Here is a 41,214-nt window from a genome sequence, read left to right on the forward strand (position 1 = left end):
TCGAGTTTTAATTTATATGTGGGTGATTAGCTCAGTTGGGAGAGCATCGCCCTTACAAGGCGAGGGTCAATGGTTCAAGTCCAGTATCACCCACCACATATAAAACCTGTTATTATATTAGTAGTTGCATGTTTTAAATTTGTAATATGGGTCACAAGCTCAGTTACAAGAAAAGAGAGCATCACCGCTATTTACAACTAACGGCGAGGTTCGCTGGTTAAAATCCAGTACTATTTATTTTAATAGTAGCGTTTTAAATTTGTAATATGGGTCGTTAGCTCAGTTGGGAGAGCATCGCCCTTACAAGGCGAGGGTCACTGGTTCAAGTCCAGTACGACCCACCATTCTTAGAATGGTGCATATTACATGATATCTAGATGGGTGATTAGCTCAGTTGGGAGAGCATCGCCCTTACAAGGCGAGGGTCACTGGTTCAAGTCCAGTATCACCCACCATTTAGATATAAAACTTTACGGGTCGTTAGCTCAGTTGGGAGAGCATCGCCCTTACAAGGCGAGGGTCACTGGTTCAAGTCCAGTACGACCCACCATTTATAAAATGGTTATCGTAAAGTTTAGTAATTGATTATTTGGGGTCGTTAGCTCAGTTGGGAGAGCATCGCCCTTACAAGGCGAGGGTCACTGGTTCAAGTCCAGTACGACCCACCATTTAATTAAAATTATATGTGGGTGATTAGCTCAGTTGGGAGAGCATCGCCCTTACAAGGCGAGGGTCACTGGTTCAAGTCCAGTATCACCCACCACATATAAAACCTCACGTTAAATCGATAATTAGCTCAGCTGAAAAGAAAGAGCATCGCCACCCTTCACAAATAATGGCGAGGATCACTGGTTCAAGTCCAGTATCACCCACCACATATAAAACCTTACGTTATATTCTTCAATCGATAATTATCTCAGTTGAAAAAAAAGCATCGCCACCCTTCACAAATAATGGCGAGGATCACTGGTTCAAGTCCAGTATCACCCACCACATATAAAACCTCACGTTAAATCGATAATTAGCTCAGCTTAAAAGAAAGAGCATCGACACCCTTCACAAATAATGGCGAGGATCACTGGTTCAAGTACAGTATCACCCACCACATATAAAACCTTTTAAAACCCTCAATCAAACCTTACGTTATATTCTTTAATCGATAATTAGCTCAGCTGAAAAAAAAGAGCATCGCCACCCTTCACAAATAATGGCGAGGGTCACTGGTTCAAGTCCAGTATCACCCACCACATATAAAACCTCACGTTTAATCGATAATTAGCTCAGCTGAAAAGAAAGAGCATCGCCACCCTTCACAAATAATGGCGAGGGTCACTAATTCGAGTCCAGTATCACCGACCACATATAAAACTTCTTAGTAATTCTGTTAAAAATAAAATTCAAAAAGCCTCTAAATACGCTAATTCTTTTCCAAACCTTAAACTCTTTTAATATGTTCCTTGATGGATAATTAAGTTTGAAAAGCATCAACCTAGGCGCTTTACAAACCTAGGGTCTCCTATCTCTATAAAAATCCTCAAGCAATAACTAGCGCTACCTAAATTTGGATAATCAAGCTACTTTAAAACCCATAACTGATCAAATAAACGAAGTCTGCGGTATTAAATTTTAAATTCCCTTGTCAGCGACTAGACTGTTTATTATAGTCTCTGATACGTTCATGTGGTCACAAGTCTAATGCCAGCAAAGATTTTTTCTAATGCAAAAATACTTATAGTTGAAGAGCAGCCTCTTGCTCAAAGCTATATGAAACAGTCGCTCGAAAAACTTGGCTTTCGACAGCTGCGCTTTGCTGAACATGCAAATTCAGCGAAAGAGCAGTGCACCAGTGAACAGTTTGATCTGATTGTTTGCTCTTTTAATTTGAGTAAGCACCAAGATGGCTATCAGCTATATGAAGAGTTACGCGTTAAGCGTTTAATAAAAAACTCTACAGGATTCATTTTTATTTCAGCTGAAACCAGTGGTTCTTTGGTACACAGCGTGCTTGAACTACAACCCGATGACTTTTTGGTCAAGCCATTCACAATACATGACCTTAAAACGCGTATAGAACGAATTTTACTGCGTAAAAATCATTTACAAGCAATATATAATTTCATTGACGATGGTAATGATTCTAAAGCACTAAAAGCAATCAATGCCGCGCTTGATAAAAAAGGCAATGCTTATAGTGCAATATTATTGCGTTTAAAAGGTGATGCTCTACTTCGCTTAAAACGAGTAGATACTGCAAAAGCATTCTTTAAATCAGTTCTTGATATTCAAAAATTCACATGGGCAAAGGTAGGTTTAGTTGAAGCATTAATTGCTAATAATGAGCATATTCTTGCGCAAAGAATGCTGAAAACGATGCTGCAACGTCATGAAACACGATTAGTCGCACTCGATTTACTTGGTAAACTGGAGATTAAATTAAACCAATTTGAATTAGCGCAAGATTTTTTAAGCCAAGCTGTTGATATTGCTCCACGCAATATCGAACGCCAAAAATCACTTAGCCATGTATCGCTGGTAAATCATGATTATGAAAAAAATTATCTAACACAAAAAGATATCGCCAACTTTGCCAAACATTCGATTCACGATCATCCTGACGTATATTTAAATGCTGCACGTGCTGGTATCGATTTTGCTTTAACAACAGATCAGAGCGATCAGATTCAAAGGATTTCAAGACAAACTAATCAATACTTAACTGATTTAAAAAGCCAATTTCCAAATAGTCACAATCAGGCGCAAATAGATGTTTTAAATGCCCGTTTACACTATCTAAAAGACGAACATCAAAAAGCGAAAAAGTTGATTGAGCAGCTCGACGATGACGATAGCCACATTCGCTCTGTAGACGGCGCACTTGATAAAGCAAAGGCATTTCATGAGCTAGGGTTTCATCACAAAGCACAATCGTTATTTAACCAAATTATCAGTCATTGTGAACGTCATCCAACAGTCAGTGATGCTGTTTATTTACGTTATATTCAACAACAACAAAGTGAACGCCGTGATATAAAAATGGGCCCTAAAGAGCTAAATAACCATGCAGTTACACAGTTTAATCGTGGTCAATTAAATACCGCTCTTGAAGCATTCACACAAGCATTTAGAGTAATGCCTCGTAATCCTAGTATTGCTTTAAATTTATTGCAGTGTCTATTTGATAATTCCAAGCAAAATGGCCAAACCTTAAACCTAATGATGGCAAAAAAATGCTATGCGTTACTCAATACGACACCATTAGACAACGAGCAGCAACAACGCTTTAATAAAATAGTACAACAAGCAACGAGTATGGGGCTAACACTTGCTAATCTAGAAGAGCCTGGCAAAACCAAATAGAATAATAAATATTATTCAGCAAAGAGCAGGCTAAATAAATAGTTTAGATAAGGTGTTGTTTATAAGAATGAGGAATACGAAATTAAAAATATCGCTGATAAGCGGTGATATGACTTTTAAAATCCAGCCTTACTGGAATCGTATCATGTAAATTCAGTAAGGCATTGGTTATTGTCAATTACGAGCTAATAAATTACACCTTCTTCAATGAGACCGCGTTTATACAATAACGCAAACCACTTGGCATTGGCCCATCAGGGAATACATGACCTAAGTGTGCATCACATACATTACACACAGTTTCTATTCTTTGCATACCATGGGTCTTGTCACCATTATAAGCAATCGAGTTTAGTTGCGCGGGTTGAGTAAATGATGGCCAGCCAGTGCCACTATCAAATTTTTCATCACCATCAAATAATAAGTTATCACAACATACACAGGCGTACTTACCAGGTTCAAACAAGGTGCAGCTATCTGAGCTGTGCGGGCGCTCTGTGCCTTTATTACGAGTCACATAAAAGGCTTCTTCGGTTAATTGTTCACGCCATTGCTGCTCGGTTTTTACTACTTTACGGCTCGGCTCAGGATTGCCTTTATTGGCAAAGTTTAGAATATCATTCCAATTCAACATAACTGACCTCATTGAGTAAGATAGGTTAATTTACTGCTATCCACATTATCATGGTATCGCGCTAATAACATTGTCAGCTCTGGATTTATCCGCACTGCACAAAATGGTTTTGTAGGGGTTGAAAAATAATAATTTCGATACTGGCTAGGGGAATGTTTAAACTCACTGGCTAATAATATTTGCGTAATCAAAACTAAATCTTATCGCTTCAGTACACTAATGGCAGCTCACTCCTAAGCCTATTTGCTGTTGCATACTATATTTCATACCCACTATGCTTTTTAAGGCGCTGACATATATACCGTGTTGCTCACTATTTAGTTTCATTCAATTGTAATTAATTTCTTTTCATTTTTAGTCAATAGTGCATTAAAGTATTGTATTAGCTCCGCTTTAGTTGCCGGTAAGCCTATTGAGCATTGATGCTGCTCGCTGAAGATAATTAAAAATTGGTCATCATGACACTGTATTTTCTTGATACTATTTATAGGCAGCCATTGCGGGCCGTGAGTGCGGTCAAAAAAACCTGAAAGGGAAAATAACAAAAGGTGCTGTTGTTCGCGTCGAATAAACTTATCTAGGCCATTACGTGCTTTAAATAGTGGTGTTAGCCGATAACAGCATGAGCTAAATACAAATAGCCACAGAGCAATTAGAAATACAAACCACGCTTGCTGAAATAACATGGTAAATACACTCAACAATAATAACACGATACCGAAACAGCCGACTATCAGCGCCTGTAATTGATTAATTTTACGCATCAAAGACTCATTGCAACGTTAACCTAAATTACTTACTTGAACTTTTTTCATCGGTTTCAGGATCGGGCCAATCATTAAAAAACACCGTTAAATAACGACTTTTTGCTAAATATAATAATACCCACAATACCGTCACCATTTGCAGCGCTAAAAACATCGAAAACTGATAATAACTATGGGCGGCTTGAATAATCAGCCAGCTTAAATCTATCGCTGCACATGCTAATAATGGCCAACGCATAAAACGCCACACTCGCGCTAACCATGCTGCACTGTCTGCGCTTTTTTGTGGCCTGCGCAAACAAAAAATTACGGCAGGAATAATGGCTATTGCACCAATAGCCAACGCACTGAAAAAGTCAGCTTTAGATCTAAACACTAATGACATTAAATCAAGCTCAGGACGCCTGCTCAGTGCCGCAATGATCCAAATAAAGTAGGCACGAAGTAATACCAATAAACTCAAATGAAACGCGATTGGAGTGCGATAGGTGCCATATTTGTCCCAATACTCTGGTCCATAACGCTTCATAACTGGTTTTTCCTCTCGGCTACAACGCCAAGTAATATAAATGCAGCCACGGCTGTAACACCTAACCAGCGCACACCAAAAAACATCAGTAACTGGCTTAGTAATGGAGTGACAAATACTACTAATAAGCCAAAACCAAACCCGGTTACTAGTACAAATGCACATACTCTGAGTATAAAGTGGCGCCTTGCTACAAAGCGTTTCGTGGTTTTAATAATCTCATTTGCATACAAAGACACCAAACACACCACCAGTAACAATGCGATATTATATAAGTAAGGCTTTAGCCACTGACCAAAGGTCAGTGCTAAATCCTGAAAAAGCGTAATAATGCTATCCATTATGTTGCGCCAGTAATGCAATTAAATCATCTTCGGTCAATATTTCAATGCCTAAATCTTGTGCTTTTGTGAGCTTAGAACCGGCTTTTTCACCCGCTATTAACGCATCTGTTTTAGCTGATACACTACCTGAAACTTTCGCCCCTAACTGCTGCAAGCGTGCTTTTGCATCATTTCGATTAAGCTCGTTCAAAGTACCCGTTAACACATAGGTTAAGCCTGCTAACGGTTGTGAGTCTTCACTTGGCGGCGTGAGTTCTGGCCAATGAATACCCTGCTCCAGCAAGGCAGTTACGACATCTAAATTATGTTGCTCAGCAAAAAAACCACGCACATGCTTGGCTACAATTTCCCCAACATCACTAACTTCGACTAACGCTTCAGTTGTTGCCGCAGTTACTTTATCTAGCGTTAAAAAGTGATTAGCTAAATTTTGCGCCGTCGCTTCACCGACTTCACGAATACCTAATGAGTATAAAAACTTAGCCAACGTCGTTTGTTTTGCATCATCAAGTGCAGCTACTAGGTTTTTCGCCGATTTTGGCCCCATGCGCTCAAGCGATTCAAAATGTCCTTGTTTAAGTATGAATAAGTCTGCTGGCGTTTTAATGAGCTCTCTGTCCACCAGCTGTTCAACAATTTTATCGCCAAGGCCATCGATATCGAGTGCTTTGCGTGAAGCAAAGTGTTTGATCGCTTCTTTACGCTGTGCTTGGCACACCAGACCTCCTGTACAGCGCGCTACGGCTTCGCCTTCAATGCGTTCAACATGGGAGTCACAAATTGGACAAGTAGCCGGAAACTCAATCTCTTTGGCATCTGTTGGACGGCGCTCTAATACCACTTGAGTAATTTGTGGGATCACATCACCAGCACGGCGAATGATCACAGTATCGCCAATTTTTACACCCAAACGCTCTATTTCATCACGATTGTGTAACGTTGCATTTGAAACCGTGACACCACCAACAAATACCGGCTCTAAACGAGCCACAGGGGTAATTGCACCAGTGCGCCCTACCTGAAATTCAACATCCAGTAGCTGAGTGATTTCTTCTTGCGCAGGAAACTTATACGCAATGGCCCAACGCGGAGCTCGCGCCACAAAACCTAACCGCTCTTGTAGTGCTTTGTTATTTATTTTGATCACCACACCATCAATTTCATACTTCAAGCTGCTGCGGCGCTCAAGTATATCTTGATAGTAATCCAAAGCAGCTTGCTGACCTTCGACTAACTTTGTTTCCGGGCAAAGTGGTAACCCCCAGTCAGTTAGCTTAGCCAATTGCTGGTAATGATCACTTGGTAATTCGCCATTTGTAACAACACCAATACTGTAGGCATAAAACATCAAAGGTCGCTTGGCGGTGATTTTTGAATCGAGTTGACGCAAGCTGCCTGCGGCTGCATTACGTGGATTAACAAATACTTTGTCGCCACGCTTTTCGGCTTCAGCATTAAGTTTGTCAAATCCGGCGCTATCCATGAACACTTCACCACGAATTTCAATTTCCTCAGGAAAGTCATCGCCACGTAATTTAAGCGGTATATTACGAATCGTTTTAACGTTAGTGGTAATATTTTCGCCGGTGTGCCCGTCGCCACGTGTTGCCGCCTGCACTAACACACCATTACGGTATAAAATCGACACCGCTAAACCGTCAAGTTTTGGTTCACAGCAAAAGGTCAGCTCATTGTTATCCATCAAACGTTCTTTAATGCGGCGATTAAAAGCGCTGAACTCTTCTTCACTGAAAGCGTTATCAAGTGACAACATCGGCACTTGATGAGTGACTTGCTCAAACTTAGCAAGCGCCGCACCACCTACTTTCTGGGTCGGTGAATCAGTACTCAAGTACTCAGGGTTTGCTACCTCAAGCGCACTTAATTGTTGTAATAAACGATCATACTCTGCATCAGGAACACTTGGGTTATCAAGTACATAATAATTATGATTGTGATCTTCTAACTGCTGACGAAGTTGCGTTATTTGCGCTAACACTAAAGTGGACATACTGACCTCAAAAAACATAAAAAAGCCACTTAAACGAGTTATCGCCAAGTGGCTTATAAAATTCTTAATTAATTAACTGTATATTGCAGGTGATTAAGCTGAAAAGCGTCTCACTTTTTCAACATAATTGCGCACACTGTCAACGGTCATTTCTTCTCGTTGTGAGTCTAAAATAACGGCGCCAAATTCATCTGCTAATTTTTTAGCCGCACTGTGCAACATGTTAAATGCAGCAAGCCCGTCACCATCGCACGGCAAGGTCATAAACAAGCTAATCCCACCTGTACTAAATTGTTCCATATTATCTATATCGAAAGTACCAGGGTTGTACATGTTCACTAACCTAAACAGCACTGGACCATGGCCAGCTGGATCTAAATGACGATTAAAAAAGCCTTCTTCAGAGTACTTAAAGCCAAGTGTATTTACTGCTGGCAATAATTTGCTGCCTTCCATATTCAAGCCTTCAGGCATTTGAATATGCACAATGATAAAATCACTTGCAGCCGGTTGCTCAGCTTCATCCTCTACGCTTGCATCTGTTGCAGTAGTCACATCATCAACCTCAGCGGCAAGTTCGTCATCTGACGCTGCAAAAGTGTGTGGATGTTTTTCATCAGCACTAAAGCTTAAATCCCCAAACTGCGGTTCATCACGCTCAGTAAGAGATGCTGGCTCAGCTTCGCTTTGACGCTCAGTAAACGCCTGATCTGCAGGCTCAACCCGCTCATCATTAGTCGCAACGGGTGCGTCTTTTTTACGAACTGACCATAGGCCATGTATTAATAATCCACCAATGACAATTACACTGATAATGATTAAAACCCATCTTAATTGTTCGGCCATCCCCTCACCTTTATTATTTATCTACTCAAATATTAATATTTATGCATGTGCCATTTGCACCGCTTGTTCAATATCTACAGCGACCACACGCGAAACGCCCGGTTCAGCCATTGTTACACCCGTCAACCTGCCAGCCATTTCCATGGCAATTTTATTATGACTGATATAAATAAATTGCACCGATTGTGACATTTCTTCCACTAATCGGCAAAATCGCCCAACATTCGCATCATCCAATGGTGCATCAACTTCATCCAGCATACAGAACGGAGCTGGATTGAGCCTGAATATTGAAAATACCAATGATAATGCGGTCAGCGCTTTTTCTCCACCACTTAAAAGGTGAATTGTTGAATTTTTCTTGCCCGGTGGGCGTGCCATTATACTAACACCACTTTCCAGTAAGTCATCACTGGTTAATTCAAGATATGCACTGCCGCCGCCAAATACTTTAGGAAATAACTGACCAAAATCGAGATTCACTTGATCAAAAGTCATTTTAAAACGCGTTTTGGTTTCGCGATCAATTTTTCCAATTGCACCTTCAAGTGTCGTTAATGCTTTGCTTAAATCCTCGACTTGACGATCTAAATACTGGCTACGCTGCTGCGCTTGTTCAAACTCATCAATCGCCGCTAAGTTTACCGCGCCCAAGTCACTTAAACTTTGTCCTACTTTATTAAGCTGTCCTTGATAAGTGTTTATATTGGCGTTTTCAGGGAGCTGTGCCAATACTTCTTTCAAGTTTTGCTGTAACTCACCCAGAGGTTCAAGAGCTGCCTGTGCTTTAATTAATAAGCTCTGCTCTTCGAGGGCAAGTTGTTGTAATTGTTCTTGTAAAAGTACCAGCTCCCCCTGCGACGCTTTAAGCGTTGTTTGTTTATCTACAAAAGCTGTTTTAGCTTCCGTCAATGCACTTTGCAAATTTTTGAGTTCAATGTCACTTTGTTGATGTTGCTCCAACAATAATATTATTTGCTCTGCGACCTCTTCTAATGGGATCACCAACTCTTCAATTTGCGCGGTTAACTCACTGACAGCTTCACTGGCGGTTTCGCTGGCGGTCGTTGCATGCTGTAATTTAGTGTCACTGAGTTGGCATTCACTGCGCGCTTTTTGCTCACTTAGCGTCGCCTGATGGGCAAGCGTTTTATACTGTTCAAGCTGAGCGTTTGCCATTTTATATTGCTCATCAGTGTGTTGCTGCTGCACTTGAGCATCATTAAGCGCAACACTTATTTCATCACGCTGTTTTACCACACTTGCTATATGTTGCTGTTGTTCAGCCACTTTATTCTCTATGCTCGTGTGTTCAACGTTTAACTGCTGTAGCTTTGCTTGTAATTTATGTTGTTGATTCTGAAACTGCTGTAATTGCTCTTTGAGCATATCGCGACGAGTGCTTCCTGAGGCCACTTGTTGAGCAAGCTGATGTACCGCTGCTTTTAACTCTTCGCTTTGTGCCTTCAATTGCTCACAGACTTGCTGTTGTTCTGTAAGCTTCTTGCTTTGTATAGCTAGTTCGTCACTGAGTTGAGATGCTAACTGGGTTGCTTCGGCCAACTGTTTATGTTTGATCAGCAACGAATTTTCCGCACTTTTACTGGCTTGTTGATACCAATTGCGGCCCTGAATATTACCTTGGCGATCAATCACTGCAAGCCAATACTCATCCGCTAAATCGTTATGAGCAAAATCATTTTTATACTTAATGCGATGTAATAAATCAGGGTAAACCCCTTGCTCTATAAACACCGCTAATGAGCTTTGCGGTGCGGTGTCGGTAGTTGGCCATACTCCGTTAGGTGTTGCTGTAGATGTCACATTTAATTGTTCAAGCCCTTGTAATGCTTGTTCAACCACATGCTCAAATCCAGTACGTACAACTAACTGTGCCAAAACATCGCCACTACTTTGCGCTGGAGTATCTGCGAGTATTGTATTCAAGCCTGCTATTTTGGCTTTATTCTCGTTTTGTTGTTGTGCTAGTGTTTGATGTGCATCTTGGCAGGTGCGTAACACGGTTTGAGCTTGTTGATGATTACTATTTACTTTGTTTAAGGCAGTTTGTTTTGCTGCTAACTCTTGCGTTAGTGACTGCATTAACTGCTGCTGCTGCGCTACTTGTTCAGCAATTGGATTTTCTGCCAGCTCTATTAATTCGCTTTCTAATGCCGTTTGCTGGTTTTTAATATAGTGCAAATTTTGCAGCTGTTGTTCGGCTATATTTTGTTGCTTGCTATATTGCGTATTAATAGCCTGAAACTGCTCATTAACTCGTTGCCAATCCGAAGCACTGCGCTGCTTGGCACTTTGCAACTGTGCCGCCGCGTCGGCCATCTCAGTGACTTGCTCTGTACATATTAAAGTATGTTCAATTGCCTCTTGTAACGCATTTTGTAACTCATCAGTATGGTCTTTTTGTTGTTGTTGCAGCTGCTGATTTTGTAACTGCAACTGTTGCTGTTTGATCAGGTTGTGACTAAACGCTTGTTGTTGTTGTTTTAAGTTTATTTGCTGTTGCTCAGCACGAGTCAATTCAGTGTGCGTTTGGTGCTGGTCTTGCTGCGCATCATTGAGTTTTTCAAGTTGCAATTGCACTTGGTTTTCAAGACTTGCTAGTACATCGTCATGACCTGAATGAGCGGTTTTAAAAAAACTAATTTGCTCATTCAGCTTGGCCATTTTGTCGGCTTTAGTCACTTGTTGCTGATGTAGCTTTTGCCATTTTAAGACCGCTAGTTGCCCTTTTAAAGTGCGCTCTTGGGTTTTTAACTCGCGGTATTTTTTTGCTTCAACTGACTGTACTGCCAGTTTATCAACTTGTGCTTGCAGCTCTTGGCGAACATCGAGTAAGCGTTCAAGGTTTTCGCGGGTACTTTTGATCCGGGTTTGCGTTTCACGACGGCGCTCTTTGTATTTTGAAACGCCTGCAGCTTCTTCTAAAAACACCCGTAAATCTGCCGGTTTACTCTCAATTAAACGCGAGATCATGCCCTGCTCGATAATCGCATAACTACGCGGACCAAGACCTGTGCCTAAAAATATATCGGTAATATCTCGTTTGCGGCATTTACTGCCATTGAGAAAATACAGCGATTGCCCGTCGCGTGTTACCAAACGTTTAATTGCCACTTGGTTTCGATCGGCAAAAGTATTCGGTAAGTGCCCTTGGGTATTATCAAAAATCAACTCTACCGACGCTTGAGAAATAGGTTTGCGATTGGTTGAGCCATTAAAAATAACATCGGTCATGGCATCGCCACGCAGATTTTTAGCAGAGCTTTCGCCAAGCACCCAACGCACAGCATCGATGACATTAGACTTACCGCAGCCGTTTGGGCCAACGACACAGGTCATTTGATCTGGGAATGGAATTTTAGTGGGCTCTACAAAAGATTTAAAACCCGCTAATTTTATGGTGCTCAAACGCATCTAATTGGTTTACCGATTGTTATTGTTATAGCTTGAGTATTTAATTTAACCGTTCTTGACGATAAAAGTAAGTACAGGGATTAAGCTTGGCGTTTAAAATTATCTAAAATAATACCCGTTGCCATGGCTACATTGAGAGATTCTGCACCACCAAAAGCGGGGATGGTTATCTTATCTGTTACCAATGCTGCGCAAGCTTGACGTATTCCATGAGACTCACTACCCATTAACAAAACACCTTGACCTGTAAATTGAGTTTTATGCACGCTTTTTCCATCTAAAAAAGCGCCATAAATAGGTAAGTTTAAACCACTTAAATACGCAGGCAACTCAACTTGGCTCACTGAGACTCTAACAAACGAGCCCATAGTGGCGCTAATAGTTTTAGGGTTGTAAGCATCGGCACTATCTGTGCTGGTGACAATATGCTTGATCCCATACCAATCAGCTACTCTGATAATAGTACCTAAATTGCCCGGATCAGATACACCATCAAGGGCTAAGATTAAACCGCTTGCCTGCGGTGCACTCGCTGTTGGCATGTCAACTATAGCTATAGCGGCATTATTACTCACTAAAGTACTTGCTTTAGTTAACACATCTTCATCCGCTGCAATTAAGTTAACGTGTTGATACTTATCTTGATAGCTATCGATGAAGCTTTGCGTTGCAAAAACGTCTTTGGCTTTTAATGGACTATTTAGTAACTCTAATACGTTTTTTTCACCTTGAACAAGATATTGACTATATTGTTTACGGTACTTTTTTTGGCCAAGCTGGCGAATAAGTTTGAGTTGGTTTTTTGAAATCATAATAGCCCCATTAAATTATCTGCTCAGTATACCAGAGATGATTTAAAGTGCAGCCCTACAAATATTAAAACCAATAAAATCACACTATAAACAACAAGCTAGGATAATGATAAAGATTGTTTTCATTACCAAAAAAAGGTAAATTTACAAAAAACAGCATGGATATATTTTTTTAATGGAATCAACACACCCAACCCCAGACGAGCCTAACAAAACAAACACCCAAAGTGCATCGCCAATTTTTAGCGGGAAAGTACAATTTAAGGGTAAAGCTGCTGAGTATTTTGGTATTTGGATTGTCAATATTTTACTCAGCGTTATTACACTCGGTATTTACTCAGCATGGGCAAAAGTACGCACATACCGCTACTTTTATGGTCACACACGTATAGACGGACACGGCTTTGACTACTTAGCAACACCGATGCAAATTTTAAAAGGCCGTATTTTAGCGGTGGCGGTTTTTTTAATTTATACCTTTGCCACCAGCTTCTTACCTATTATTGGTTTATTGTTTGCTATTGGATTTCTATTTCTAATGCCATGGATTATTAACCAAGGCCTACGGTTTAATATGCGTATGACTCGCCACCGAAATGTGTGTTTTTCGTTTCAAGGTAATTATGGCGAAGCCTTTGTTAACTTTATCCTACTGCCGATTGCAAGCATATTTACTTTATATTTATTAATGCCTTATGTTTTAAAGCGTATCGACAGCTATATTCACAGTAACATTAGCTACGGCGACAAACCACTGACGGTGAACTTAAAAGGTGAAACCTATTACCTCACAGCACTTATTTGTTTTGTAGTTAGTTCTATCACTATGGTGATATTTATGGCCATTTTAGGTTTTTTTGGTCTCGATTTACTAAACGCAGAAAACCAACAAAATATACAAGACCCATCTGCGATGATAATTATGTTTGCTGCTTTAATGGCCGCTTATGTGTTTATGATTACTATAGTAACTGCTGTGTGGAAAGCTGCTATCCGTAACCATATTATTGATAATAGCCAGTTTGAAGGTGTAGCAACGTTTAAGTCAGAACTAAAACCTGTACCTTTTGCTATGTTACTTTTAACAAACATGCTCGCTATTGTATTTTCTTTAGGACTTGCTTACCCGTGGACAAAAGTACGTACATCAAAAATGCTCGCTGATGTAACTACGGTGAATATTTATTCTGGCGCATTAAACTTAATCGATACTCAACAAGCACAGCAATCATCTTTCGCTGAAGAAGCTGCAAATGTATTTGATATAGACCTTTCATTAACTTAAGAGCTCATCATGCATGTAAAAGGACATTACTTTCCTAAGGCATCGAGTAATTATCAAGAGTGTGTCGCAAGTATTAGCGACACACATATTGACATAAAACACGATGAATACATTATAACTCGCCACGCCATTACTGAACTTAATTTAAATTCAGGTATGGCTGGTCTTGCCGACGAGTTAAGCTTTACCGATGGCAGTCGATTTATTCCACTAGATGTAAATTACAGGTGGCCATTTAAATCAAATAATCATCAGATAATGGAACGCCTAGAAAAAAGTAAATGGGCTATTTTAGCTGCCGTTATACTTACACCACTGTTTATGTGGCTAGCGCTTTACAAAGCAGTGCCAGCAATTGCGGTTTATAGCATAGATACACTGCCGCATAATGTGATTAATCAAATGGGTGAACAAAGCTTTACGGTGATTAAAAAGTTAGCGCTCGATGATAGCGAATTGCCGGTTGAACAACAAACTAAGATACAACAACATTTTAATACCATGCTTGAGCAACTATCACTTGATAAATCGATATATCGATTATCTTTTTATAAATCTGAACATTTTGGCGCTAATGCATTTGCACTACCGCATGGACGTATTGTGATAACAGATGAGCTTGTTAATTTACTTGTCGATCAACCCAATGCCCTAAAAGCAGTATTACTACACGAAATAGGCCATATAGTACACCAGCATAGTGTGCGCATTACTGCGCAATCAGCTGCAAGTACAATTGTATTAGCGGTAATATTTGGTGACTTAGAAGGTATTGCAGAAGTTGCTCTGGGGACTGGCGCGTCATTTGCACAGCAAGGTTTTTCAAGGGATATGGAACGCGAGGCCGACAGTTTTGCGTTAACGCAATTGGAGTATTTAGGGTACTCAAGTAACGACTTTGCCGATGCAATAGAGACACTCCAATATAGCCATACCAGTGAAAACGAGCACCTTAAAAAAGTGAATAATTTACTCGAGTATTTATCTAGCCACCCAAGTGCACAAGAGCGAATAGATAATGCCAGAGAATAACTTACTTTATATGCAACTTGCCCGCGGTGTAGTAGCATTAACATGGATATATCATGGTTTTTTCCCAAAGCTTTATCATATAGCCCCTCTTGAAAAGCTTATGACCGGCAGTGCGGGTTTTTCAACTGAGGTGTCTGATTTTATTACCCGCTCAGCAGGTGTTGGAGAAATTATTTTTGGCCTGTGTTTAGCTTTATTTTATAAAAATAAATACTTAGTTATTTTAAACATTTTAGCGCTTAGTGGACTCTTGCTTGCTGTGATAATAATGCAACCACAACTACTTATTGAAGCGTTTAACCCTGTTACAACTAACGTACCACTTATTGTGTTAAGTATTATTTGGTTAAAAGAAATAACTATTACAAATAATACGAGCCTGTAAAACAAAAGGGTATGCGTTGGCATACCCTTTGTTGTAAAACTCTATTTATAACATCAATACTTATGCTTTAATGCCCACAAATGCAGTAGCTCACTAGCAATAGTGGCTGCAGCAATCGCAGTAAGCTCACTTTGGTCGTACGAAGGTGATACTTCAACAACATCCATACCAATCATATTAATGCCTTTAAGGGCACGTAATATCTTAAGTACTTTATCTGATGTTAATCCACCACATACCGGTGTTCCAGTACCAGGGGCAAACGCCGGATCTAAGCAATCAATGTCAAAAGTGATATACACAGGTAAATCACCTACTCTCGCTTTAATCTGCTCAGCAATCGTTTGCGCCGATAAATCATTGGCGGCCATCGCATCAATCACTGCAAACTCGTGTTTGCTTTGATCAAAATCAGTACGAATACCAATTTGGATACTATGATCAACATCAATCAGCCCTTCCATCGGCGCATGGTAAAACATGGTCCCGTGGTCGTAGCGTGAGCCATTACTATAAGTATCAGTATGGGCATCAAAATGCACCAACGCCATTTTACCAAAGCGCTTAGCGTGAGCACGTAACAACGGTAAGGTTACAAAGTGATCGCCCCCTAAACCTAAAATTGCTTTACCTTGGCTTAAAATACCCGTCGCAGCTTGTTCAAGCTTAGCGGTAAAGTATTCAGCGTCACCGACAGGGTAAGTAAAATCTCCAGCATCAGCCAGTTTTAGGCGTTCGAACAATTTGAACGTCCATGGGTATTTTGTTTCTTCCCATGCTAAATGCACTGATGCACGACGAATCGCATCAGGGCCTAAACGCGCACCTGGACGTCCTGAAGTTGCCATATCAAATGGCAAACCTAACACCACAACATCAGCATTGATGTCAGTAATATTTTGTACCATTGGCTGACGTAAGAACGTCATGCCATTGGAATACAATGAGTGATCTGGATGATCAAACAAAGTGGTCATATTAAAGCTCTTCTAAATAAGTATAACCGTCTAAACCTGCTTGCAATTCATCAAGCACACTTTGCTGCTCATCTGCTGGTAATTTTGCAGCCACTAGCTGTGCGTACGATGATTGAAAACCTTCTACATCAAGATGAACATAGCGCATCATGTCAGCTACAGTGTCACCTTGGTTTATTTCTACAATGCTTGCGTCGCCTTGCTCATCCATGTGTACCATTGCACTGTGGGTGTCGCCAAATAGGTTATGCATGTCACCTAAAATTTCTTGGTATGCCCCCACTAAGAAAAAGCCCATTAAATAGGGTTTTTCAGCACTAAATGCCGGCACTGGTAAGGTACTCTCAATGCCTTGCCCATCAACGTAATGATCTAGTGCACCGTCAGAGTCACAGGTAATATCTAACAATACTGCGCGTCTTTGTGGTGCCTCAGTTAAGCCACTTAATGGCAATACCGGAAATACTTGGTCGATTCCCCACGCATCAGGCAATGACTGAAACAATGAGAAATTAACAAAAAACTTATCCGCTAAACGGGCATTAAGTTCATCTATTATCGGGCGATGAAAACGGTTTTTGTTATCCATGTGTTTATTAAGCTCATAACACACACGTAAATTTATTTGCTCAGCCCAGGCGCGTTGAGTTAAATCTAATAATCCCATCGCAAACTGGTTATGTGCTTCAGCTAAATCACCTTGGCTATCATGATATATCTCAATTAATGCACGGTCGTCTGTCAGCACATGAAGTTGCTGCCACGACAGCCACATGTTATTAAGCAATAATGGCGCGTCATCTGCTGGCGCTTGAATTTCTTCAGGCTCATAACTTTCAGTGCCAATCACATTAGAGATAAGCACTGCATGATGCGCTGTTAATGCACGCCCAGACTCAGAAATAATAGTCGGGAATGGTTGCTCGTACTGCTTACAAATATCACCAATGGTGTAGACAATATTATTTGCATACTCAGCTAAGCTATAGTTCATCGAGTTGTGAGACTGGCTCCGTGTACCGTCGTAATCAACCGCTAAACCGCCACCGACATCTAAACATTCAATTTGTGCACCGAGTTTGCGTAGTTCACAATAAAAACGCGCCGCTTCGCTAACACCTAAACGCACATCGCGAATATTCGCCATTTGCGAGCCTAAGTGAAAATGCACCAACTGAACTAAATCAAGTTGATCAGTCTCTTTTAAACGATTAACAACATGTAATACTTGTGAAGCGGATAAACCAAATTTTGATTTTTCACCGCCGCTAGCTTGCCATTTTCCTTTACCCTGCGACGCTAAGCGCACGCGAATACCAATACGCGGTTTTACGTTCAGCTCTTTAGCTTGGCTTAGTACCATGTCCAGCTCAGACAGTTTCTCAAGTACGATGTACACTTTATGGCCTAACTTTTCGCCAATTAATGCTAAGCGCACATATTCTTTGTCTTTGTAGCCATTACACACAATCACTGCACTGGTTTTTTCAGCTAATGCCAATACTGTTAATAGCTCAGGCTTACTGCCCGCCTCTAAACCTAGTTGCTTCTTTTCTACGTTCGCTTGGCTTGCAACAATTTCTTCGACCACTTCGCGCTGTTGGTTTACTTTAATTGGATAAACAAGCAAGTAATCTTTTGGATAACCATAGCTTTCAATCGCAGTATTAAATGCAGCACATAAGCTGTGCACGCGGTGATGCAAAATTTGTGGAAAACGAACCAACGCAGGTAAACTCAAGCCTTTATCTTCAAGTTGTTTTGCAATATCAATAAGTGCGATGGTTTGCTCTGGGGCATCAGCCTTGGGCGCAACATACACATCACCTTGATCATTAATACCAAAAAAACCTTGGCTCCAATGACGAACATTGTAACTCGTGCGAGCTTGTTCTAGTGATGTTGTCTCTTTCATTTATCTTTCTCTTTTATTTGATGAATGCCTTGCGGCTGTTGCGCGCATTAAAGGAAAAATAGCTTATCAAGTCCAACAAGTATTTTTGCTCGTAACGAGTGAGTTTTAGTGTTGATAACAACGGCCCTTTTATTTGTTGGGCACTGGAGTCTTTAGTATAAAAAATAGAAGGCTTAAAAGGGAATATATATATAAAAGTTAGCCGAAAACGTGACTCTCAATGATAAAAGTGGCGCTGACCAAGGCCATTTAAGCATATAAATGTCGACTTATATCCGTGTATAAGCCGTAGTTGTGTAGGAGATTAAATCGATGAAGTACTCAAAAACTAAAACACAAAGCGTAGGCAGTTTCTAGCCACTAATTAGCCTTATTGACTGAGCCCTAACTCCATAAACAAGCTATGTGGATTATCGGTATAATTACCAAAACTTGCACAGCGTTTAAAACCTAAATTTTCATACAGACTAATCGATTCAGCCTGTTTCGGGCCTGTTTCTAAGCGGATCAAAGGGATCTCTTCTTCGCCAGCATGATGCAATAAAATTTGCATTATACGCCGAGACAAGCCTTTACCACGATGACTTGGTTTGACATATAGACGGCGTATTTCACCATAAGGTACTGTGTCGAACTGTCTGACAATCGCACCACATGCAACAATACCCTCCTCGCTTTTTAAGCCAATGGCGTACACATTAGCTTGACCAAGCTCACTCACCGACAGCGATTGCGCCGTGGCTACTGGGTACAGAGAATTTATAAGCCTATCGATATCAGAAAAAACATTAATCACATCCGGATCATCAGGGGTTAAGTCGACTAACTGCATAAAAGCTCTAATTATATTTATTGTTTGATAACAAACTATACCGAATTGTTGCAAATGAACAACCCAGAACTATGGATTTTTCATTTATTTGCTGTCTTATTAGTCACGACTTTGTCGTATGTCAAAATAACAGCATTTAGCTATTTTCTAAAAAGTAGCAAACACGTCAAGATAATAGTTTGCTGTGGTGTTAAACGTTAGCGACTTTTATAAAAATACGGGTTAAAAAATAAATTAACGACTAAAGCTTTAACGCCCTGCGTCGATAAATAGCTAAGTTAACGTTAAAGGAATAACAATGAAACTCCCCAATCTTGGTCAAGCGCAGCAAATAGCTTTGCAAACGGTGTCGGCCAATCGCGCCACGGAGTTTAAAGCCGCCGCTTCTCTTGTCGAACCACAAGACCTCCTTTCAACGCTCGAAGACGCAGCAAGTACGCCCCTTTATGATCCATTCAAAGGCCGCAAACTTAATCAAGATTACACCCCCTCTTCTTACATTGGTATGAACCGTTATAAAGTCACCTCTAGCACCACCATTAACATAGGTGAACCGATTAAAGAACCGACCTATCGCTATGGTGACTTTACAGATCCCGATGATATAAATGCTTTTTTAGATCAAGTAGACCGGCTTGAAGGTGAACATAAATTTATGTTCCAACACCTAAAACCAACACAAGAACTACTTGATTTGGTGCAAAAAATGAGTGATGAAGAGCTTGCTGTATTTAGTCAATTTGTTGTTACAACATCTAGCTATCACTTTGGCACAGAAAACAACAACAGCAGTGCACAGTTAATTTCAGCTTTAAGCAAACTGTCAGATGATGCCTTGAGCAGTACCCTCGCAACAATGGATAAATTATTACAACAAGGGAATGATTATAAGAAGCCGGTGTCACCATTAGGTGAAAATGAGCATGGTAATGAAAGAGTCGAAATGATCAGTATGCCTGAAACCATAAACTGGTTTAAATCAAACTATAAGGCTAACAGTGCAAAATATGAATTGGCAAATGACTACACCAATTTATTAATAGAAAAAAACCTCAGCGAAGATCAACTTATGCAGTTAAATGACCACTTATCTGCCAGTACCCTCGAGCAAAGCAATAGTATTATCGACATGATGAACCTAGTGAAAACTCACCAAAACGATGATGTATTGGCAATGCTCAAAGAAGTTGATAAAGACAGTGAAGCTAACTTATTACATTACCTTGCACAGCAAACTAATTATCAAGCCAATAAGCAGTATTACCAAATGGATAATGGTAGGTTTATTGCACAGCAAGATAATATTAGCTCTGACTCTAATAGACGTGAGCTGTATAACACTATCTTAAATGCCTATAACGACATTGGTATGGGCTGGATTAACGATACGCTAGAGCAATTCACTGGGACTCCAGCACAGATCCAAAACGAATTATGGCAAACACTACTTGATCATAAAGAAAAACTGCCAGAGCAATTTACTCGCTCAGATTCGGTTGAGGCATGGGCAATAAATAATATTGCTCGGATAGAAGGTGCATTTCACGTAAAACAAATGAATAAAATTTATGATTATAATAGCGAGCGACTCGTGCCTGACTTGATCGGCCAACTTACCTTTTACAGCAGCGGCAATATTGGCAGTTCAGCTGATAGTAAAGAGCCCAAAACTGACTAATTCTAAATCAATCAACTGTAGTCAAAGAACTTGCGATGCTCTGCTCCGGCTAAGTTGGCATTCACCTTATTAGGGTGTTTATACTCACGCCAGTTTGCCACATTACGGCCAACATTTAATTTCGCAAAGTCAGTATCGCCCTCAGGCGACATTCCCAAAAACTGTTTTAGCTTCAACAGGCCGCCAGGTTCGCTGACATCAAGAGATAAAAAATCATCACGGCCTTTGAAATAATGAAACACTGCATGTTGATGTTTAGTATAACAAGCAGCCAAATCGCGCTCACTCAACGGGTAAATAGAGGGAAACGTTTGATGAAAGCTGCGCTTTAGAACCGGGCTAAAGTGCCCTGTTTTAAGATCAAGATGTGGCGCCATTTTTTCAAGCAGCATCGTGATGGATGGCAACCATGCTTTTAGGTCTCGGTTTAAATAAATAAACTTAGCACCAGGAAATAACCCGTCTAAATGCATATAGTCACTAAAACACGGTGCGTCAGATATAGCATCAGCTATTTCAAACGCTTTTTTAGTAAACGCGGTATGCGCAACCAACAAGCCCATTTCTAACAACGCAACACTGATGCTCGTGGTGCCGGTTCGAGGCAGACCGATAATAAATATCTTAGACATCTAACGTCACTCATTTTTAAAAGGCCGTTAGTATATACCTAAATGACAGCATCACCCACAGAGCAACAACAAAGTTAAGCGGTAGTTTAACCGCAAGCTCCCTTATTTATTATCCATATTACTACGGTGCCCATAACTCAATACTCGAGTAATTTCTAATTTGTCGCCTAAGTCATGCCAAAGCATCACAAAATCAGCTTTACCGTCACATTTATTGCCGCCATTTTGACAAAATATGTGAGTTCCTTTGGTCATCACACCAAAATCTTTAATGGTAAACACTTCAAACGTGCCGCTGACCAACTCCCGCGTATACTTGCCACATGCATATTGTTTAGTATTAGCTATCATGGAATTGCGATCCCAGGTAACTCCACCGTTATCATGATAAAACTCAACACCTTCCGCGAAGTAGCTCGCGTGCTTAGCAAGTTGTACTGGGTTATTACAATGATTAAAAGAATCAAAAAGTCCTGTATCTAAACGCATCATTTTACTTTGCAAATCAGTAACATCAGCCTGACTTACCAGCGGCATTAGTAACAATGCAAACAGATATAACTTTTTCATAGTCATTTAAAGCTTCCTGCGTAATAAACGAGCCGATAACATCTCTCGTTTAATTTATTATTGTTGATATATAAACCATATCCCAGTGTTTGTTGCGATTCAATCAGTAACTCCGATTTTTCTATCAATATAAAGATAATGCTTTTTAGACCATACACTCTATTGCTCATTAGATATTAAACACTTTGTTACGCAAAAATACTGTTCAAAAAATCTGAGCAATTTATACTGAGGGCAATGTCGATATGATCAGAGGTTTTAGCGTGCAGTTTACACAAGGTATGGAATATTTTTTTTCGGGCTTCAAATTAATTACCCAAAAAGGCTTGAAGCGATTTGTATTTATTCCTTTATTAATCAATATCGTGCTTTTTGGTAGCTCATTATTCTTTTTATATGGCTGGCTTACCGATGGGTTTGCTTATTTAAATGATCTATTACCAACGTGGTTAAGTTGGCTGGAGTGGCTGATGTGGCCTATTGCAGTATTAGTGATTTTATTTAGCTACAGTATGCTGTTTTCGGTGATCACTAATTTCATCGCCGCGCCCTTTAACGGCTTACTCAGTGAAAAAGTAGAGCTGTATTTAACAGGTCAAAAAATTAATGATGATGGCTTAGCGGATATAGTGAAAGATGTGCCACGAATGCTTGGCCGTGAGTGGACTAAGTTGTGCTATTACCTACCACGTGCCATTGGCTTTTTTATCTTACTGTGGATATTACCTGTTATCGGCCAAGTGTTATGGGTGATGTTTACCTGTTGGATGTATGCCGTGCAATACAAAGATTATCCGTTTGATAATCACAAAATTTGCTTTAAAGAAATGAAAGAAGACTTAAAACAAAAACAAACTCTCTCGTATGGATTCGGCTTAGCCGTATTGTTGCTTACAGCCATTCCTATCGTGAATTTAATTGTTATGCCAGTCGCTGTGTGCGGCGCAACTCGCTTATGGGTTGATCAATACCGCCCTAAGTATCGCGAATAAAACGCTCAGAGGGGACGACAATATAAGTCATTATTAAGTCCCCTATTTGCAGCACTATTTACACTAAAACTTGCCGTGTATTAGCGATGAAATGATGCACTTCGCGCTCAATTTTAGGATCAACTGGCTGCTCTGGAGCGCGATCATTTGGGCATGGCATCCTTGGAGTTGTGCCAAACAAACGACAAATTAATGGCCGTTCATCATATACAGTGCATCCCTTTGGACCTAAGTGTACACAATTAAATTCATTTAATGCCGCTTCGTGCTCTGCATCGCTTTTTACCGGTAATCGCGACATTTCTTCAGATGATGTTGTCACTGGACCGCAACAATCATGACAACCTTCAACACATTCAAACGATGGAATGTTAGCGCGTAATCGCAAGATTACTTTTTGGTTTTTGTACATTTATATTTACCTTTTATAATGCAGTGCACTCATGCCGCAACTTAACTAATTCTCCATAACCCCTATATTACGCGTTATATGCTGTAACTTGCAATGCTATGTTAGTGCAGACTTACGCCATAACGTAAAAGCACAGCTAATGCTGTGCTTTTATATATCTAAACTTTGCAAGCTTATTAACTATATAGACTTTGTGGCACTTTAGTGACGTTCAAATGAACAGTTACTTCTTCCCTATCGTGATAAAGATGCTTAGCTTGTAATTCATAGCTTATACCGTATTTATTAAGCTCTTCTTTGATCATCGTTAAGCACTCATACACACTGTCAAAGCGCTTTTTCATTGGCAGCTTTAAGTTAAAGATAAGTTCTTTCGCGTATGCGTTGACCGCCCAATCAATCATAAGACTGGTTACTTTGGTTGGTTTTTCTACCATATCGCATACTAACCAAGTAATATTTCTTTTCTCAGGGCGGTATTTAAAACCATCAACACGGAAGTGCTTAACTTGACCTGTTTGCATTAAATCATCATTCATTGGGCCGTTATCAATGGCGCTAACAAACATACCGCGACGCACTAGTTGATACGTCCAACCACCTGGGCAGGCACCTAAGTCAACACTGCGCATACCGGCTTGAACTCGCGCTTCACGATCTTTTTCCGCAATAAACACATTAAACGCTTCATCCAGTTTTAAGGTCGAGCGACTCGGTGCATCACTTGGCATTCTTAGTCGTAATATTCCCATAAAAAATGGGGAATTATTATAACTATATGAATGACCAACAAACGCGGTGTTATTAGTTAAAAACATGATGTGCATTACGGGGCGATTGGCTTTAGGTTCGCGTAACACGGTGTTTTGTTTCTCTAAAGCCTTTTTAAGTGGGGTAGAGATTTTTTTGCAGAAAGTTAACAGCTCCTTGCCTTCATTGGTATCGGGTGTTTCTACCCGTAGCTCTGAGCAAAGTGGAAAATCGACCGCTGCTTTTACTATTTCGCCAACACGGTCTTCGACGGGCATGTTTTCAAGTAAAGTGCCGGCAAACCACTGACGGGCAAATACCATATTTTTGAAATCAACCTTTTTGATGATTTCATCACTATGCTGCGCTTCAAAACATTCGTAAATAACATAGCCGGTATTTGGCTTTGCTTTTACATACCCAGCAAAACCTTGCTCTGCGGCATGAAATGTTATTTCTGCAGCGGCATCATTTTCAAAACCACTACGGCAGTAAATCACTACACTTGACATAAAAACCCTTTAATTGCTCTTTTGAGCGATATTCTCTATTAAAATTTAAACCGTGCTACTTGCACTAATAAAATAGTCCAACCAATAATAAAACATAAACCACCAACGGGTGTGATGGGGCCAAGCCACTTATAACCGGTGATTGCTAATAAATATAAACTGCCACTAAACAACAAAATACCAGCAATAATAAACCAACCAGCCGATGTGAGGTTAATTCCCCATTTTATTAAAATGGCAATCGCAATTAACGCAAGGCCATGCACCATCTGATACTCTGCCGCAGTTTTAAATACGCCAATAGCATATTCAGAAACACGGCTTTTTAAACCATGAGCCGCAAAGGCGCCCAACACCACTGATAGCATGCAAAATAAACTGCCAGTCATTAAAAATAGTTTAATCATGATTTTTTTCCTGCTAAAGATGCCTTTAAATATGCTGTTTAATAAAACTAGCAGCGTGCTCAGCGGCAGTTTGCACATTACCTAACTCTTTAAAGCCACTGCGTTTGCGTGGTTTTAAGGAATGATCGCCATCAGCTAGCCACACAAACTCTGGGCGTTTATCCAGTTGTAGCTGTGCTAATTCGTCACGGGTACCAAATGTATCGCGCTCGCCTTGGAGCACCATAAACGGGCATGATATTTTACCAAAATGATCAATACGTAATTTATCAGGCTTGCCTGGTGGATGAAATGGATAGCCAAATGCCAATACGCCTGAAATTGTTGGCATTGTTACTCGCTCTTCACTGACAAGCATTGATGCCATCCGCCCGCCCATTGACTTGCCACCAATAAATAACGGTAAGCTTGACTGTACAAAGGTTAATATATGTGCAAAGTATTGCAGTAATTTAGGCGCACGATCTGGCGGGCGACGCTTATTGTTTTGCTTGGCTATTTGCATATATTCAAAGTCAAATAAGCCAACATCAATACCTTTTTCTGCCAGCAAGCTTGCCATTTTCTGCATAAATTCTGAATCACTAGCGGCTCCAGCACCATGGGCAAAAATAAATTGTGCCAAAGCGGGTTGTTGGTCACTTTTAATCCACTCGATAGTCATATTAATACTCTTGCTCTTGTTCAACTAAACTCAGCATCCACTGCTTAAACGATACTATTTTTCCTAATTCTGATTGCGTTTCACGACTTACTAAATAGTACGCATTTTTACTTTCTAAACTGTGGTTAAACGGAATAACTAAACGTCCTGCATCAATATCAGGTTTAGCAAGCACACTGTTACCAATAGCAACGCCTTGACCATGCACTGCTGCTTGCAACACCATTGATGAGTGGCTAAATATTGGTCCTTGGTTTACTTGCACATTACGAACACCGGCGGTTTTCATCCACGTTTTCCAGTTCTTACGGGTGGTATCGTGTAATAAAGTATGGTTTGCCAAATCACTTGGCTGATCCAGCGGCTTTGGCCCTGTTAATAGCATGGGGCTACACAAAGGTACTAAGTATTCGGTATGCAGTTTATGCGTTTGCACGCCACTCCAATGACCACGGCCATAATAAATAGCCACATCAACATCATCGGTGAGTGAGTTTTCGTCTTGATCTTGGGCTTTTATTCGTACATCTATCTCAGGGTGCAGTTCGTTAAATAAGCTCAAGCGTGGCACTAACCATTGAATAGCAAAGCTGGGCGTTAAACTCACGGTTAATGAGCCTTTTGCACCACGGGCTAATAGCTTTTCGGTAGCATCAATTAGCTGAGTAAATATTTCTTTAATATCTAAAAAGTAACCTTGGCCTTCTTCGGTGAGTAATAAAGAACGGTTTTTTCGCAAAAATAGTTTTAAGCCAAGATGCTCTTCTAAAGTTTTTATTTGATGACTTACCGCCGCCTGTGTGACGTATAACTCTTCAGCCGCTTTAGTAAAACTCAAATGGCGAGCAGCAGCTTCAAATGCTTTTAATGCGTTTAGTGGCGGAACACGTCGAGACATAGTGATCAAACTTAGAATTAGTTTTTCTTATGGATAAGATTATATACACATGCCAAGGAAGTGTATATTCAAGACATAAAAAAAGCGACTTTCGTCGCTTTTCTTATCACGCTTTGCGATTACAAGTCGCTGGCGCTGGTATCCAATGGGCCAAAGCTTTTAACTAAATCATCCACGGCTTTCATTTGACTTAAATAGCCTTCCAACTTACTTAATGCAAGTGCACATGGGCCATCACATTTAGCTTCATTAGGATTAGGATGCGCTTCAATAAATAAACCCGCTAACCCTAATGCCATGCCGCTGCGAGCAAGTTCTGCCGCTTGTGCACGACGACCATCGGCAGAATCACTGCGCCCACCTGGACGTTGTAAAGCATGAGTGGCATCAAAAATAACCGGAGCCATTGGTTTCATGTCATCCATACCCAGCATATCAACGACTAAGTTATTATAACCAAAGCTTGAGCCACGCTCGCACAATACAACATTGTTATTACCCGCTTCATTAAATTTAGTAATGATGTGGCGCATTTCGTGCGGGGCTAAAAATTGTGGCTTTTTAACATTAATAATTGCGCCCGTTTTCGCCATTGCGACCACTAAATCTGTTTGGCGCGCCAAAAATGCTGGTAATTGGATCACATCAACCACTTCTGCCACAGGCGCTGCTTGATGCGGCTCATGGACGTCAGTGATCAAAGGAACATTAAACGTTTTTTTAATTTCTTCAAAAATCCTTAAGCCTTCTTCCATGCCAGGACCACGGTATGAATTAATTGATGAACGGTTTGCTTTATCAAATGACGCTTTAAACACATAAGGAATATTAAGCTTAGTGGTCACTTCTACATAATGCTCGGCGATACGCATTGCTAAATCACGAGACTCAAGTACATTCATGCCACCGAACAATACAAACGGTTTTTCGTTTGCCAGTTCAATATCATTAATTTTAATTAAATGGTTGTTCATTTTTATTCCTTAAGGTGCAACTGCTTGCATCATTAAACCACAAATATATGCCATATACGTGCCTACGCCATAGCCCAGAACGGCTAATAATACCCCAACTGGCGCAAGCGATGGGTGAAATGCCGAAGCAACCACAGGTGCCGATGCCGCACCGCCCACATTCGCTTGTGAGCCAACGGCCATATAAAATAGCGGCGCTTTAATTATTTTTGCCACAATTAACATTAAACTGGCGTGGGTAAGCATCCAAATTAAGCCAATGACGAAATACATAGGCGATTCAAATATAGCCGTAATATTCATATGAAGGCCAATTGATGCCACTAAAATATACAAAAAGCTGGAGGCTACTTTAGATGCGCCAAAGGCTTCAATATGACGTACTTTAGTAAACGACAATGCAATACCTATGGTCGTCGAAATAACAATTAACCAAAAGAACTTGCTGTTTAAGCTATATTCTTGTGCCCATGGAAAATTAGCGCCAAAGTAAGGTCCTAAAAAGTCTGCACAAAAATGCGCAAGACCGGTAATACCAAATGCAATTGCAATGATCAGCATATAATCATTGAGTGTTGGCAGACGTGCGTGCTCGGCTTGGTATTTTTCAACGCGATTTTTTAACTCTTCAATCGCGCTAGTATCCGCGCCTGTTTTCGCATCAATGGCTTTATGGTTGGCAGCCATTAACAGTAATACTGCCATCCATAAATTAGCGACTATCACATCTACCGTAACCATTGCTGAGAATATATCTCCGCCAACTTCAAACATTTCTTTCATCGATGCTTGGTTTGCACCACCACCAATCCAGCTTCCAGCAATCGTGGTCATGCCACGCCATACTGCATCAGGGCCATGACCACCGACTGCTTCTGGATACACTGCGCTCATGATCAAAATGGCCAACGGGCCGCCGATCACAATACCCGCAGTACCGGTTAAAAACATAATTAATGCTTTCGGACCAAGATTAATAATGGCACGTAAATCAATACTAATGGTCAGTAAAATTAAGCACGCCGGAAGCAAGTAACGTGATGCTACAAAGTACACATTAGATGAATGACCATCAACAATGCCAAAAGTATTCAATAGTGAAGGTAAAAAATAGCACAGTAATAATGCTGGGACATATTTGTAAAACTTTTTCAGTGCGCTATTTTGACTGTTCGATGTTTTAAAAATAAAGCCTAATATTACTGCTAATAAACCAAAGACAACCGCGTCATTGGTGATCAGGGCAGTATGGGCGTCAGCCATGTAAATTCCTTAAAAGTTAATGGTGAGTTTTGTGATTATCTTCGAGTTCTTCAAGTTGATGCTGAATAATATCAATTGCAGGATCATCTGGACACTCATCGATAAAAAATTGTAAGTCGTCACGTGCCATTTTCGGACAATCAAGCTGGTTAAGTAAATAGCCTCTGTCGCGTCTTTCGTACGGATCATCGCCTATTAGCTCCATCAGCATCTCAACACAGCTCAAAGCATGACCAAATTTATTACTGCTAATAAAGGCCCACTTTTGTTGTGCTAGATAAAGCTTATACACTTCTTCGTCAAAAATGAGCTCAAGCGGCTCTTGCTCATCACCATTTTCTTCACTGGCGTTTTCAGGAATAATATACCAACTTTGTTGACCTGAACTCGGCTCAAGTAAATAACCTTCCTCATCGCTAATAGCAACATGGACATTTATTTCACTATTATTAATCGTTACATTTGCATCAAAACCTGCATGGTTCAGCAAATGGCATAATAAAATACCCAGTGTTGTTTCAGAACCACTGCGCATACTCAGCATATAGCTAAAACTATTTAAGGTGTATTCTGGGACTTTTAAACTGGATACGCTAAATAACCACTGAGTAAAAAACATGTCAACCAACGCATCAAACCGTTCGTGAATATCAGGGTATTGTTGGCATAGTTCGGTGACTTGATTTTCAAAGTCGCTCAGTGTGGCAAAGCTATCACTTAAATCAGCTTGAGGATCCCACTTCGCTTCAGCGCTTATACAACGATACAACGCTTGGGGAACGAATGTGTCAAAAGCCTCATCTTGATAGGATTCATTTTGATCTTCAAACCAAGGGGTGGTCATTAATACGGCAACATCTTTAATAGAAAATGAATGACTAGTTTACCTATTTTTTTACACAGATACCAACGTAGCGCGCTAGATTAACGTTCAAAGACTGTTTAGTGCAGCCTTTGAACACGTTTAGTTACAAAATAAACGCTGTTTTGGCAACCGCCAGCTTACCAATGAAGGCAATGACCGCAGTCGTAACAACTAAAAACACAATTTTTATACTGGTTTTTTGCTGTTTACTGGCAATAATACCCAGTACAATGTACGCCACTACAAGAATAATCTTTTCAAGCAGCCAGGTTTGTTCTAGTGGATTAATTTTTGCAATTGCCATCAGCGCGAAAGCTGAAATAAGTAAAAACGTATCGGTTGCGTGACTACCAATAAATACCAATTTATTTTTAGCGATTGCACCACTGCCGAGGCGAGAAAATGAACGTACATAAAATAGAACAATGCTTAAAACTGCAATTGCCATGTGTGTGTGTTTGACTGCTAAATAATCCATATGCCCCTAACTACTCATTAATGTTAAAAAAGAAATTGTACCAATGTTATTAAACATACTCATTCTAATGCGTTAAATAACTCACCAGTTCAATGCACTGGGTATTATTTTTTAATCTGGAAAACGGGTTAAAATTTCTTCAAGCTCCGCTAGGTTGTCGTTAAATGCATCGACCAGTTTAGGCTCAAAATGTTTGCCTTTTTGCTGATTGATTTCATTAACGACATCATCAAGCGTCCACGCTTCTTTGTAACAACGTTTATGGCGCAGCGCATCGTACACATCTGCAAGCGCCACTATACGGCCAAAGATATGAATGTCTTGTCCTTGCCTTCCTTGTGGGTAACCTGAACCATCCCATTTTTCATGGTGATCACGTGCAATTTGAGCACCCGCATTAACGATTTCTCGACGAGAGCCTTGTAAGATAAGGTAACCTTTTTGAGTGTGCGTTTTCATGATTTCCCACTCTTCGCAGGTCAATTTACCCGGCTTATTTAAAATAGCGTCAGGAATACCGACCTTACCAACATCATGAAGTGGCGACGCTAAACGAACTAAGTCAGCCTCACGTTTCGATAAACCATACGCCAGTGCTAAAGTATTACATATATGCGAAACCCGCTTAACATGATTACCTGTTTCGGTTGAACGCTGCTCCAGAGCTTCACTTAAACGAAGCACTAACTCTTGCTGAGTAGCTTCGACCTCGGATTGTAATTGCACATTCTCATACGCTAACTGTACATTTTGCGAAAATATTTCAATCAAATGGCGCTGTGTATCCGATAAGTCGTGTGGAATACCAGATATAAAAAGCATTGAATTATGATTATGTTCGCTGCAACAGTATGCAAACAAATAATTGTCTTTATAAACAATGTTTTTATCTCTAAATGCTTGCTTACATGCTGATAGCTGCTCGGTATTCAAGACCTCTTCAATTGCTTTACCTTCGCTGCGTTCAAAATCGCCTCGCCCAGAAAATACCACTAATTTATGCTGATTATCTTGTGGATTACCTGCCACTAAACTGGTGGCGTACATTGCTTGATCAACGGTGCCGAGCAACGATGTTAATTGTTGCATCACCCCTTCAATAAAATGATCAAGTGAGTGCGCTGAAAAAATATCTCGAGATGCTTTAATGATTTTTTCAAGCCCTTGACGAGATTGTTCAATCGATAAAATATCGCGATAAGAACGTAAGCTCGACATCACTACAGTAAATAGTTTTTGTGCGGTAAGTTCTGTTTTTGATTTGTAGTCATTGATATCGTAATTAACAATAACTTGGCGCTCTGGCGCTTGGCCGGGTTGACCAGTACGAAGGATAATACGGATATGATTATTTTTAGCGACTTCACGAATATATTGCGCGACTTTCAAGCCTGCATCGTCGGTTTCCATCACCACATCAAGCAGTACTATTGCAGCATCGGGATTATTATCTATTTGTACTTTAGCCTCAGCCCCTGAGTATGCACTAATAAACTCTAAACGCTTGTCTTGAAACTCAAAATCACTTAACGCCAGTTTCGTGACGGCATGAACCTCAGGCTCATCATCAACAATGATGACTTTCCATGTCCCCTTAACTACATCACTTTCTACTTCTTGTGGTTCATCCGAAAACAAAAAATCATCCATCATACTGAGTCCTCAAAGCGTTTATTTTGCTCTCGCACTGTAATTGTTATAGTTATCCCGGCCACTGTGCGAGCGTTACACGATCGTTATTTGCTAAATCTTTAACTGTAAGTATATTTGTATACGCCATTTGTGCAAAAAAACTATGCACTTTAGTACTTTGTTGATATCCATGCTCAATAACAAGGTAACCATTTGACGTTAAAAAATTGCGTGCTTGAGTAATAATATACTTGATATCAGCCATACCGTCATCATCGGCAACTAACGCAGAAAGTGGTTCAAAACGTACGTCACCTTGATTTAAGTGAATATCATCATATTCGATATACGGCGGATTACTAACTATTAGATCAAACTTTTGTGCTGTAACTTGGCTAAACCAATCACTTTGCACAAAGTCTACATTAATAAAGCCTAACCACTGCTTATTTGTATTCGCAAGCGCTACAGCATCAGTAACCCTATCAACCCCTGTGATTTGCCAAAGTGGCATTTCGCTGGCAAGTGCAAGCGCAATTGCACCAGTCCCAGTGCCTAAATCAAGCACTTTAGCGGCCACAGGTAAAGGTAAACTGAGCGTATATTCAACCAGTGTTTCGGTATCTGGACGGGGGATCAGCGTAGTGGGATTAACCTGCAGTGGCAAACTCCAAAATTCACGCGTGCCCGTTATATGAGCCACTGGCTCACCTGTTAAGCGACGTTGACAATAACTTTCGAATAGCTGTTGTTGTTGCGGTGTTAACTTTTGTTCTGGCCAGCTAAATAAGTAGCTACGTGGTTTTTGTAATACGTCGAGCAATAATACTTGAGCGTCTAATTTGGCACTATCGCTGCTACTTTGCAGCAGCAAAGTAGCACGCGAAACAGCACTTTCAATCGTGTCGGTCACGATTACTCATCACCCATAGCGGCTAGTAAATCAGCCTGATGCTCTTGCATTAGCGGCTCAATCACACAACCTAAGTCGCCGGCAACTACCTCATTTAAACGGTATAAAGTGAGATTGATACGGTGATCTGTAATACGTCCTTGCGGATAGTTATAAGTACGAATACGTTCCGAACGGTCACCGCTACCGACTAAGTTACGACGCTCTGATGCTTCAGCCGCGTGGCGTTTTTCATCTTCCGCTTGTTGTAAACGTGCAGCAAGCACTGACATCGCTTTCGCGCGATTTTTATGCTGTGAACGTTCATCTTGACACTCAACCACTACACCTGTTGGTAAGTGGGTAATACGAATTGCCGAGTCAGTTTTATTAACGTGCTGACCACCGGCACCTGAGGCACGGAACGTATCAACTTTAATATCAGCGGTATTAATTTGAATCGCTTCAGCTTCTGGCACTTCAGCCATTACCGCAACAGTACACGCAGAGGTATGTACTCGTCCTTGCGATTCAGTTTCTGGCACACGTTGTACCCTGTGAGCACCAGATTCAAACTTCAATTGCCCATACACGCCTTCACCACTAATGTTAGCAATGACTTCTTTGTAACCACCGTGCTCACCTTCATTGGTGCTCACAATCTCTACTTTCCATTTTTTAGTTTCAGCATAACGGGTATACATACGGAATAAATCACCAGCAAAAATGGCCGCTTCATCGCCTCCCGTGCCGGCACGTACTTCTAAAAACACATTATTATTGTCGCGCGGATCTTTTGGTAGCATCAACACTTGTATTTGATCTTCGATAGCAAGGATTTGCGCTTTGGCTTCTTTGTATTCTTCTTGCGCCATCTCACGCATATCAGGATCCGAATCCTTTAGCATTTCTTCTGCTGTAGCAACATCATCTTGTGTTTGCTGATAGCCTAAAAATGCTTTAACAATTTCTTCCAACTCAGAATATTCTTTTGAAAGCGCACGAAAACGATTTTGGTCGCTAATAACTGACGGATCACTTAGCAGCGCTTGTACTTCTTCATAACGCTCTACTAAGGTTTCTAACTTACGATAAACGGACTCTTTCATGTAACTGCTATTCCTGATCAATACCTAACATTTTCTTTAATTGGCTTAACTGAGCAACTTCACCTTTTTTAGCCGCATCTTGAATTGCACGGGTAGGCGCGTGCATTAGGCGGTTGGTTAACTTGTTGGCCAGCTCTAAAATAATTTTTTCTGCGTCTTTACCGGTATTTAATTGGCTTATTGCCTTATCAACCAGCTCAGACTTAATATCGTGTACATCTTGGCGATAAGAACGGATCAGATCGACAGAGTCGAGTGAACGCATCCACATCACAAATTCCGCACAGCGCTGGGTAATAATCACTTGCGCTTCATCGGCGGCTTGTTCTCTTGAAGCGATATTTTCGCTTACTATTGCCTGTAAGTCATCAACCGAATACAAATAGGCCGCATCTAATTCACCAACTTGGCTTTCAATATCGCGCGGTACTGCAATATCAATAAATAACATTGGCTTATTACGGCGTTGTTTTAGCGCTTGTTCAACTACCCCTTTACCAATAATTGGCAAAGTACTTGCTGTCGAACTGATCACTATATCCGCCTGATGTAAGCGTTCAGGTAACTGCGCTAACGCAATAACGTCGGCATTAACATCTTCTGCCAGTAGGCGTGCACGCTCTATGGTGCGATTCGCCACGGTGATCTGTTGTGGTTCATTTTGATATAGATGTTTCGCTACCAGCTCAATTGTTTCCCCGGCACCAATTAATAACACTTTGGTTTTATCTAACTTGCCATATATATGTTTAGCTAAATTAACCGCAGCATAAGCAACAGACACCGCACTGGCGCCTATATCGGTTTCCGTTCTTACTTGTTTTGCTACCGAAAAGGTTTTTTGAAATAACCGGTCAAATACCACACTCACCGAATTGTGATTTTTGGCGCTATTATAAGCTTGCTTTATCTGACCAAGAATTTGCGGTTCACCTAGCACCAGAGAATCTAGGCCACATGACACACGCATTAAATGATTGATAGCATCATTATCTTGATGACAATATACATTACTGCTCAGTTCGTATTCATCCAAACCGTGGAAACTAGCTAACCATTGCAACAGTATTTGGGAATTTTGCTGAGCGAGGCTACAATAGATTTCTGTTCGGTTACATGTGGACACAATAACCGCTTCATTAAACTGATCGTGATCGCTCAGTTGCTGTAATGCTTCTGACAATTGCTCAGGCGAAAAGGCAACCTTTTCGCGTAATTCTACAGATGCGGTTTTATGATTAATACCAAGTGCTACTATGGTCATATGTGCCAAATATTGCTAAGCCGTGCTCGAAAGACGATAATTTTACCAAAAATCAGCGGAATATGGAAAGTAAGGAACGACATTTGATTCGACTATATTTGATTTTACTCATATTTTTTTTATTTTTAAGTGGTTGTGCGCAGCAAATTAGCCCTCAAACAGCTCTTTATGACGATTGGAAGTCGCAATTATCACAACAAACCAATTGGCAAGTTGAAGGAAAACTGGCTTTTATTAGTCCAGATGAACGCCAATCAGCAAACTTAAATTGGCAACAACAAGAACAGTTAAACCAACTTATTTTAACGAGTTTTATCGGTACCCGTGTTTTAGCATTAACACAAAATACTAACGGCGCTGAACTTGAATACGATGATCACATTTACCATGACATTAATGCATCGCGCCTGCTTGCTAGGCTCACTGGTTTTAATATACCGATGGACAGCGCCGATAATTGGTTAAAAGGCACTGTTGACGATCCAAGTTTGCAAGTTGATGAACTAGGCCGAGCAAAAAATGTAACTTGGCACGCACCCGATGGCGATCAATGGCAAATAAGCTATGCTGATTACCAACAATACGCCGGATTTTGGTTACCTAAAAAGCTCACGTTAAAACACCAAGATATTAAAATAAAAATTCAACTTTACGAGTGGCACTTTAACTAACATGACTACGCACACTATGACTTCATTTTCGTTATTGGCTCCTGCCAAACTCAATTTATTTTTACACATTAATGGCCGTCGTGAAGATGGCTATCATGAACTGGAAACCTTATTTACTTTTTTAAATTATGGCGATCAACTCACATTTACTTTGACTGAAACAACTGAAATTGAAGTCACTGGTGACACCACCGATATCCCCCTAAAAGATAATTTGATCTATAAAGCGGCCGTTTTATTACAAAAACACACAAATTCCCTTTTTGGCGCAAAAATAAATTTAACTAAAATATTACCCATGGGAGGCGGCGTTGGTGGTGGTTCTTCAGATGCGGCCAGCACACTTTTAGCGCTTAATAAATTATGGCAATGCCAGTTATCACTATCTGAATTAGCAGCGCTTGGCGTGCAGTTAGGCGCAGATGTGCCGGTGTTCATTAACGGCAAAAGCGCCCTAGCTCAAGGCATTGGCGAGAAGTTAGTGAATGTAGAGCTGCCGTCAAAATGGTATTGTGTAGTGCATCCAAGTGAACATGTCAGCACCGCGAAAATTTTTACTCACCCAGATTTAAAACGCAATACACCGAAGCTAAAAGGCCACTGGCAGCAACAAACATTAGCCAACGATTGCGAGCCTTTAGTTAAAAAGCTCTGCCCTGAGGTTGAAAAGACCCTCCAGTGGTTGCTAAAATACGCTCCGTCGAAGATGACTGGCACAGGTTCATGCTGTTTTGTTGAATTTGCCACGCAAAAAGAAGCGCAACATGTTCTTGAAAATCTCCCCCATAACTGGGACGGTTTTATTGCCAGCAGCGTTAATATCTCTCCTGCTCATACGCAGTTGGACGCTATACATTGAAGCAATGAAGTAACGTACAAGTAAATAAAGTTTAAGTTAATAAGCTATACTTTTTTTATCGCTTATTAGTCCAAAAATTCAGTGCCTGAGGAACCCTACCGTGCCTGACATGAAGCTCTTCGCTGGTAACGCAACACCTGAGTTAGCTCAAAAAGTTGCAAAACGTTTATATATTGAAGTTGGCGATGCTGTTGTTGGCCGTTTTAGCGACGGTGAGATCAGTGTTCAAATTAATGAAAATGTTCGTGGCTCGGATGTTTTTATTGTGCAATCAACCTGTGCCCCTACTAACGATAACTTGATGGAGCTTATTGTAATGGTTGATGCCTTACGTCGTGCATCTGCAGGTCGTATAACAGCCGTCATTCCTTATTTTGGTTATGCACGTCAAGATCGCCGCGTGCGCTCTGCTCGCGTACCAATCACAGCAAAAGTTGTTGCCGATTTCTTATCAAGTGTAGGTGTTGACCGAGTTCTAACGGTTGATTTACACGCTGAGCAAATCCAAGGCTTCTTTGATGTACCAGTTGATAATGTGTTCGGTAGCCCAGTGCTACTTGAAGATATGAAAGAGCGTCAATTTGATGATGTTGTTGTTGTATCACCTGATATCGGCGGTGTAGTTCGTGCCCGTGCTATTGCTAAGTTATTAAACGATACCGATCTTGCCATTATTGATAAGCGTCGCCCACAAGCGAATGTTTCTCAAGTAATGCACATTATTGGTGACGTTGAAGGCCGTGACTGTATCATCGTTGATGATATGATCGATACTGGCGGTACCTTATGTAAAGCAGCTGAAGCACTTAAAGAACACGGTGCTAAGCGAGTATTCGCTTACGCTACTCACCCTGTACTTTCTGGCCAAGCATTAGAAAACATTCGTAACTCAGTAATTGATGAAGTGATTGTAACTGACTCAATTCCACTGTCTGCTGAATTAAAAGCAATTGATAAAATTAAAGTGTTAACACTTGCAGACATGCTAGCTGAAACAATTCGCCGTATCAGCAATGAAGAATCTATTTCAGCGATGTTCGAACACTAAACTTGGTTTAGTTAAAATATCCTGATGTAATAAAGCGCCTCGTTGGCGCTTTTTTTATGTATCGTGTTTCTTTTAATTAGTCGCGGTGGTATGATAGCGCGCCTTTTGGCTAGGGACCTTGGTCGCAAAGGCCCTACACTATTTAATTATTGGAGACATCATGTCTAACGAAACATATACATTTAATGCAGAATTACGCACAGCTACGGGTACAGGTGCGAGCCGCCGCCTACGTCGTGAAGATAAAATCCCTGCGATCCTTTACGGTGCTGACAAAGAAGCTGCATCACTTACTTTTGAACACAAAGATATTATCAAAGCACAAGAAAGTGAAGGTTTTTACACTCACATCCTTACTCTTGATATCGCTGGTGAAAAAGTTGAAGCTATCCTTAAAGATATCCAACGTCACCCGTTCAAGCCTAAAATCACTCACCTTGATTTCCAACGTGTAGATGCTACCCACAAACTTAACACTAAAGTACCAGTTCACTTCATCGGTGAAGAAGCGGTAACTAAAGCGGGTAACACTGTAGTTCACCAATTAACAGAAATCGAAATCACGTGTCTTCCTAAGTCACTTCCTGAATTCGTAGAAGTTGACGTAGCTGGCCTAGTTGCTGGTGACTCAATACACATCTCTGACGTTAAACTTCCAGCAGGTGTTTCATCTGTTGATTTAGCGAAAGGTGCTGATCACGACCAGTCTATCGTAACTATCAAAGCTAACAAAGCTGCGCCAGTTGAAGACGAAGCTGCAGAATAAATTTTAAGGTTTGCACCTTGAATTCTATTCAAATGCTTGTGGGCCTGGCTAATCCAGGCCCCGAATACGCAAACACACGCCACAATGCAGGTGCTTGGTTCATCGAGCAACTCGCTGCACGCTACAACTGTACGCTAAAACACGATCCTAAGTATCACGGCCTTACCGGCAAAGTGATCATCCAAGGTCAAGAATTCAAATTACTGATCCCTACTACTTATATGAATTTAAGTGGTAAAGCTGTCGGTAGTTTAGCCAACTTTTTCAAAATTCCTGTTGAGAGCATCCTAGTTGCCCATGACGAAATGGATTTAGAACCCGGTGTTGCCAAATTAAAAAAAGGTGGCGGACACGGTGGCCATAATGGTTTAAAAGACATTATTGCAAAGATGGCAAATCAAAAAGATTTCATGCGTTTGCGCGTTGGCATAGGTCATCCAGGACACCGTGAAATGGTGACCGGATGGGTGCTTGGAAAAGCAGCCAAAGAAGACCAAGAGAAAATGGATGCCGCAGTAGATGAAGCAGTTCGTTGTATGGAAATACTTGCAAAAGACGGTGTGTTAAAAGCACAAAACAGACTACATTCGTTTAAGCCATAATTGGTTAAGCGGATCTAAACAAGGTATCTTAACTATGGGTTTCAAATGTGGCATCGTCGGTTTGCCTAATGTTGGTAAATCAACACTTTTCAATGCATTAACCAAAGCGGGTATTGAAGCCGCTAACTTTCCTTTTTGTACCATCGAGCCAAATACGGGCGTGGTACCGGTGCCAGATCCTCGTCTAGACGAACTTGCAAAGATTGTAAAGCCACAACGTATTCTTACAACGAGTATGGAATTTGTGGATATTGCGGGTCTTGTAAAAGGCGCATCGAAAGGGGAAGGTCTTGGTAACCAGTTTTTAGCTAACATTCGTGAAACCGATGCAATTGGCCACGTAGTGCGCTGCTTTGAAGATGACAACATCATTCACGTTGCAGGTACCATTGATCCTGCTGATGATATTGATGTGATCAACACCGAGTTAGTACTTGCTGATATGGATAGCGCTGAAAAAGCCCTTTTCCGTAACGCGAAAAAAGCCAAAGGTGGCGATAAAGACGCAAAAGAACAAAATGCCGTACTTGAAAAAGTAAAAGTACACCTTGATGAAGGCTTAACTTTACGTTCTTTAGCATTAACTAAAGAAGAAAAAGCGGCTATTAGCTCTGTTAACTTCTTAACAATCAAACCAACTATGTACATTGCTAACGTAGCTGAAGATGGTTTTGAAAATAACCCATATCTTGACCGTGTACGCGAAATTGCTGCTGCTGAAGATGCTGTTGTTGTGCCTGTATGTGCCGCGATTGAATCTGAGCTTTCGGAACTAGATGAAGAAGATAAACTTGAGTTTATGGCCGATCTTGGTCTGGATGAGCCAGGTTTGAATCTAGTGATCCGTGGTGGTTATGAGTTACTTCATTTACAAACCTACTTTACTGCAGGTGTAAAAGAAGTACGTGCATGGACAATCCCAGTAGGTGCAACTGCGCCACAAGCTGCAGGTAAAATCCACACTGACTTTGAGCGTGGCTTTATCCGTGCACAGACCATCGCTTTTGATGACTACATCGCCTATAAAGGTGAAAGTGGTGCAAAAGAAGCAGGTAAGATGCGCCAAGAAGGCAAAGAATACATAGTTAAAGATGGCGATGTAATGAACTTCTTGTTCAATGTTTAACACCATCCCAGTGTGACCTATCACCTTTAGTGATTTTTAAAGGCTCGTTTTTACGAGCCTTTTTTATTTTTGCACTATCATTAAATATCAGCTGTTGTGAATAAGTCACAATAAAGCAGTTAAAAAAACACCATTTTTATTAAAATTTAGCCTGTTAGCCTATTTTTCCTGCAAACAAACCAAGATACGTGTTTTTTTGCAAAAAAGGTGTTGACGGATTTGGGTCATATCAGCATAATACGCCCCGCACTCAGCGATGAAGTGCTAACAAAAAAAGATGGCTAAGTAGCTCAGCTGGTTAGAGCACATCACTCATAATGATGGGGTCACAGGTTCAAATCCCGTCTTAGCCACCATTATTTTTTGTTGCTCAATGAAGAGTTTAAAATAACTACCTAGTGTTTTATTACACAACGTATGCGGGAGTGGCGGAATTGGTAGACGCGCTGGATTTAGGTTCCAGTATCTTAGGATGTGAGAGTTCAAGTCTCTCCTTCCGCACCATATTCTTGATAAGAATTAAAATTATCAATTGTTATTGTTGGGATATCGCCAAGCGGTAAGGCACCAGGTTTTGATCCTGGCATTCCCAGGTTCAAATCCTGGTATCCCAGCCAACAATGGCTAAGTAGCTCAGCTGGTTAGAGCACATCACTCATAATGATGGGGTCACAGGTTCAAATCCCGTCTTAGCCACCATTTATTTTGAAATGGCTCTGTAGGAGTATAAACTACACTCAATAAAGAGTTTAAAATAACTACCTAGTGTTTTATTACACAAAGTATGCAGGAGTAGCGGAATTAACAGTTGTCTTGAATTAGGCGCTGGATTTAGGTTCTAATACATTGTTACCTGTATGTTCGATGCGGGAGTGGCGGAATTGGTAGACGCGCTGGATTTAGGTTCCAGTATCTTAGGATGTGAGAGTTCAAGTCTCTCCTTCCGCACCATGTTCTTGATAAGAATTAAAACTATCAACTGTTTCTTT

At 40.7% G+C, this 41,214-nt stretch carries 37 protein-coding genes, 11 tRNA genes and 1 pseudogene; 23 read left to right on the forward strand and 26 right to left on the reverse strand.

Annotated features, from left to right (window positions below; all coding sequences use genetic code 11):
• Window positions 1-20 precede the first annotated feature (20 nt).
• From H5203_RS17800 to H5203_RS17830, 7 genes are all read left to right on the forward strand, one after another.
• A tRNA-Val gene (locus tag H5203_RS17800) sits at window positions 21-96 on the forward strand.
• Window positions 97-268: 172 nt separating this feature from the next.
• Window positions 269-344 (forward strand) — tRNA-Val (locus tag H5203_RS17805).
• 35 nt (window positions 345-379) lie between these two features.
• A tRNA-Val gene (locus H5203_RS17810) sits at window positions 380-455 on the forward strand.
• Window positions 456-474: 19 nt separating this feature from the next.
• Window positions 475-550, forward strand: a tRNA-Val gene (locus H5203_RS17815).
• A 42-nt stretch (window positions 551-592) separates the two neighbouring features.
• Window positions 593-668, forward strand: a tRNA-Val gene (locus H5203_RS17820).
• 19 nt (window positions 669-687) lie between these two features.
• Window positions 688-763, forward strand: a tRNA-Val gene (locus H5203_RS17825).
• Window positions 764-1,695: 932 nt separating this feature from the next.
• Window positions 1,696-3,357: a tetratricopeptide repeat-containing response regulator gene (locus H5203_RS17830; protein WP_145240699.1), complete on the forward strand. Its 1,662-nt coding sequence runs from the start codon at window positions 1,696-1,698 to the stop codon at window positions 3,355-3,357.
• Between the two features lie 193 nt (window positions 3,358-3,550).
• Here the strand turns inward: H5203_RS17830 and msrB are convergent, their stop codons facing one another.
• From msrB to H5203_RS17870, 8 genes are all read right to left on the reverse strand, one after another.
• The gene (gene msrB, locus H5203_RS17835; protein ID WP_145240697.1) at window positions 3,551-3,991 is read right to left on the reverse strand and encodes a peptide-methionine (R)-S-oxide reductase MsrB; all 441 of its coding nucleotides are present in this window, start codon (window positions 3,989-3,991) and stop codon (window positions 3,551-3,553) included.
• Window positions 3,992-4,314: 323 nt separating this feature from the next.
• Window positions 4,315-4,755 (reverse strand): hypothetical protein, encoded by a 441-nt coding sequence (locus H5203_RS17840; protein WP_145240695.1) that lies wholly within the window; start codon window positions 4,753-4,755, stop codon window positions 4,315-4,317.
• Window positions 4,756-4,783: 28 nt separating this feature from the next.
• Complete coding sequence (locus H5203_RS17845; RefSeq protein WP_145240693.1) at window positions 4,784-5,287, reverse strand: DUF2919 domain-containing protein; 504 nt, start codon at window positions 5,285-5,287, stop codon at window positions 4,784-4,786.
• The gene (locus H5203_RS17850) at window positions 5,284-5,628 is read right to left on the reverse strand and encodes a DUF3392 family protein (protein ID WP_145240691.1); all 345 of its coding nucleotides are present in this window, start codon (window positions 5,626-5,628) and stop codon (window positions 5,284-5,286) included. The genes H5203_RS17845 and H5203_RS17850 overlap by 4 nt, the downstream gene beginning before the upstream one ends.
• The gene (gene ligA / locus H5203_RS17855; protein WP_182758066.1) at window positions 5,621-7,642 is read right to left on the reverse strand and encodes an NAD-dependent DNA ligase LigA; all 2,022 of its coding nucleotides are present in this window, start codon (window positions 7,640-7,642) and stop codon (window positions 5,621-5,623) included. Before ligA ends, H5203_RS17850 begins: the two co-directional genes overlap by 8 nt.
• A 93-nt stretch (window positions 7,643-7,735) precedes the next feature.
• Window positions 7,736-8,488, reverse strand: a complete 753-nt coding sequence (gene zipA / locus H5203_RS17860) for a cell division protein ZipA (protein ID WP_145240687.1) — start codon at window positions 8,486-8,488, stop codon at window positions 7,736-7,738.
• A gap of 39 nt (window positions 8,489-8,527) precedes the next feature.
• Window positions 8,528-11,923, reverse strand: a complete 3,396-nt coding sequence (locus H5203_RS17865; protein ID WP_182820050.1) for a chromosome segregation SMC family protein — start codon at window positions 11,921-11,923, stop codon at window positions 8,528-8,530.
• A gap of 80 nt (window positions 11,924-12,003) precedes the next feature.
• Entirely contained in the window at window positions 12,004-12,735 is a 732-nt protein-coding gene (locus H5203_RS17870; RefSeq protein ID WP_145240683.1) for an RNA methyltransferase, read from the reverse strand.
• 175 nt (window positions 12,736-12,910) lie between these two features.
• On the opposite strand from H5203_RS17870, the gene H5203_RS17875 reads away from it, so the two are divergent.
• Genes H5203_RS17875 through H5203_RS17885 form a run of 3 tightly spaced genes read left to right on the forward strand, consistent with a single transcriptional unit; the run spans window position 12,911 to window position 15,437 of the window.
• Complete coding sequence (locus H5203_RS17875; protein ID WP_182732423.1) at window positions 12,911-14,020, forward strand: YjgN family protein; 1,110 nt, start codon at window positions 12,911-12,913, stop codon at window positions 14,018-14,020.
• A 9-nt stretch (window positions 14,021-14,029) separates the two neighbouring features.
• Window positions 14,030-15,052 (forward strand): M48 family metallopeptidase, encoded by a 1,023-nt coding sequence (locus tag H5203_RS17880; RefSeq protein WP_145240673.1) that lies wholly within the window; start codon window positions 14,030-14,032, stop codon window positions 15,050-15,052.
• Entirely contained in the window at window positions 15,039-15,437 is a 399-nt protein-coding gene (locus H5203_RS17885) for a DoxX-like family protein (protein WP_145240671.1), read from the forward strand. The genes H5203_RS17880 and H5203_RS17885 overlap by 14 nt, the downstream gene beginning before the upstream one ends.
• Window positions 15,438-15,490: 53 nt before the next feature.
• On the opposite strand, the gene speB is transcribed toward H5203_RS17885, so the two are convergent.
• The 3 genes from speB to H5203_RS17900 all read right to left on the reverse strand — a co-directional run bounded on the left by speB (window position 15,491) and on the right by H5203_RS17900 (window position 19,161).
• Window positions 15,491-16,414 (reverse strand): agmatinase, encoded by a 924-nt coding sequence (speB, locus tag H5203_RS17890; RefSeq protein WP_145240669.1) that lies wholly within the window; start codon window positions 16,412-16,414, stop codon window positions 15,491-15,493.
• Between the two features lies 1 nt (window position 16,415).
• Window positions 16,416-18,329, reverse strand: coding sequence for a biosynthetic arginine decarboxylase (gene speA, locus H5203_RS17895; protein ID WP_145240667.1), 1,914 nt, complete (start codon window positions 18,327-18,329; stop codon window positions 16,416-16,418).
• 370 nt (window positions 18,330-18,699) lie between these two features.
• Complete coding sequence (locus tag H5203_RS17900; protein ID WP_145240665.1) at window positions 18,700-19,161, reverse strand: N-acetyltransferase; 462 nt, start codon at window positions 19,159-19,161, stop codon at window positions 18,700-18,702.
• Between the two features lie 298 nt (window positions 19,162-19,459).
• On the opposite strand from H5203_RS17900, the gene H5203_RS17905 reads away from it, so the two are divergent.
• Window positions 19,460-20,839, forward strand: coding sequence for a hypothetical protein (locus H5203_RS17905; RefSeq protein WP_145240663.1), 1,380 nt, complete (start codon window positions 19,460-19,462; stop codon window positions 20,837-20,839).
• An 11-nt stretch (window positions 20,840-20,850) separates the two neighbouring features.
• Here H5203_RS17905 and H5203_RS17910 read toward each other — a convergent pair.
• Together H5203_RS17910 and H5203_RS17915 are read right to left on the reverse strand one after the other, a co-directional pair.
• Window positions 20,851-21,465, reverse strand: a pseudogene (locus H5203_RS17910) (sulfotransferase); the annotation flags it as partial.
• Between the two features lie 108 nt (window positions 21,466-21,573).
• A complete protein-coding gene (locus H5203_RS17915; RefSeq protein ID WP_246175491.1) occupies window positions 21,574-22,047 on the reverse strand; it encodes a DUF4440 domain-containing protein in 474 nt (157 codons plus the stop codon).
• A gap of 275 nt (window positions 22,048-22,322) precedes the next feature.
• Here H5203_RS17915 and cysZ point away from each other — a divergent pair, with 275 nt between their 5' ends.
• Window positions 22,323-23,033: a sulfate transporter CysZ gene (gene cysZ / locus H5203_RS17920; RefSeq protein ID WP_220491324.1), complete on the forward strand. Its 711-nt coding sequence runs from the start codon at window positions 22,323-22,325 to the stop codon at window positions 23,031-23,033.
• 58 nt (window positions 23,034-23,091) lie between these two features.
• On the opposite strand, the gene H5203_RS17925 is transcribed toward cysZ, so the two are convergent.
• The 13 genes from H5203_RS17925 to hemA form a co-directional block, all read right to left on the reverse strand.
• Complete coding sequence (locus H5203_RS17925) at window positions 23,092-23,445, reverse strand: YkgJ family cysteine cluster protein (RefSeq protein WP_145240659.1); 354 nt, start codon at window positions 23,443-23,445, stop codon at window positions 23,092-23,094.
• Between the two features lie 176 nt (window positions 23,446-23,621).
• Window positions 23,622-24,707, reverse strand: a complete 1,086-nt coding sequence (gene rlmM / locus H5203_RS17930; RefSeq protein ID WP_145240657.1) for a 23S rRNA (cytidine(2498)-2'-O)-methyltransferase RlmM — start codon at window positions 24,705-24,707, stop codon at window positions 23,622-23,624.
• A gap of 38 nt (window positions 24,708-24,745) precedes the next feature.
• A complete protein-coding gene (locus H5203_RS17935) occupies window positions 24,746-25,114 on the reverse strand; it encodes a DUF423 domain-containing protein (protein ID WP_179959144.1) in 369 nt (122 codons plus the stop codon).
• A 25-nt stretch (window positions 25,115-25,139) separates the two neighbouring features.
• Complete coding sequence (locus H5203_RS17940) at window positions 25,140-25,778, reverse strand: alpha/beta family hydrolase (RefSeq protein WP_182820051.1); 639 nt, start codon at window positions 25,776-25,778, stop codon at window positions 25,140-25,142.
• Window position 25,779: 1 nt separating this feature from the next.
• On the reverse strand, window positions 25,780-26,676 hold the full coding sequence (locus H5203_RS17945; protein WP_145240653.1) for a transcriptional regulator GcvA: 897 nt from the start codon (window positions 26,674-26,676) through the stop codon (window positions 25,780-25,782).
• Window positions 26,677-26,795: 119 nt separating this feature from the next.
• Entirely contained in the window at window positions 26,796-27,650 is an 855-nt protein-coding gene (gene kdsA, locus H5203_RS17950) for a 3-deoxy-8-phosphooctulonate synthase (RefSeq protein ID WP_145240651.1), read from the reverse strand.
• 9 nt (window positions 27,651-27,659) lie between these two features.
• The gene (locus H5203_RS17955) at window positions 27,660-28,913 is read right to left on the reverse strand and encodes a DUF819 domain-containing protein (RefSeq protein WP_145240649.1); all 1,254 of its coding nucleotides are present in this window, start codon (window positions 28,911-28,913) and stop codon (window positions 27,660-27,662) included.
• A 16-nt stretch (window positions 28,914-28,929) separates the two neighbouring features.
• A complete protein-coding gene (locus H5203_RS17960) occupies window positions 28,930-29,757 on the reverse strand; it encodes a tetratricopeptide repeat protein (protein WP_145240647.1) in 828 nt (275 codons plus the stop codon).
• A 124-nt stretch (window positions 29,758-29,881) separates the two neighbouring features.
• The gene (locus H5203_RS17965) at window positions 29,882-30,256 is read right to left on the reverse strand and encodes a SirB2 family protein (protein WP_145240645.1); all 375 of its coding nucleotides are present in this window, start codon (window positions 30,254-30,256) and stop codon (window positions 29,882-29,884) included.
• 111 nt (window positions 30,257-30,367) lie between these two features.
• Window positions 30,368-31,909, reverse strand: coding sequence for a response regulator (locus H5203_RS17970; protein WP_182735437.1), 1,542 nt, complete (start codon window positions 31,907-31,909; stop codon window positions 30,368-30,370).
• A gap of 49 nt (window positions 31,910-31,958) precedes the next feature.
• Window positions 31,959-32,801 carry a peptide chain release factor N(5)-glutamine methyltransferase gene (gene prmC, locus H5203_RS17975; RefSeq protein WP_182820052.1) on the reverse strand — a complete coding sequence of 281 codons (843 nt, stop codon included), beginning with the start codon at window positions 32,799-32,801 and terminating at the stop codon, window positions 31,959-31,961.
• A 2-nt stretch (window positions 32,802-32,803) separates the two neighbouring features.
• Window positions 32,804-33,889 (reverse strand): peptide chain release factor 1, encoded by a 1,086-nt coding sequence (prfA, locus tag H5203_RS17980; RefSeq protein WP_145240641.1) that lies wholly within the window; start codon window positions 33,887-33,889, stop codon window positions 32,804-32,806.
• Between the two features lie 7 nt (window positions 33,890-33,896).
• Window positions 33,897-35,153 carry a glutamyl-tRNA reductase gene (hemA, locus tag H5203_RS17985; RefSeq protein WP_182719176.1) on the reverse strand — a complete coding sequence of 419 codons (1,257 nt, stop codon included), beginning with the start codon at window positions 35,151-35,153 and terminating at the stop codon, window positions 33,897-33,899.
• 83 nt (window positions 35,154-35,236) lie between these two features.
• Between hemA and lolB the strand changes: the two genes are divergently transcribed.
• From lolB to H5203_RS18040, 11 genes are all read left to right on the forward strand, one after another.
• Window positions 35,237-35,824, forward strand: coding sequence for a lipoprotein insertase outer membrane protein LolB (gene lolB / locus H5203_RS17990; RefSeq protein WP_149980714.1), 588 nt, complete (start codon window positions 35,237-35,239; stop codon window positions 35,822-35,824).
• A gap of 1 nt (window position 35,825) precedes the next feature.
• A complete protein-coding gene (gene ispE, locus H5203_RS17995) occupies window positions 35,826-36,683 on the forward strand; it encodes a 4-(cytidine 5'-diphospho)-2-C-methyl-D-erythritol kinase (protein WP_257325560.1) in 858 nt (285 codons plus the stop codon).
• Between the two features lie 100 nt (window positions 36,684-36,783).
• A complete protein-coding gene (locus H5203_RS18000) occupies window positions 36,784-37,731 on the forward strand; it encodes a ribose-phosphate pyrophosphokinase (RefSeq protein WP_145240635.1) in 948 nt (315 codons plus the stop codon).
• A 160-nt stretch (window positions 37,732-37,891) separates the two neighbouring features.
• Window positions 37,892-38,497 carry a 50S ribosomal protein L25/general stress protein Ctc gene (locus H5203_RS18005; protein ID WP_145240633.1) on the forward strand — a complete coding sequence of 202 codons (606 nt, stop codon included), beginning with the start codon at window positions 37,892-37,894 and terminating at the stop codon, window positions 38,495-38,497.
• A 17-nt stretch (window positions 38,498-38,514) separates the two neighbouring features.
• Window positions 38,515-39,099: an aminoacyl-tRNA hydrolase gene (gene pth / locus H5203_RS18010; protein ID WP_145240631.1), complete on the forward strand. Its 585-nt coding sequence runs from the start codon at window positions 38,515-38,517 to the stop codon at window positions 39,097-39,099.
• 34 nt (window positions 39,100-39,133) lie between these two features.
• Window positions 39,134-40,225, forward strand: coding sequence for a redox-regulated ATPase YchF (gene ychF, locus H5203_RS18015; RefSeq protein ID WP_145240629.1), 1,092 nt, complete (start codon window positions 39,134-39,136; stop codon window positions 40,223-40,225).
• A 279-nt stretch (window positions 40,226-40,504) separates the two neighbouring features.
• A tRNA-Met gene (locus H5203_RS18020) sits at window positions 40,505-40,581 on the forward strand.
• Between the two features lie 63 nt (window positions 40,582-40,644).
• Window positions 40,645-40,729: transfer RNA gene (locus H5203_RS18025), tRNA-Leu, on the forward strand.
• A gap of 38 nt (window positions 40,730-40,767) precedes the next feature.
• Window positions 40,768-40,842: transfer RNA gene (locus tag H5203_RS18030), tRNA-Gln, on the forward strand.
• A gap of 5 nt (window positions 40,843-40,847) precedes the next feature.
• Window positions 40,848-40,924, forward strand: a tRNA-Met gene (locus H5203_RS18035).
• A gap of 167 nt (window positions 40,925-41,091) precedes the next feature.
• A tRNA-Leu gene (locus H5203_RS18040) sits at window positions 41,092-41,176 on the forward strand.
• The last annotated feature ends 38 nt before the right edge of the window (window positions 41,177-41,214 follow it).

Source organism: Pseudoalteromonas sp. SG41-1 (assembly GCF_014164575.1).
Lineage (GTDB): Bacteria > Pseudomonadota > Gammaproteobacteria > Enterobacterales > Alteromonadaceae > Pseudoalteromonas > Pseudoalteromonas rhizosphaerae.

Excerpts from the sequence above, each read along its gene's own strand:
- speA (WP_145240667.1), bottom strand. The coding sequence starts at position 18,329 with ATGAAAGAGACAACATCACTAGAACAAGCTCGCACGAGTTACAATGTT.
- H5203_RS17900 (WP_145240665.1), bottom strand. The coding sequence starts at position 19,161 with ATGCAGTTAGTCGACTTAACCCCTGATGATCCGGATGTGATTAATGTT.
- H5203_RS17840 (WP_145240695.1), bottom strand. The coding sequence starts at position 4,755 with ATGCGTAAAATTAATCAATTACAGGCGCTGATAGTCGGCTGTTTCGGT.
- zipA (WP_145240687.1), bottom strand. The coding sequence starts at position 8,488 with ATGGCCGAACAATTAAGATGGGTTTTAATCATTATCAGTGTAATTGTC.
- hemA (WP_182719176.1), bottom strand. The coding sequence starts at position 35,153 with ATGACCATAGTAGCACTTGGTATTAATCATAAAACCGCATCTGTAGAA.
- H5203_RS17970 (WP_182735437.1), bottom strand. The coding sequence starts at position 31,909 with ATGATGGATGATTTTTTGTTTTCGGATGAACCACAAGAAGTAGAAAGT.
- cysZ (WP_220491324.1), top strand. The coding sequence starts at position 22,323 with ATGGAATATTTTTTTTCGGGCTTCAAATTAATTACCCAAAAAGGCTTG.
- H5203_RS17885 (WP_145240671.1), top strand. The coding sequence starts at position 15,039 with ATGCCAGAGAATAACTTACTTTATATGCAACTTGCCCGCGGTGTAGTA.
- ligA (WP_182758066.1), bottom strand. The coding sequence starts at position 7,642 with ATGTCCACTTTAGTGTTAGCGCAAATAACGCAACTTCGTCAGCAGTTA.
- H5203_RS17905 (WP_145240663.1), top strand. The coding sequence starts at position 19,460 with ATGAAACTCCCCAATCTTGGTCAAGCGCAGCAAATAGCTTTGCAAACG.
- H5203_RS17960 (WP_145240647.1), bottom strand. The coding sequence starts at position 29,757 with ATGACCACCCCTTGGTTTGAAGATCAAAATGAATCCTATCAAGATGAG.
- H5203_RS17875 (WP_182732423.1), top strand. The coding sequence starts at position 12,911 with ATGGAATCAACACACCCAACCCCAGACGAGCCTAACAAAACAAACACC.
- ispE (WP_257325560.1), top strand. The coding sequence starts at position 35,826 with ATGACTACGCACACTATGACTTCATTTTCGTTATTGGCTCCTGCCAAA.
- H5203_RS17955 (WP_145240649.1), bottom strand. The coding sequence starts at position 28,913 with ATGGCTGACGCCCATACTGCCCTGATCACCAATGACGCGGTTGTCTTT.
- H5203_RS17945 (WP_145240653.1), bottom strand. The coding sequence starts at position 26,676 with ATGTCTCGACGTGTTCCGCCACTAAACGCATTAAAAGCATTTGAAGCT.
- H5203_RS17830 (WP_145240699.1), top strand. The coding sequence starts at position 1,696 with ATGCCAGCAAAGATTTTTTCTAATGCAAAAATACTTATAGTTGAAGAG.
- H5203_RS17880 (WP_145240673.1), top strand. The coding sequence starts at position 14,030 with ATGCATGTAAAAGGACATTACTTTCCTAAGGCATCGAGTAATTATCAA.
- msrB (WP_145240697.1), bottom strand. The coding sequence starts at position 3,991 with ATGTTGAATTGGAATGATATTCTAAACTTTGCCAATAAAGGCAATCCT.
- H5203_RS18005 (WP_145240633.1), top strand. The coding sequence starts at position 37,892 with ATGTCTAACGAAACATATACATTTAATGCAGAATTACGCACAGCTACG.
- H5203_RS17845 (WP_145240693.1), bottom strand. The coding sequence starts at position 5,287 with ATGAAGCGTTATGGACCAGAGTATTGGGACAAATATGGCACCTATCGC.
- H5203_RS17925 (WP_145240659.1), bottom strand. The coding sequence starts at position 23,445 with ATGTACAAAAACCAAAAAGTAATCTTGCGATTACGCGCTAACATTCCA.
- H5203_RS17965 (WP_145240645.1), bottom strand. The coding sequence starts at position 30,256 with ATGGATTATTTAGCAGTCAAACACACACACATGGCAATTGCAGTTTTA.
- H5203_RS17870 (WP_145240683.1), bottom strand. The coding sequence starts at position 12,735 with ATGATTTCAAAAAACCAACTCAAACTTATTCGCCAGCTTGGCCAAAAA.
- H5203_RS17915 (WP_246175491.1), bottom strand. The coding sequence starts at position 22,047 with ATGACTATGAAAAAGTTATATCTGTTTGCATTGTTACTAATGCCGCTG.
- H5203_RS17935 (WP_179959144.1), bottom strand. The coding sequence starts at position 25,114 with ATGATTAAACTATTTTTAATGACTGGCAGTTTATTTTGCATGCTATCA.
- H5203_RS17850 (WP_145240691.1), bottom strand. The coding sequence starts at position 5,628 with ATGGATAGCATTATTACGCTTTTTCAGGATTTAGCACTGACCTTTGGT.
- H5203_RS17940 (WP_182820051.1), bottom strand. The coding sequence starts at position 25,778 with ATGACTATCGAGTGGATTAAAAGTGACCAACAACCCGCTTTGGCACAA.
- prfA (WP_145240641.1), bottom strand. The coding sequence starts at position 33,889 with ATGAAAGAGTCCGTTTATCGTAAGTTAGAAACCTTAGTAGAGCGTTAT.
- rlmM (WP_145240657.1), bottom strand. The coding sequence starts at position 24,707 with ATGTCAAGTGTAGTGATTTACTGCCGTAGTGGTTTTGAAAATGATGCC.
- kdsA (WP_145240651.1), bottom strand. The coding sequence starts at position 27,650 with ATGAACAACCATTTAATTAAAATTAATGATATTGAACTGGCAAACGAA.
- speB (WP_145240669.1), bottom strand. The coding sequence starts at position 16,414 with ATGACCACTTTGTTTGATCATCCAGATCACTCATTGTATTCCAATGGC.
- H5203_RS17865 (WP_182820050.1), bottom strand. The coding sequence starts at position 11,923 with ATGCGTTTGAGCACCATAAAATTAGCGGGTTTTAAATCTTTTGTAGAG.
- ychF (WP_145240629.1), top strand. The coding sequence starts at position 39,134 with ATGGGTTTCAAATGTGGCATCGTCGGTTTGCCTAATGTTGGTAAATCA.